The sequence below is a fragment of the Corallococcus sp. CA054B genome (assembly GCF_003611625.1).
GTDB classification, from domain to species: Bacteria; Myxococcota; Myxococcia; order Myxococcales; family Myxococcaceae; genus Corallococcus; species Corallococcus coralloides.
The window spans coordinates 1-57671 of the sequence record NZ_RAVY01000003.1 but is presented as its reverse complement, the minus strand read 5'-3'; the positions used below and the strand labels follow the sequence as shown (position 1 = coordinate 57671).

Sequence of the window (57671 nt, the reverse complement as noted above, 5' to 3'; positions counted from 1 at the left end):
TGGTTTCCGCATCGAGCTGGGTGAAGTGCAGTCGGTGCTGTCCACGCAGCCTGGCGTGCGCGAGTCCGTGGTGGTGGTGCGCGAGGACGTGCCGGGCGACAAGCGCTTGGTGGCATACGTCGCGGGCGCGACGCTGGACGTGGCGGAGCTGCGCAAGGGCCTGAAGGCGCGGCTGCCTGAGTACATGGTGCCGTCGGCGTTCGTGGTGCTGAACGCTCTGCCGCTGAATCCGAACGGGAAGGTGGACCGCAAGGCACTACCGGTGCCGGAGGCCCAGTCTGCGCAGGGACAGTACGTGGCCCCGCGCACGGCGACGGAGGAGCAGGTGGCCTCGCTCTTCGCGCAGCTGCTGCGCGTGGAGCGCGTGGGCGCGGAGGACTCGTTCTTCGAGCTGGGCGGCCACTCGCTGCTGGCGATGCAGCTGGTCTCCCGGCTGCGCGCCGCCTTGGGCGTCGAAGTCCCGCTGCGTTCGCTCTTCGAGCTGAGCACGGTGGCTTCGCTCGCGGCGTTCGTGGACACGGCCGTTTCGGGCCGTGATGCGTCCAGGGCCCCGGCGATCACGCCTCGGCCCCGGAGCGCCACGGAGTCGCTGTCGTTCGCGCAGCAGCGTCTGTGGTTCCTGGACCAGCTGGAGCAGGGCAGCGCCTTCTACAACGTGGCGGGCGGTGTGAAGCTGGAAGGCACGCTGCATGTGGATGCCATGCGGCGGGCCCTGGAAGAGATCGTCCGCCGGCATGGGTCGCTGCGCACGACCTTCCGCGATGAGAACGGTCAGGCGGTGCAGGTCATCCACCCGGCGAAGGCCTTCGAGCTGCCGGTGGTGGACGTCTCCGGGGCACAGGACACGGAGGCGCGGCGGCTGGCGGAGGAAGAAGCCGCGCGCCCGTTCGATCTGGGTACGGGTCCGCTCTTCCGCGCCAGGCTGCTGAAGCTGGGCGAGGCGAAGCACGTGCTGCTGGTGACGATGCACCACATCGTCTCCGACGGCTGGTCCCTGGGCGTGCTCGTGCGTGAGGTCGCCGCGCTCTACGAGGCCCAGGTCCTCAACCAGAAGTCCCCGCTGCCGGAGCTGGCGGTGCAGTACGCGGACTTCGCGCAGTGGCAGCGGGAGTGGCTGCTGGGCGGGGGGCTGGAGAAGCAGGTCGGCTACTGGAAGCAGCAGCTGGCCGGAGCGCCTGCCGTCCTGGAGCTGCCGACGGACTTCGCACGTCCCGCGGTGCAGACGTATCGCGGCGCGACGGTGCCGGTGAAGCTGGGCGCGGACCTGAGCCGCACGCTGAACGCGCTGGCGAAGCAGGAAGGCGTCACGCCGTACCAGCTGCTGCTCGCGGCGTTCCAGGTGCTGCTGGCTCGCTACAGCGGCCAGGACGACATCTCGGTGGGTTCGCCCATCGCGGGCCGGACGCAGGCGGAGACGGAGGGCCTCATCGGCTTCTTCGTCAACACGCTGGTGCTGCGCACGAAGCTTTCGGGCAACCCGAGCTTCCAGCAGGTGCTCCAGCAGGTGCGCGAGACGACGCTGGGCGCGTACGCGCACCAGGACGTGCCGTTCGAGAAGCTGGTGGAAGAACTCCAGCCGCAGCGCAGCCTCAGCCACGCGCCGCTGTTCCAGGTGATGTTCGCGCTGCAGCAGGACGTGCTGCCGCACCTGAAGCTGTCGGGCGTGGAGCTGTCGCCGTACGAAGTGGAAGCGAAGTCGGCGAAGTTCGACCTGACGCTGTCGCTGACGGAGACGGCGGGCGGACTGGAAGGAACGCTGGAGTACAACACCGACCTGTTCACGGCGGCGACGGCGCGGCGGATGACGGAGCACCTGCGGGTGTTGCTGGAGTCCGTGGCGGTGCGGCCCATGGTGAAGGTGTTCGACCTGTCGCTGATGGGAGCGCAGGAGCGTCACCAGGTGCTGGTGGCGTGGAACGACACGCGCGGCGACGTCGCTGGCGACGTGACGTTCCCGGCGCTCTTCGAGGCCCAGGTGCGTCGCGCGCCGGACTCGCAGGCGCTGGTGTTCGAGGACGCCTCGCTGACGTACGCGCAGCTGGACGCGAGGGCGAACCAGCTGGCGCACCACCTGCGCACGCTGGGCGTCGGGCCCGAGGTGCGCGTGGCGCTCTGCGTGGAGCGTTCGCTGGACCTCGCGGTGGCGATGCTCGGCATCCAGAAGGCCGGTGGCGCCTTCGTGCCGTTGGATCCGTCCTACCCGCGTGAGCGCCTGTCCTTCATGCTGGAGGACAGCGGCGCGCCCGTGCTGGTGACGCAGTCGTCGCTGAGCCAGCAGCTGCCCTCCGACGGCATGCGCGTGGTGCGCATGGACCTGGAGGCGGCGCACCTCCGGACGCTGCCGGAGACCGCTCCGGCCTCCAGCGCCAACGCTGACACCCTGGCGTACGTCATCTACACGTCCGGCTCCACGGGCCGCCCCAAGGGCACGCTCCTGCCGCACCGTGGCCTCAACAACACCGCCCGGCAGGCCGCCGCGGCGAAGGGCCTGGGCTCGGGCCGCCGCGCGTTGCAGTACGCGGCGTCCAGCTTCGACGCCAGCGTGTGGGAGGTGTTCAGCACGCTCGTGTCCGGGGCCACGCTGGTGCTCGCGCCTCGCGACCGGCTGCTGCCGGATGAACCGCTGCGCACGCTGCTGAAGTCGCAGCGCATCACCACCGTGACGTTGACGCCGTCGGTGCTCGCGCAGTTGAGCGCGGATGGGCTGGAAGGCCTGTCCACCATCGTCTCCGCCGGTGAGGCGCTGAGCGTGGAGATGGCTCGCAAGTGGGGGCAGGGGAGGACGCTGATCAACGCGTACGGCCCCACCGAGACCACGGTCTGCGCGACCCTCACGCACGGCGGTGTCCGGGCGGAGCGCCTGACCATCGGCAAGCCGCTGGCGAACGTGCAGGTGTACGTGCTGGATGCCCTGCACCACCCGGTGCCCGTGGGTGTCGCGGGCGAGCTGTACGTCGCGGGCGAAGGCCTCGCGCGCGGCTACCAGGGCCGGCCGGACATGACGGCCGAGAAGTTCGTCCCCAATCCGTTCAGCAACGAGCCCGGTGCGCGGCTGTACCGCACCGGCGACCGCGTGCGCTGGCTGGCCGAGGGCGAGATCGAATACCTGGGCCGCATCGACCACCAGGTGAAGGTGCGCGGCTTCCGCATCGAGCTGGGTGAAATCGAGGCCGTGCTGCTGCGCCACGCGGACGTGCGCGAGGCGGCGGTGGTGGTTCGCGAGGACGTGCCGGGCGACAAGCGGCTGGTCGGCTACGTCGTGTCGCAGCCAGGGCGGACGGTGGACGCGGCCTCGCTGCGCAAGCACCTGAAGGACGGCGTGCCGGAGTACATGGTGCCGTCGGCGTTCATGGTGCTGGACGCGCTGCCGATGACGCCCGCCGGCAAGGTGGACCGCAAGGCCCTGCCGGCTCCCACGGGCGCGCTCACGCGTCCCGACGCCTACGTGGCCCCGCGCACGCCGACGGAAACGCGCGTGGCGGCCCTCTTCGCGCGCGTGCTCACCGTGGAGCGCGTGGGCGCGGAGGATTCGTTCTTCGAACTGGGCGGCCACTCGCTGATGGCCACCCAGCTGGTGTCCCGTCTGCGCGGCGAGTTCCAGGTGGAGCTGCCCCTGCGTGCGCTCTTCGAGTCCCCGACGGTGGCCGCCCTGGCCTCCCGCGTGGACGAGGCCACCGGCGCCGAGCGGAAGTTCAAGACGCCGCCGCTCAAGCCCGCGTCGCGCGAGGGCTCGCTGCCGCTGTCCTTCGACCAGGAGCGCCTCTGGCTCTTCGAGCAGCTCACGCCGGGCACGCCCATCTACAACGTGCCCAGCGCGGCCCGCCTGAGCGGCGACCTGGACGTCGACGTGCTCCGCCGCGGCCTGGAGGAGATCGTCCGGCGCCACGAGGCGCTGCGCACCGTCTTCCACCAGGACGCGTCCGGCGCGCCCGTGCAGGTCATCCTGCCGGCGAAGCCGTTCGTGCTGCCCGTGGTGGACCTGTCCTCGCTGCCCGCCGACAAGGCGGAGGCCGAGGCCCGCAGCCACCTGAACGCGGAGGCCGCTCGGCCCTTCGACCTGGTGCAGGGCCCGCTGCTGCGCGCCCAGCTCCTGAAGCTGAGCGCGCGTGAGCACGTGCTGTGCCTCGCCATGCACCACATCGTGGTGGATGGCTGGGCCGTGGGCGTGTTCATGAACGAACTCCAGGCGCTCTACACCGCGTTCTCGCGCGGCGAGCCCTCGCCGCTGCCCGCGCTGCCCGTGCAGTACGCGGACTACACCCTCTGGCACCGCCAGTGGCTGAGCGGTGACGTGCTGGAGCAGCAGATTGCCTGGTGGAAGAAGCAGCTCGCCGGAGCGCCCCGCATCGCGCTGCGCACGGACGCGCCGCGCCCCGCGGGCGACCGCTTCCACGGTGACAGCCGCCGCTTCCACCTGTCTCCGGACCTCACGTCCCGCATCGAGGCGTTGGGGCGAGGGGAGGGCGCCACGCTGTTCATGGTGCTGCTCGCCGCGTTCGACGCGCTCCTGCACCGCCGCACCGGCCAGGACGACATCGTCGTGGGCACGGACATCGCGAACCGCGCCCGCGAGGAGCTGGAGTCGCTGGTCGGCTTCTTCACCAACCAGCTCGTCCTGCGCACGCAGGTGTCTGGCGACCTGACCTTCCGCGCGCTGCTGGACCGCGTGCGCAAGGGGACCCTGGATGCCTACGAGCACCAGGACCTGCCCTTCGGCACGCTGGTGCAGGCGCTCAAGCCGCCGCGCGAGCCGGGTGGTCAGCTCTTCAACGTGAAGTTCGTGCTGGAGAACGCGCCGCTGCCGCCGCTCCAGCTCCCGGGCCTGGAGCTGAGCCTCCTGGACGCGGAGACGAACGGGACCGCGAAGTGGGACCTGCTCGTCGTCGTGTTCCCGTGGCAGGGCGGGCTCACCGTCACGGTGGAGCACAACACGGACGTGCTCGACCGCGCGTCGGTGGAGCGCCTGTTCGCCCACTTCGAGTCGCTGCTGCGCGCCGTCGTGGACGACCCCGAGCACCGCATCGGCACGCTGCCGCTGCTCACGCCGGATGAGCGCAGCACGCTCGCCGCGTGGAACGACCGCCCGCGGACGTACCCGCACGGCCAGCCCGTGTCGCGCGTCTTCGAGGCGCAGGCCGCCCGAGCCCCGGATGCTGTCGCCGTGAGCTTCGAGGGCGAAACGCTCACCGCCGGCCAGCTCAACGCGCGCGCCAACCAGCTCGCGCACCACCTGCGTGCCCTGGGGGTCAGGCCCGGCAAGCGCGTGGGCGTGTCCCTGGAGCGCTCGCTGGAACTCGTCGTGGCGGTGCTGGGCATCGCCAAGGCGGGCGGCGCGTACGTGCCGCTCGACCCCAGCTTCCCCACCGAGCGCCTCTCGATGCTCATCGAGGACGCGAGCCTGTCCGCGCTCGTCAGCGTCTCCGCGATCGCGGACGAGCTGCCCGCGCAGTGGCTCCAGGTGGTCTGCCTGGATGACGACGCGGCCGCGCTCGCGAAGCGTCCGGACACGAACCTCGACACCGCGCCCACAGGCGAGGACGAGCTGTACGTCCTCTACACCTCCGGCTCCACGGGCCGGCCCAAGGGCGTGTCCGTGCCCCACCGCGCCGTCGTCCGCCTGGTGTGCGGTCCGGAGTGGGTGAGCCTGTCGTCGAAGGAGGTCTTCCTCCAGCTGGCGCCGCTCGCGTTCGACGCGTCCACCTTCGAGCTGTGGGGCGCGATGCTCAACGGCGCGAAGCTCGCCGTGTTCCCGCCGCGCGCGCCCACCCTGGACGAGCTGGGCCAGATCATCACCCGCGAGGGCGTGAGCACGCTGTGGCTCACCGCGGGTCTGTTCCACCAGATGGTGGATGGCAACCTGGACGGCCTGCGTCCCGTGCGCCAGCTGCTGGCGGGCGGTGACGTGCTGTCTCCCGCGCACGTGCTGCGCGTGATGGAGCAGCTGCCGGGCTGCCGCGTCATCAACGGCTACGGCCCCACGGAGAACACGACGTTCACCGCGTGCTACCCGGTGGAGGACGCGGGCGCGCTGGGCATCTCCGTGCCCATCGGCCGGCCCATCAACGGCACGCGCGTGCACGTCCTCAACGCGTCCCTGCAGCCCGTGCCCCTGGGCGCCCCCGGCGAGCTGTTCGCGGGCGGCGACGGCCTGGCACACGGCTACCTGAACCAGCCGGAGCTGACGGCGGAGAAGTTCATCCCGGATCCGTTCAGCACCGTGCCGGGCGCGCGCCTGTACCGCACCGGCGACCAGGTCCGCTTCCGCGCGGACGGCTCGCTGGAGTTCCTGGGCCGCATCGACCAGCAGGTGAAGGTGCGCGGCTTCCGCATCGAGCCGGGCGAGATTGAAACGGCGCTGCGTGGACACCCGTCCGTGCTCGACGTCACCGTGGCCGTGCAGGAGGTCGCGGGCGAGAAGGCCCTGGTGGCCTACGTCGTCACGGAAGAGGGCGCGGAGCCGCTGGGCGTGGACACGATGCGTTCGTTCCTCCACGACAAGCTGCCCGCGTACATGGTGCCCACGGCGCTGATGGCGCTGGATGCGCTGCCGCTCACGCCCAACGGCAAGGTGGACCGTCGCGCGCTGCCCGTGCCCGGCAGCGAGCGTCCGCAGATGTCCACCGCGTACGCCGCTCCTCGCACCATGGAGGAGACCGCGCTGTGCGAGGTCTGGGCGGAGGTCCTGGGCGTGGAGCGCGTCGGTATCGACGACAGCTTCTACGACCTGGGTGGTGACTCCATCCGCAGCATCCAGCTCATCGCGAAGCTGCGCGAGCGCGGGCTGGATCTGCCCATGGTGGAGCTGCTGCGTCAGCCCACCATCCGCGCGCTGGGCAACCTGGTACATGCGGCCCCGTCGAAGGCCGCGGCGCAGGCCGTCCCGGGCTCGGAGCCCTTCAGCCTGCTGTCCGACGCGGACCGCGCGCGCCTGCCCGCGGACGTGGAGGATGCGTACCCGGTGGCCGTGCTCCAGGCCGGCATGCTCTTCCAGAGCGAGCTGGACCAGGCGTCCGGCATGTACCACGACGCCACCAGCTACCACCTGGAGATGGCGCTGGATGAGGCGAAGATGCGCCAGCTGCTGGCCGAGCTGGCCCGCCGCCACGCCATCCTGCGCACGTCGTTCGACCTCACCGGTTACGAGCAGCCGTTGCAGTTCGTGCACCGCGAGGCTCAGGTGCCGCTGGAGCTCCACGACGTGCGCCACGTGCCCGCCGCGGAGCAGGACGCGCTCCTGCGCAAGCTCGTGGAAGAGGACCGCTGCCGTCCGTTCGACTGGAGCCGCGCGCCGTTGCTGCGCTTCGCGATCTACCGGCGCACGGAGAAGACGCTCCAGTTCTCGCTCATCTTCCACCACGCCATCCTGGATGGCTGGAGCCTCGCGACGCTGCTGTCGGAGCTGTTCCGCGGCTACGTGAACCTGCTGCGCGGCACGCCGGCCCCGGAGGCGGCGCCGCTGGCCGTCACCTACCGCCAGTTCGTCGCGCTGGAGCACCAGTCGCTCACCTCCGGCGAGGGAGAGCAGTTCTGGAAGTCGCGCCTGTCGGAAGTGGACCGTCCTGCTCCTCGCGCGCCGCTGCCCGCGGGCCAGGAGCCGGTGCTGAGCATGCGGCAGGTGGACGTGCCCGCCGCGCTCCAGGAGGGACTGCAGCGCGTGGCGCAGGCCGCCAACGTGCCGCTGAAGACCGTGCTGCTGGCGGCGCATCTGCGCGTGCGCGCGCTCATGGAGGGACAGCGCTCGGTGGTGACGGGCGTCGTCTCCAACGGCCGTCCGGAGACGGCCGACAGTGAGCGCATGGTGGGCCTGTTCCTCAACAGCATCCCGTTCCCGGTGACGCTGGAGGACGGCACGTGGCTGGACCTGGTGCGCCAGGTCTCGAAGGCGGACGGCGACATCTGGCCGCACCGCCGCTACCCCATGGGCCGGTTGCAGCAGCAGCTGGGGGGCCAGCGGCTGTTCGAGACCATCTTCAACTTCGTCCACTTCCACGTGGCCGGAGGCCTGTCGCAGCTCGAAGGCGTGCGCCTGCTGGAGGAGACGCCGTCCACCGCGTGGATGGAGCTTCCGCTGAGCACGCTGTTCCTCCAGCGCCCGGACACCGGCGCGCTGATGCTCGTGCTGCGCACCAACGGCACGCAGCGCGACGCGGATCAGACGGAGGCGCTGGCGGGCTACTACTTCCGCGCCCTCGAAGCGATGGCCGCCAACCCGCACGCGCGTCACGAGCACGCGCGGCTGCTGCCGGACGCGGAGCGCCAGAAGCTGCTGGTGGAGTGGAACGCCACGGGCGCCCAGCCCGCGGGCGACGCCTGCGTCCACGAGCGCTTCGCCGTCCACGCGGCCCGCACGCCGGACGCGGTGGCGGTGGTCTGCGACGACGGCCAGCTGACCTACGGGGAGCTGAACCGCCGGGCCAACCAGCTGGCGCACTGGCTGCGCGCGCGCGGCGTGGGCCCGGATGCGCGCGTGGGCCTGCTCACCGAGCGCACCCCGGATGCCATCGTCGGCATGATGGGCATCCTCAAGGCCGGCGGCGCGTACGTGCCGCTGGATCCGTCGCATCCGCCGGAGCGCCTGCGCACGGTGCTGGAGGACGCGGCGGCTTCACTCGTGGTCACCCAGGCCTCGCTCGCCGCGCACGTGGCGGACGCCTCCAGGGGACACGTGTGCCTGGACTCCGACGCCGGGCTGCTCTCGCGCGAGCGTGAGGACGACCCGCAGCGCCTGGGCGACGCGAGCTCCCTGGCCTACGTCATCTTCACGTCCGGCTCCACCGGCCGGCCCAAGGGCGTGGCCATCGAGCACCGTCAGCTCAACCACTATGTGGAGGGCGTGACGCTCCGGCTGGAGCTGCCCCCGGCGGCGAGCTTCGCGTCGGTGTCCACGCTGGCCGCGGACCTGGGCCACACCGCCGTCTTCCCGACGCTGAGCGGCGGCGGCACGCTGCACCTCATCTCCCGCGACCGCGCGTCCGATCCGGCCGCGCTGGGTGACTACTTCCAGCGCCACGCGGTGGACTGCTTGAAGATCGTCCCCTCGCACCTGACGGCGCTGTTGTCCTCGCCGTCGCCCGAGCGCGTCCTGCCTCGCAAGCGGCTGGTGCTGGGCGGTGAAGCGTCCGATCCGGCGCTCGTGGCGCGCGTGCATGCGCTCGTGCCCGGGCTCGAAGTCTTCAACCACTACGGCCCCACCGAGACCACGGTCGGCGTGCTGACGTGGAAGGTGGAGCGGGGCACTGCGCTTGCCGCCACGGCCTCCGTGCCGCTGGGCCGGCCGCTGCCCAACGCTCGGATGTACGTGCTGGACGCGGCGCTACAACCCGTCCCCGTGGGCGTGCCCGGCGAGCTGTTCATCGGCGGCGCGGGCGTGGCGCGTGGCTACCTGGGCCAGCCGGGCCTCACGATGGAGCGCTTCCTGGCGGATCCGTTCCACGCGGAGCCGGGCGCGCGCGTGTACCGCACGGGCGACCGCGTCCGCTACCTGCCGGACGGCGCGCTGGAGTTCCTGGGCCGCGTCGACTTCCAGGTGAAGGTGCGCGGCTTCCGCATCGAGCTGCCGGAGATTGAAGCCGCGATGAGCGGCCTGCCCGGCGTCGCGGAAGTCGTCGTGCTGGCGCGCGAGGACGTGCCGGGCGACAAGCGCCTGGTGGCCTACGTCGTCGCGGTGCCCGGCCACACGCTGGAGGCCGGGGCGCTGCGCCAGGGCCTGAAGTCGCGGCTGCCGGACTACATGGTGCCGTCCGCCTTCGTCATGCTGGACGCGCTGCCCCTCACGTCCAACGGCAAGGTGGACCGCCGCGCGCTGCCCGCGCCGGAGAAGGAGTCCGAAGCCAGCCGCGCCCACGTGGCCCCGCGCACTCCCACCGAGGAGCTCATCGCGGGCCTGTGGTCCAAGCTGCTCGGAGTGGAGCGCGTGGGCGTGAAGGACGACTTCTTCGCGCTCGGCGGCCACTCGCTGCTGGCGACGCAGATGATCTCCCGCATCCGGAGCGCGTTCCGCGTGGAGCTGCCCCTGCGCGCGCTCTTCGAGGCGACCACGGTGGAGACGCTCTCCGCCCGCGTGGACGAGGCGGTCCGCCAGGGCTTCGGCCTGGAGGCGCCGGCCATCGTGCCGCTGTCTCGCGAGCACACGCTGCCGCTGTCGTTCGCGCAGCAGCGCCTGTGGTTCCTGGATCAGCTGGAGCCGGACAGCGCGTTCTACAACATCGCCGCGCCGGTGATGCTGGACGGCGCGGTGGAAGTGGCCCCGCTGGAGCAGGCCTTCACGGAGCTGGTGCGCCGTCACGAAGTGCTGCGCACCACCTTCCGCGCGGAGGGCGGCAACCCGGTGCAGGTCGTCCACCCGGCGGCCCCCATGCCGCTGCCGCTCGTGGACCTCACGCACCTGCCGGAGGCCGAGCGCGAGGCGAAGGCACAGCGTCTGGCGGACGAGGACGCGGGCAGGCCGTTCAACCTGGCCACGGGCCCGCTGCTGCGCGCCACGCTGGTGCGCATCTCGGACGTGCGCCACATGCTGCTGCTCACGGTGCACCACATCGTGTCCGACGGCTGGTCGCGCGGCGTGCTCGTGCGCGAAGTCGCCGCGCTCTACGAGGCCTTCCGTCAGGGCAAGCCGTCGCCCCTGCCGGAGCTGCCGGTGCAGTACGCGGACTACTCGGGCTGGCAGCGCGGCTGGCTCCAGGGCGACGTGCTGGAGAAGCAGGTCGGCTACTGGAAGCAGCAGCTGACCGGCGCGCCCTCCGCGCTGGAATTGCCCACGGACTTCCCGCGCCCGGCGGTGCAGACGTACCGCGGTGAGACGCTGCCCTTCACGCTGCCGCGCGAGCTGTCGGATGCCCTGCGCGCCCTGGCGCTGAAGGAAGGCGTCACGCCGTACATGCTGCTGCTCACCGCGTGGCAGGTGCTGCTGGCGCGCCACGCGGGCCAGGACGACGTCACGGTGGGTTCGCCCGTGGCCGGCCGTGGCCGCATGGAGACCGAAGGCCTCATCGGCTTCTTCATCAACACGCTCGTGCTGCGCACGCGGCTGGAAGGGGACCCCTCGTTCCGCCAGGTGCTCGCGCGGGTGCGGGAGTCGGTGCTGGGCGCGCACGCGCACCAGGAAGTGCCCTTCGAGAAGCTGGTGGAGGAGCTGCAGCCGGTGCGCGACACCAGCCGCTCGCCGCTCTTCCAGGTGTGGTTCGTGCTGCACCAGGAGCTGGCGGCGAAGCTGTCCGTGCCGGGCCTCACCCTGAGCGCCTACGAGGCGGAGGCGCGCACCGCGAAGTTCGACCTGGCCCTGTCCATGCTGGACGCGGCGGACGGCTTCGTGGGCCGCCTGGAGTACAACTCCGACCTGTTCGCCCGCGCGACCGCGGAGCGGATGATGGCGCGCCTGCACGTGCTGCTCGCGGGCATCGTCGCGAAGCCCGAGGCGGCCGTGGGCGAGCTGCCCCTGCTGTCCGCCGAGGAGCGGCACCAGGTGCTGGTGGGCTGGAACAGCGTGCGCGCGGAGCTGCCGCGCGAGGCGACCATCCACTCGCTCATCGAAGCGCACGCGGAGGCCACGCCGGACGCGGTGGCCCTCGTTTACGAGGACCAGTCGCTCACGTACGCGGAGCTGGACGTGAAGGCGAACCAGCTGGCGCACCACCTGCGCCGCCGGTACGTCGGACGCGAAGTGCGCGTGGCGCTCTGCCTGGAGCGCTCGCTGGATCTCGTGGTGGGCATGCTCGGCATCCTCAAGGCCGGCGGCGCCTTCATCCCGTTGGATCCGTCGTACCCGGTGGAGCGGCTCGACTACATGCTGTCGGACTCGGGCGCGCCGGTACTGGTGACGCAGGAGTCGCTGATGGACTCGCTGCCCACCGACGGCCGCCTGACCATCCAGCTGGACCTGGACGTGGACGCCATCGAGCGGATGCCGGAAGAGGCGCCGCGCTCGGGCACGTCCGCCCACAACCTGGCCTACGTCATCTACACGTCCGGCTCCACGGGCCGTCCCAAGGGCACGCTGCTCCAGCACGAGGGCCTGGTGAACACGGCCCTGCGCGCCGCCGCGGCGAAGCGGGTGGGGCCGGGCAGCCGCGTGTTGCAGTACGCGGCGTCCAGCTTCGATGCCAGCGTCTGGGAGATCTTCAGCACCCTGGCCGCGGGCGCCACGTTGGTGCTCGCGCCGCGCGACCGGCTGATGCCGGACGAGCCGCTGCGCGCGCTGCTGAAGGCGCAGGGCATCACCACCGCCACGCTGACGCCGTCGGTGCTCGCGCAGCTGAGCACGGAAGGGCTGGAGGGCCTGCGCAGCGTCGTGTCCGCGGGTGAAGCGCTGAGCGTGGAGCTGGCGCGCAAGTGGGGCGCGGGGCGCCTCATGATCAACGCCTACGGCCCCACGGAGGCCACGGTCTGCGCGACGCTGACCGAAGGCGGCGTGAACCCCGAGCGGATCACCATCGGCAAGCCGTGGGCGAACGCGCAGGTGTACGTGCTGGACGCGGCGCAGCGTCCGGTGCCGGTGGGCGTGGCCGGTGAGCTGTACATTGGCGGCGTGGCGCTGGCGCGCGGCTACCAGGGCCGGCCGGACCTGACGGCGGAGAGGTTCGTGCCGCATCCGTTCAGCCAGGAGCCGGGCGCGCGCGTGTACCGCACGGGTGACCGCGTGCGCTGGCTGTCGACGGGCGAGCTGGAGTACCTGGGCCGCATCGACTTCCAGGTGAAGGTGCGTGGCTTCCGCATCGAGCTGGGCGAGGTCGAATCCGTGCTGCTGCACCACACGGACATCCGTGAGGCGGCGGTGGTGGTGCGCGAGGACGTGCCGGGCGACAAGCGCCTGGTGGCCTACGTCGTCGCGCAGGAGGACACCGAGCTGGACGTGGCGGAGCTGCGGCGCCACCTGAAGGGCGAGGTGCCGGAGTACATGGTGCCGTCCGCCTTCGTGGTGCTGGAGGCGCTGCCGATGACGCCCGCGGGCAAGGTGGACCGCAAGGCGCTGCCCGCGCCGTCCGACGCCCGCACGGAGCGCAGCGAGGCGGAGTTCGCCGCGCCGCGCACGCCGACGGAGGAGCTGCTCGCCACGGTCTGGACGGAGGTCCTGGACGTGGAGCGGGTAGGGGTGCGCGACAACTTCTTCGACCTGGGCGGGCACTCGCTGCTGGCCACGCAGGTCGCCTCGCGCATCCGCGAGGCGTTCGGCGTGGAGCTGCCGCTGCGCGCGCTCTTCGAGGCGCCCACCATCGCGGACCTGGCCCAGCGCGTGGATCAGTCCGTGCGTTCGGAGCAGGGACTCCAGGCGCCGCCCATCGTGCCGCTGCCGCGCGAGGGCTCGCTGCCGCTGGGTCTTGCCCAGCAGCGGTTGTGGTTCCTGGACCAGATGGAGCCGGACAGCGCGTTCTACAACATCGTGCTGCCCGTCCGTCTGGAGGGTGAGCTGGACCTGGGCGTGCTGGAGCGGACCTTCACGGAGCTGGTGCGGCGGCACGAATCGCTGCGCACCACCTTCCACGCGGAAGGCGACCAGCCCGTGCAGCGCATCCACGCGCCCGCGCCTGCGTCGCTCAACGTCGTGGACCTGAGCAGCCTGCCGGACGCGGAGCGCGAGGCCGAGGCGAAGCGCCTGGCCGACGCGGAGACCAACCGGGGCTTCAAGCTGGCCACAGGGCCGCTCATGCGCGCCCTCATCCTGCGCATGTCCCAGACGGAGCACGTGCTGCTTCTGTCGCTGCACCACATCATCACGGACGGCTGGTCCATGAGCCTGCTCGTCCGGGAGATCGCCGCCATCTACGCGGCCTTCCGCGAGGACAAGCCGTCGCCCTTGCCGGAGCTGCCGGTGCAGTACGCGGACTACGCGGGCTGGCAGCGCGACTGGCTGCGCAGCGACGTGATGGGCAAGCACGTGGAGTACTGGCGGCAGCAGCTGGCCGGCGCGCCCGCCGCGCTGGAGCTGCCCACGGACTTCCCGCGCCCGGCGGTGATGACGTACTCGGGCGGCGGCGTGGCGGTGAAGGTGCCGCAGACGCTGTCGCAGCGGATCAAGGCGCTGTGCCGCGAGAAGGGCGTGACGCCGTTCATGTTCCTGCTGGCGGCGTGGCAGGTGCTCCTGGCGCGCCACGCGGGCCAGGACGACATCAGCGTGGGCTCGCCGGCCGCGGGCCGCGGGCACTCGTCGACGGAGGGCATCATCGGCTTCTTCGTCAACACGCTGGTGCTGCGCGCGAAGCTGGAGGGCAACCCGTCCTTCCGCGACGTGCTGACCCAGGTGCGTGACACGGTGCTGTCCGCGCACGTCCACCAGGAGGTCCCGTTCGAGAAGCTGGTGGAGGAGCTGCACCCGGTGCGCGACACCAGCCGCTCGCCGCTCTTCCAGGCCATGTTCGTGCTCCAGGCGGAGGAGCTGTCCGGCCAGGTGTCCGTGGCCGGCCTCACGCTCAAGGCGTTCGAGGCCGAAGCGCGCACGGCGAAGTTCGACATGTCCCTGTCGCTGGCGGACGCGGCCGAGGGCTTCCTGGGCCGGCTCGCCTACAACTCCGACCTGTACTCCCGCGTCACCGCCGAGCGGCTGGTGCAGCACTTCGTGATGATGCTGGAAGGCATCGCCGCGGACATGGATCAGCGCGTGATGGCGCTGCCGCTCATGACGGAGGACGAGGCGCGGCAGGAGCTGGTGGTGTGGAACGACACCCGCGTGGACTTCCCGCGCGAGGCGTGCATCCAGTCGTTCATCCAGGCGCATGCCCGCGCCACGCCGGACGCCGTGGCGCTCGTCTACGAGGACACGTCGCTCACGTTCGCGCAGCTGGACGCGAAGGCGAACCAGCTGGCGCACCACCTGCGCACCCTGGGCGTCGCGCCGGAAGTGCGCGTGGCGCTCTGCCTGGACCGGTCGCTGGACCTGGTGGTCGGCATGCTGGGCGTGCTCAAGGCCGGCGGCGCGTTCGTGCCGCTCGACCCGGCGTACCCCATCGACCGGCTCGACTACATGCTGGAGGACAGCGGCGCCACGGTGCTCGTGACGCGCGGCGAGCCCATGCCGGGCCTGCACGCGGAGGAGCGCGTCGGGCTGCACCTGGATGACGTCCGGGACGTCCTCCAGGCCCTGCCCACCACGGCGCCGTCCGTGAACATGACCTCCGCCAACCTGGCGTACGTCATCTACACGTCCGGCTCCACGGGCCGTCCCAAGGGCACGCTGCTCCAGCACCAGGGTCTGGTGAACACGGCGCTCCAGGCGGGCCGCGCGCACCGCTACGCGCCGGGCAGCCGCGTGCTGCAGTACGCGGCGTCCAGCTTCGACGCCAGCGTGTGCGAGGTGTTCGGCACGCTCGTCGCCGGGGCCACGCTGGTGCTCGCGCCGCGCGACCGGCTGCTGCCGGATGAACCGCTGCGCACGCTGCTCCAGCAGCAGCGCATCACGGCCATCACCCTGACGCCGTCGGTGCTCGCGCAGCTGGGCACGGAAGGGCTGGAGGGCCTGCGCACCGTCATCTCCGCCGGTGAAGCGCTGAGCGTGGAGCTGGCGCGCAAGTGGGGCGAAGGGCGCTTGATGATCAACGCCTACGGCCCCACGGAGGCCACGGTCTGCGCGACGCTGACCGAGAACGGCGCGAACCCGGAGCGGCTCACCATCGGCAAGCCGTGGGCGAACGTGCAGGTGTACGTGCTGGATGACGCGCTCCGGCCCCAGCCGGCGGGCGTCCCGGGCGAGCTGTACGTGGCGGGCGCGGGCCTGGCGCGTGGCTACCAGGGCCGGCCGGACCTGACGGCGGAGCGGTTCATCCCGAACCCGTTCAGCCAGGAGCCGGGCGCGCGGCTGTACCGCACCGGCGACCGCGTGCGGTGGACGTCCTCGGCCGAGCTCGAGTACCTGGGCCGCATCGACTCGCAGGTGAAGGTGCGCGGCTTCCGCATCGAGCTGGGCGAGGTCGAGTCCGTGCTGCTGCACCACGCGGAGGTGCGTGAGGCGGCGGTGGTGGTGCGCGAGGACGCGCCGGGCGACAAGCGCCTGGTGGCGTACGTCGTGCCCCAGGCCGCGGGCACGCTGGACGCGGTGGAGCTGCGCCGCCACCTGAAGACGGAGGTGCCGGAGTACATGGTGCCGTCGGCCTTCGTGGTGCTGGAGGCCCTGCCTCTGACGCCCGCGGGCAAGATCGACCGCAAGGCCCTGCCCGCGCCGACGGGCGAGGTGTCGCGCACGCGCACCTTCGTGGCCGCGCGCACGCCGACGGAGGAGCTGCTCGCGGCCCTCTTCGCGCAGCTGTTGAACGTGGAGCGCGTGGGCGTGGAAGACCACTTCTTCGAGATGGGTGGCCACTCGCTCATGGCCACGCGGTTGGCGTCGCGCATCCGCGAGGCCTTCGACGTGGAGCTGCCGCTGCGCACGCTCTTCGAGGCGCCCACGGTGACGGACCTGGCCCGGCGCGTGGACGCGCTGGTGGCGCAGGGCAGGGGCGTGAAGGCGCCGCCGCTCGTGGCCCTGCCGCGCGCGGAGCGGATGCCGCTGTCGTTCGCCCAGCAGCGCCTGTGGTTCCTCAACCAGCTGGAGCCGGACAGCGCCTTCTACAACCTCCCGCTGCCGGTGCGGCTGGAGGGCACGCTGGACGTGTCCGCGCTGGAGCGCGCCTTCACGGAGCTGGTGCGCCGCCACGAATCGCTGCGCACCACGTTCCCCATGCGCGACGGCCAGCCCGCGCAGGTCATCCACCCGGCGGCGACGCTGCCGATCCCGGTGGTGGACCTGTCCGGTCAGCCCGAGGACGTCCGCGAGGCCGAGGCCCAGCGGCAGGCCAACGAAGAGGCGCAGCGTCCGTTCCATCTGGCGAACGGCCCGCTGCTGCGCGTGAAGCTGCTCAAGCTGGAGGCCCAGCGGCACGTGCTGCTCGCGACGATGCACCACATCGTCTCCGACGGCTGGTCCATGGGCGTGCTGGTGCGGGAGATGGCGGCCCTCTACGAGGCCTTCGCCTCCGGCCGCGCGCCGTCCCTGCCGGAGCTGCCGGTGCAGTACGCGGACTACGCGGGCTGGCAGCGGGGCTGGCTGCAGGGTGACGTGCTGGCCCAGCAGATGGCGTACTGGAAGCAGCAGCTGACCGGCGCGCCCGCCGCGCTGGAGCTGCCCACGGACCGACCGCGTCCGGCGGTGCAGACGTACCGGGGCGCCAGCGTGAACCTGCGCGTGGGCAAGCCGGTGACGGACACGCTGAAGGCCCTGGCGCTGAAGGAAGGCGCCACGCCCTTCATGGTCCTGCTGGCCGCGTGGCAGGTGCTGCTCGCGCGCTACTCCGGTCAGGACGACGTGAGCGTGGGCACGCCCATCGCGGGCCGTGGCCGCACGGAGACGGAAGGCCTCATCGGCTTCTTCGTCAACACGCTGGTGCTGCGCACGAAGCTGGAAGGCAACCTGTCCTTCCGCGCGCTGCTGGCCCAGGTGAAGGAGACGACGCTGGGCGCGTACGCGCACCAGGAAGTCCCGTTCGAGAAGCTGGTGGAGGAGCTTGCGCCCACGCGCGACACCAGCCGCACGCCGCTGTTCCAGGTGCTGCTGTCGTTCCAGAACGCGCCGGTGCCGGAGCTGGAGGTCAAGGGCCTCACGCTGCGCGCCGTGCCGCTGGAGCACCGCACCGCGCAGTTCGACCTGAACATGACCCTGTCGGAGGTGGACGGCGAGCTGCGCGGAGCCATGGAGTACAACTCCGACCTGTTCGACGCCGGCACCGCCGAGCGGATGCTGGAGCACCTCCGCGTCCTGCTGGAGGGCGTGGCGTCCCAGCCGGACGTGCCCGTGCAGCGCCTGCCGCTGCTCACCGAGGGCGAGCGGACGCAGCTGCTCACGACGTGGAACGACACGCGGGCCGACTTCCCGCGCGACGCCTGCATCCACCAGCGCTTCGAGGAGCAGGTGGCCCGCACCCCCGACGCCATCGCCGCGACCTTCGAGGGTGAGACGCTCACGTACCGGCAGCTGGACGCGAAGGCGAACCAGTTGGCGCACCACCTGCGCCGGCTGGGCGTGGGGCCCGAGGTGAAGGTCGCCCTGTGCCTGGAGCGCTCGCTGGAGATGGTCATCGCCGTGATGGGCGTGCTCAAGGCCGGCGGCGCGTACGTGCCGCTCGACCCGAAGTACCCGCTGGACCGCCTGTCCTTCATGCTGGAGGACACGCAGGTGCCGGTGGTGCTGACGCAGGACTCGCTGGCGGACGATCTGCCCGTCACCACCCAGCAGTTGATCAGCCTGGATGGCGACTGGAAGCGGAGCATCTCCCGCGAGCGCGAGGACGCGCCCGTGACGGCGGTGACGGCCGGCAACCTGGCGTACGTCATCTACACGTCCGGCTCCACGGGCAAGCCCAAGGGCGTGGCCATCGAACACCGCGGCGTGTCCAACTACCTGACGTGGTGCTTGTCCGCGTATGGGCTGGAGACGGGCGCGGGCGCGCCGGTGCACTCGTCGCTCGCGTTCGACCTGACCGTCACCAGCATGCTGGCGCCGCTGGTCGCGGGCCGGGGCGTGGTGATGGTGTCCGAGACGCGGGGCGTGGAAGGCCTGGCGGACGTGCTGCGTGAAGGCACGGGCTTCAGCCTGGTGAAGCTGACGCCCAGTCACCTGCGGCTGTTGTCCGACCTGCTGGGCGCGGACGCGGCGGCGGGGCGCACGGGCGCCTTCGTCATCGGCGGCGAGGCGCTCTTCTCGGAAGAGCTGGCGTTCTGGCGCAAGCACGCGCCGGCCACGCGGCTCATCAACGAGTACGGCCCCACGGAGACGGTGGTGGGCTGCTCGGTGCACGTCGTGGCCCCGGAGGATTCCGCCTCCGGCGCGGTGCGCATCGGCAAGCCGCTGCCCAACACGCGGATGTACGTGCTGGATGCGCAGCTGCAGCCCGTGCCGGTGGGCGTGCCGGGTGAGCTGTACATCGGCGGCGTGCAGGTGGGCCGCGGCTACCTGGGCCGCCCGGAGCTCACGGCGGAGAAGTTCGTGCCGGATGCGTTCAGCGCCGACGCTGGCGCGCGGCTGTACCGCTCCGGCGACCTGGCCCGTTGGCGCGCAGACGGCACGCTGGAATACATGGGCCGCGTCGACCACCAGGTGAAGGTGCGCGGCTACCGCATCGAGCTGGGGGAGATCGAATCCGCCCTCATGGGCGCCTACGGCGTCCGCGAGTCCGTCGTCGTCGTCCGCGAGGACGTGGCCGGTGACAAGCGGCTGGTGGCCTACGTCGCGGGTGACGTGGAGTCCCTGGATCGCAAGGGCCTGCGCGAGCACCTGGAGCGCACGCTGCCGGAGTACATGGTGCCGTCCGCCTTCGTGGTGATGGAGGCGCTGCCGGTGACCTCCAACGGCAAGGTGGACCGCAAGGCGCTGCCCGTCCCCAGCGACGAGCGCGCGCAGGATGACGCGTTCATCGCGCCGCGCACCCCCACGGAGCAGCTGCTCGCCGGAGCGTGGAGCGAGCTGCTCAACGTGGACCGCGTGGGCTCGACGGACGACTTCTTCGAGCTGGGCGGTCACTCGCTGCTGGCCACGCAGGTGCTGTCGCGCGTCCGGAGCATCTTCCGGATCGACCTGCAGCTGCGGGACGTCTTCAACGCGCCCACGGTGCAGAAGCTGTCCGTCCTCATCGACCAGGCGCTCCAGGCCGGTGCGGGCACCCAGGCGCCCGCCATCGTGCCGCTGCCGCGCGAAGGCCGCCTGCCGCTGTCCTTCGCCCAGCAGCGCCTGTGGTTCCTGCACCAGCTGGACGCGTCCAGCCCGGCCTACAACGTGCCCATGGTCCTTCGCCTGAAGGGCTCGCTGGACGTGATGGCGCTGGAGCGGAGCTTCACGGAGCTGGTGCGCCGGCACGAATCGCTGCGCACGTCGTTCCACCTGGACCACGGCCAGGCCACGCAGGTCATCCACCCGGCGGTGTCGCTGCCGCTCCCGGTGGTGGACCTCTCCGACATCCCGGACCCCGAGCGCCATGACGAGGCCCGCCGGCTCGCGGACGAGGAGGCGGTGCACCCGTTCCAGCTGGCCACCGGTCCGCTGCTGCGCGTGAAGCTGCTCAAGCTGGACGAGGAGGAGCACATCCTCCTGCTCGTCATGCACCACATCGTCTCCGACGGTTGGTCCATGGGCGTGCTGGTGCGCGAGATGGCCGCGTCCTACGAGGCCTTCTCCAACGGCGGCACGCCGTCCCTGCCGGAGCTGCCGGTGCAGTACGCGGACTACGCGGGCTGGCAGCGCGGCTGGCTCCAGGGCGAGGTGCTGGAGAAGCAGCTCGGCTACTGGAAGCAGCAGCTGACCGGCGCGCCCTCCGCGCTGGAGCTGCCCACGGACCGTCCGCGTCCGGCGGTGCAGACCTCGCACGGCTCCAGTGTCCCGGTGAAGATCAGCCGGGAGCTGACGGAGACGCTCAGGGCCCTGGCGCTGAAGGAGGGCACCACGCCCTTCATGGTCCTGCTGGCCGCGTGGCAGACGCTGTTGTCCCGCTACTCCGGACAGGATGACATCAGCGTGGGCACGCCCATCGCGGGCCGCCAGCGCGCGGAGACGGAAGGCCTCATCGGCTTCTTCGTCAACACGCTGGTGCTGCGCACGAAGCTGGACGGCGACCCCACGTTCCGCGAGCTGCTGGGCCGCGTGCGGGAGACGACGCTGGGCGCGTACGCGCACCAGGAAGTCCCGTTCGAGAAGCTGGTGGAGGAGCTGGCGCCCACGCGCGACACCAGCCGCACGCCGCTGTTCCAGGTGTCCATGACGCTGCAGAACGCGCCGGAAGGGTCGTTCAACCTGACCGACCTCGTCCTGGAAGGCGTGGAGGTGGAGCACCGCACCGCGAAGTTCGACCTGTCGCTGGGCCTCACGGAGACGGCGAACGGCATCGAAGGCGGGCTCGAGTTCAACACCGACCTGTTCGACGCGAGCACCGCCGAGCGGCTCGCCCGTCACCTGGGCGTGTTGCTGGCGGGCATCGGGGCCAACCCCGACGCGCGGCTGCACCAGCTGCCGCTGCTCACGGAGGAGGACCGCACGCAGGTGGTGGCGGACTGGAACACGTCCTTCCGCTTCCCGGTGGACGCGTGCCTGCACACGCTGTTCGAGCGTCAGGCGGCGCGCACCCCGGACGCCATCGCGGTCACCTACGCCGAACAGCGCCTCACGTACCGCGAGCTGGACACGCGGGCGAACCAGCTGGCGCACCACCTGCGCACGCTGGGCGTGGGGCCGGAGGTCCTGGTGGGCCTCGCGGTGGAGCGCTCGCTGGAGCTGATGGTGGGCCTGCTGGCCATCCTCAAGGCCGGTGGCGCGTACCTGCCCATGGATCCGGCGTACCCGCGGGAGCGCCTGGAGTTCATGGTGGAGGACGCGCGCGTGCCGGTGGTGCTCACCCAGCAGCACCTGCTGGACGTGGTGCCGTCGGGCGCGGCGAAGCGCCTGTGCCTGGACTCGGATGCCGCCGCTTGGGCCTCCGCGCCTGGCACCACGCCGGACAGCGGCGTGGCGCCGCATCACCTGGCGTACGTCATCTACACGTCCGGCTCCACGGGCCGTCCCAAGGGCGCGCAGATTGAGCACGCGCAGGTGGTGCGCCTCTTCGACGGCACGAAGCACTGGTTCGACTTCGGCGCGAAGGACGTGTGGACGCTGTTCCACTCGTACGCCTTCGACTTCTCCGTCTGGGAGATGTGGGGCGCGCTCCTGTACGGCGGCAAGCTGGTGGTGGTGCCGTACGAAGTCAGCCGCACGCCCGCGGACTTCCACGCGCTGCTCAAGCGCGAGGGCGTCACGGTGCTCAACCAGACGCCGTCCGCGTTCCGTCAGCTCATCCAGCACGAGGAGCGCACGGGCGACCACGAGGGCCTGTCCCTGCGCACGGTCGTGTTCGGCGGCGAGGCGCTGGAGTTCGGCAGCCTGCGCCCGTGGTACGCGCGCCACGCGGACAACGCGCCGGTGCTCGTCAACATGTACGGCATCACCGAGACGACCGTGCACGTGACCTACCGCGCACTCAAGGCGGCGGACGCGGAGGGCGGGCGCGGCAGCGAAGTGGGCGTCGCGATCCCGGACCTCCAGGTGTACGTGCTGGATGCGCACGGACAGCCGGTGCCTCCGGGCGTCACGGGTGAGATGTACGTGGGCGGCGACGGCCTGAGCCGCGGCTACCTGGGCCGGCCGGAGCTGACCGCGCAGCGCTTCATCCCGGATCCGTTCAGCACCGTTCCGGGCGCGCGGCTCTACCGCTCCGGCGACCTGGGGCGGTGGCGTCCCGACGGCACGCTGGAGTACCTGGGCCGTGCGGACTTCCAGGTGAAGGTGCGCGGCTTCCGCATCGAGCTGGGCGAAATCGAGGCGGGCCTGCTCTCGCACCCGAGCGTGCGCGAGGCCGTGGTGCTGGTGCGCGAGGACGTGCCGGGCGACAAGCGCCTGGTGGCGTACCTGGTGGGCGCGCCGGGCCAGAGCGTGGCGGGCGTTCCGGAGCTGCGCGAGCAGCTGCGGCGCACGCTGCCGGAGTACATGGTGCCGTCCGCCTTCATGACGCTGGAGTCGCTGCCGCTCACGTCCAACGGCAAGGTGGACCGCCGCGCGCTGCCCGCTCCGGACACGACGCGCGCGGAAGGCTCCACGCTGGTGGTGGCGCGCACGCCGCTTCAGCTCCAGCTGGTCCGCGTCTGGGAGGAGACGCTGGGGATGTCGCCCATTGGCATCCGCGACGACTTCTTCGACCTGGGCGGCCACTCCATGCTGGCGGTGCAGCTCATGGGCCGCATCCAGCAGCTCACCGGCAAGAACCTGCCCCTGGCGTCGCTGTTCCAGGCGTCGACGGTGGAGCAGCTGGCCGCGCTGCTGGAGGCCGAGTCGCGCGCCTGGTCGCCGCTGGTGGCGCTGAAGCCGGAGGGCACCAGGCCTCCGCTCTTCGCCATCCACCCGGCGGGCGGCGGCGTCCTCTGCTACGTGGACCTGGCGCGCGAGCTGGACGCGGATCAGCCGTGCTACGGCCTGCAGGCCCGGGGCACCGAGGGCGAGGAGCCCCTGGGCACCGTGGCGGAGATGGCCGCGCTGTACCTGTCGGCCGTGCGCGAGGTGCAGCCGCACGGGCCCTACCACCTGGCGGGCTGGTCGCTGGGCGGCATCATCGCCTTCGAGATGGCGCGGCAGCTGCGCGCCGTGGGCGAAGAGGTGGCGCTGCTGGCGAGCATCGACGCGTACACCGTGCAGCACATGGTGCCGGACAAGACGCCGGAGCAGGTCCTGGAGGACATGCTCACCTCCGAGCTCACCATGATGCTGGCGGCCACCACGGGACGCGACCCGCTGGAGCTGCGCGAGCGCATCAGCCAGATGACGCAAGCGGAGCGCGTGAACTACTTCTACGAAGTGGGCAGCCAGGGTGACACGCAGATCGCCGACGTGGGCGTGGAGCGCGTGCGCAACCTGTACCGGGTGTTCGAGTCCACCTCGCGCGCCTTCACGCAGTACGACGCGAAGCCGCTCGACGGGAAGCTCGTGCTGCTGCGCGCCAGCCAGCGTCCGGACACGCGTGAGCACACCGGCTGGGAGGACCTCGTCACTGGCGGCGTGGAGATCGTGGACATGCCGGGCACGCACATGACGATGATGCGCAAGCCGCTGATCACGAACGTGGCGCGGGAGCTCCAGTCCCGCATCGTCACGCACACGACGCCGGTGGACGACCTGAAGAAGAAGATCGGGTAGCGGCGGGGCAGGGGAGCGGGCGTGGCGCGGGCTTCGGGGTTATCCTCGGGGCCCGTGCTCCTGCCCGTCCTCACCGGTGTGTGGTTGTCGCTGTCCGGTGCGCTCGGCACGGAGCTGCGGCGGGACGGCTACAGCTTCCGGCCTCCGGACACGTTCCGGATGGCGCGCTGGGAGCGCTACACCGGCTCCCAGGTGGGCGCGGTGTCGGGGGACGGCGTGCGCACGCGCGGCCTGTCCGCGGCGCTGGCGGATGGGGAGGGCCCGGACGCGGCCACGTTCCTCATCGCCGTGGTGGACGGGGACTTCTCCGCCAGTCCTTCCGAGCGTGATTCCTTCTCCACCGCCGTGGTCCAGCACTTCCAACGCGAGCTGGGCGTGGCGCTGACGCCGGAGCGCGTGGACCGCGTGGGTGGACCGGTGCCCCGGGTGGAGGTGCTGGGGACGCTGCGTGAAGCAGGGCAGGTGCGCACGGTGCTGGTGACGGGGCTGGCCTCCGAAGGCCGCCACGCCGTGGTGACGGTCAGCGCGCCCGCCGCCCGCTGGGACGCCCTGGCCCCCGGAGTGCGCGCCTCGCTGGAGACCTTCCGCATGGAGGCTCCGGTGGCGGGTGTCGTCTCCCGGCGGCTCGCGGGGGCGCTGGCGGGCACCCTGGCCGGGGCCCTGCTGGTGTCGTACGCGGCCTGGCGCCGCCGCCGGCAGGGGGAGGGGCCAGCCACTTCGTAGCGCCGCCTGACAGGAGGGCCAAGGCGTCCCCCGGTGGGGCTCGCGGTGGGATACGGTGCCACCGCCCATGTTCTCCCTTCTCCTTGTCGCCGTGCTCGCGCAGGAGCCCGCGGCTCCTCCGGAGCCTTCGGCGTCCCCAGCCCCGCCGGTGGTCCTCCCGGCGCCGGACGCTGGCGTCGCGGACACGGTGGTGCCGCCCCTGCCGGTGGCCTCGCTGCCCCCGGCCACGCACGAGCTGTTCCGCCGCATCCAGGGCCGCGTCTCGCAGGTGCGCATCATCGAGCGCCGCTCCGGGACGAAGTCCTCCATCGGCTCCGCGTTCTTCGTGAGCGCGAAGGGCCACGCCCTCACGAACTACCACGTCGTCTCCGACCTGGTGCTCCACCCGGAGGACTACACGGCGGAGCTGGACCGCGGCGACGCGACGGTGCCGGTGCGCCTGCTCGCGGTGGACGTGGCGAGCGACCTGGCCGTCATCCAGGTGGACGCGCCCGTCAGCGACTACTTCAAGCTGGAGGAGCACGAACCGCCGCAGGGCACGCGCCTGTTCGCCATGGGCAACCCGCGCGACCTGGGCACCACCATCGTGGAGGGCACCTACAACGGCCTGGTGCGCGACGCCCTCTACGAGCGCGTGCACTTCAGCGGCGCCATCAACCCCGGCATGAGCGGCGGGCCCACGCTCAGCGGCGAAGGCGGCGTCGTGGGCGTCAACGTGGCCACCATGGGCAACCAGGTGGGCTTCCTGGTGCCGGTGTCCCGCGCGCGGGCGCTGCTCGACCGGGCGCTGGAGCAGGGCGCTCCGCCGGAGCCGGCCGCGCTGATGACGTCCGTGAAGGAGCAGCTGCTGGCCAACCAGCAGCGCATCACCGACCGGCTGATGGCCACGGAACTGCCGAAGCAGTCGCTGGGCGGGTACCGCGTCCCCGGCCGCTGGAGCCCCTTCCTCAAGTGCTGGGGCGACACGCCGCATGATCCGGAGACGCCCTACACGGTGACGAGCTACCAGTGCTCCTCCGAGGAGGACATCTTCCTGTCCTCCAGCCACCGCACGGGCGTGGTGGCCTACCTGCACCAGCACGTCGAAAGCCAGAAGCTGGGCGCGATGCGCTTCTCCGCGCTCTACAGCACGCTCTTCTCGCAGGACCCGGACGCGGTGGCCGCCACGCGCGAGGACGTCACCAACTTCCGCTGCAAGTCGGAGTTCGTGGACGTGAACGGCCTCACGGTGCGCGCCGCCATCTGCCTGCGTGCCTACCGCCGCTTCCCGGGCCTCTACGACCTGGTGCTGCGCGCGGCCACGCTGAACGCCTCCACGCACGGCGTGGACACCAGCCTCACGTTGGGCGGCTTCTCCGCGGAGAACGCCCGCAAGCTGGCTCGCCGCTACCTGGAGGGGCTGTCGTGGGTGAAGTGATCTTCCTGGAGGTGCTGGAAGGGGACGCCGTCCAGTCCCGCCACCGGCTGGACACGCTGCCGGTGACGGTGGGGCGCGGCTACACCAACGACATCATCCTGGACGACCCGAAGGTCTCCGCCGAACACCTGCGCCTGGAGCGGCGCGAGGACGGCGCGGTGGTGCTGCATGACGTGGGCAGCGTCAACGGCACCTTCAGCGTGGAGCCGTGGGCGGCGCTGAAGGAGCTGATCATCACGCCGGACGCGCGGGTGTCCGTGGGGGACACGGTGCTGCGCTTCCGGCCCCGCTCCTTCGTGGTGGAGGACACCGTCGTCAACGAAGCGCCTGAAGCGCCCAGCGAGCGCTTGATCGAGCGCCCCCGGGCCTTCGCGCTCGCGCTGCAGGCGCTGGTCGTGACGTCCTTCATCTCCGAGCGGGTGACCCAGTTCCGGAAGACGGACTGGGGCGACCTGCTGATGTCCGCGGTGGTGCCCCTGGGGCTGGCGCTCCTGTGGGCCGGGGGCTGGTCGCTGGCGAGCCGCATCGCGCGCAAGCGCTTCCACTTCCGCGTGCACGCCACCATCGCCGCCCTGGTGCTGCTGGGCTTCGCACTGCTACCGCCCTTGTTCGCGCTCGTGAGCTTCAGCTTCTCGCTGGGCTCGTGGCTGGGCTTCGTGCGCACGCTGGCCGTGCTGGGACTGGTGGGGTGGGGGCTCTACTGGCACCTGCGCTACGTGACGCGCTGGAGCGGCAAGCGGGTGGTGCGCGGGCTCGTCATCGCGTCGGTGGGCGTGCTGGTCCTCACGAACGCGTCGGAGATGCTGGGCAACGAGCCCTTCAGCGAGGAGCTGGAGTTCCCCCGCTCGCTCCTGCCGCCGGTGCTGCGCGTGGCCCCGGCGCACTCCATGGACTCGTTCTTCGAGGACGTGAAGCCGCTGGAGAAGAAGGTGGACGCGCTCGTGAAGGAGCGCTGAGGCGCGTCCACCCCTGGCACCGCTCTACAGGCCGCGCACCGCGTGCGGCTTGTAGGGGGCCTCCAGCGCCTTCACCTCTTCCGGCGTCAGCTTGAGGCTCACGGCCTTCACCGCGTCCTCCAGGTGCTCGGGCTTCGTCGCGCCGATGATGGGCGCGGTGACGACGGGCTTGGACAGGAGCCACGCCAGGGCCACCTGCGCGGGCGGGGCCTTGCGCGCCTCCGCCACCTGCTTCACCGCCTCCACCACGTCCCAGTCCCCGGGCTGGTTGTAGAGGATGGGCGACAGCGTGTCGGAGCCCGCGCGCGTCGTGGCCTCCTTGTCGTCCAGCGACTTGCGCGAACCCGCGAGCAGCCCTCGCGCCAGCGGCGACCAGGGGATGACGCCCACGCCCTCCGCTTCGCAGAGGGGCAGCATCTCCCGCTCCTCCTCGCGGTAGACGAGGTTGTAGTGGTTCTGCATGGACACGAAGCGCGCCCAGCCGTTGCGCTCGGACACGCTGAGCGCGCGCATGAACTGCCACGCGTACGCGGAGCTCGCGCCCAGGTAGCGCACCTTGCCCTGGCGCACGAGCTGATCCAACGCGGACAGCGTCTCCTCGATGGGCGTGTTCGGGTCCATCCGGTGGATTTGATAGAGGTCGATGGTGTCCACGCCCAGCCGCTTGAGGCTCGCCTCGCACGCCTGGGTGATGGCCTTGCGCGACAGGCCGCGCTCGTTCTGGCCGCTGCCCGTGGGGAAGTAGACCTTCGTGGCCAGCACCACCTCGTCCAGCTTCGCGTACTTGCGCAGCGCGCGGCCCGTCACCTCTTCACTGACCCCGTCCGAGTACATGTTCGCGGTGTCGAAGAAGGTGACGCCCAGCTCCACCGCGCGGCGGAAGAAGGGCTGCGCCGCCTCTTCGTCCAGCACCCACGGGCGCCACTTCGGGGTGCCGTAGCTCATGCAGCCCAGGCAGATGCGGGAGACCCGCAGGCCGGTGTGTCCCAGGTTGGCGTACTTCATGGGTCCGCTCCTTCGTGTGTGGTGCCAGAGAGGTTCGCTGCTTGCGTATGCCCAGCATGAGCGAGCGCTTCAACCTCCTGTCGCCGGAAGTGAAGGCCAACCCCTATCCCACCTACGCCCGCATGCGCCGCGAAGCCCCCGTCTGTCAGGTGGAGCCCGGTGGCATGTGGGCCGTGTCGCGCCATGAAGACGTGCTGCGCGTCCTCAAGGACCCCCAGCGCTTCTCCTCGCAGGGCTTCCGCGTGGCCACCAACCCGCCCTGGCTGGGCGGCAATCCCTTCTCCGAGTCCATGCTCACCATGGACCCGCCCCAGCACGGCCGCCTGCGGGTGCTGGTGCAGAAGGCGTTCGGCGCAGCCGCCATGGCCCGGCTGGAGCCCCGCGTGCGCGACCTCTGCCGGCAGGCGGTGGCGGAGCTGCCCCGCGGCGTGCCCGTGGACCTGATGCCCCCGTACGCGCTGCGCATCCCCGCCGCAGTCATAAGCGAGCTGCTGGGCCTGGACCCCGCGCGCGCCACGCGCCTGAAGCAGTGGGCGGACCTCATCACCGGCGGCGTCACCACCGTCCGGCCGGAAGAAGAGGACCGCAAGCAGCGGGCCCGCGACGCGGTGGCGGAGCTGCGCCAGTACTTCGGCGAGGTGCTGGACGCCCGCGCCCGCGCGCCCGGCACGGACCTGGTCAGCGAGCTGCAACAGGCCCGCGTGGACGGCGAGGCCCTGTCCAAGGACGAGCTCATCGCCTTCATGGCGCTCCTCTTGGTGGGCGGCATCGAGACGGAGGTGCACCTCCTGGGCGCGTCGCTCGTCGTGCTGAGGGAGCACCCGGAGATCTGGGCCCAGCTGCGCTCGGACCGCTCGCGCATCCCCGCGTTCATCGACGAGGTGCTGCGCTACGAACCGCCCGCCCAGGCCGCGCCGCGCCTCACCACGGAGGCGGTGGAGCTGGGCGGGGTGAGCCTGCCCAAGGGCGCCCCCGTGCTGGTGCTCCTGGGCTCCGCGGCGCACGACGAGGCGCACTTCCCGGACGGCGACCGCTTCAACCTGTCCCGCCCCAGCCCGCAGAACCTGCCCTTCGGCCACGGCGTCCACTTCTGCCTGGGCGCGCAGCTGGCGCGCATGGAGGGCCGCCTGGCCCTGGAGGCCATGCTGGACGCCTTCCGCCACGTGCAGGCCGGCCCGGAGCCCATGACGTGGCACCGCACGCTGGTGGTGCGCGGGCCCGCCACGCTGCCGCTCGTCCTGCACCCGCACTGATGCGAAGACAGGGCAGGGCAGCCCCGCAAAGACAACGGGCAGGTCCCCGATGAAGGGAACCTGCCCGCGTCACTTCACACCCTGGACCTCGTTACGCCCGGACTTCCGCCGGGGGCGTGTCCGTGGTGGTCGCCGGGATCGCGGCGCCCTCCTTGAACGGAGACGTCTCCAGCGCGGCGCTGAGGACCTCGTCCATCTTCGTGGCGAAGATGAACTCCAGCTCGTTCTTCGCCTGCTCCGGCACGTCGATCAGGTCCTTGCGGCAACGCTCCGGCAGGATGACGCGCTTGATGCCCGCGCGGTGCGCCGCCAGGACCTTCTCCTTGATGCCGCCCACCGGCAGCACCAGGCCACGCAGCGTGGCCTCGCCCGTCATCGCCGTGTCGTGCCGCACCCGGATGCCCGTCAGCAGGCTGGTGAGCGCGGTCAGGATGGTGACGCCGGCCGAAGGACCATCCTTGGGGATGGAGCCCGCGGGGAAGTGCAGGTGGATGTCCGTCTTCTCGAGGAAGTTCGGGTTGATGCCCAGCGCCTCCGCCTTGCTGCGCAGGTAGCTCAGGGCCGCCGTGGCGGACTCCTTCATCACGTCGCCCAGCTGGCCGGTGAGCGTCATGCCGCCCTTGCCCGCCATCTTGGTCGCTTCGATGAAGAGCAGGTCGCCGCCCGCCGCGGTCCACGCGAGGCCCGTCGCCACACCGGGAACCTCCGTGCGCTCCGCGACCTCCGAGTAGAACGTCTCGGGCCCGAGGATCTCCTTCACGCGCTCCGCGCCGATGGTCTGCTTCTCCATCTTGCCACCGGCCACTTCCACCGCCACCGCGCGGCAGATGTCCGCGATGCGGCGCTCCAGGTTACGCACGCCCGCCTCGCGGGTGTACGACGTGGTCAGGATGAGCAGCGCCTCGTCCTGCACCTCGATGTGGTCCCCGTTGAGGCCGTGCTCCTTGAGCTGCTTCGGCACGAGGTGGATGCGGGCGATGGCCTGCTTCTCCTCGAACGTGTAGCCCGTCAGCTCGATGATCTCCATGCGGTCGCGGAGCGGCCCGGGGATGGGATCCAGCTGGTTCGCCGTGGCGACGAACATGACCTTCGACAGGTCGAACGCCACGTCCAGGTAGTGGTCGCTGAACGTGCTGTTCTGCTCCGGGTCCAGCACCTCCAGCAGCGCCGCGCTCGGGTCGCCGCGGAAGTCCGCGCCCAGCTTGTCGATTTCGTCCAGCATCATGACCGGGTTCTTCGTCCCGGCCTTCTTCATGCTCTGGATGAAGCGGCCCGGCAGCGCGCCCACGTACGTGCGGCGGTGGCCACGGATCTCCGCCTCGTCACGCACGCCGCCCAGGGACAGGCGCACGAACTTGCGGCCGGTGGCCTTGGCCACGCTCTGGCCCAGCGACGTCTTGCCGACGCCCGGGGGACCGACGAGGCACAGGATGGGCCCGCGCATGTCGTTCTTCAGCTTGCGGACGGCCAGGTACTCCAGGATGCGCTTCTTCACCTTCTTGATGCCGAAGTGATCCTTGTCCAGCTGCTGGCGCGCGTTCTCGATGTCGAGGTTGTCCTCGGACACCTTCGACCACGGCAGGTCCGCGATCCAGTCCAGGTAGGTGCGCGCGACGGTGTACTCGCTGGAGGCCGCCGGGATCGTCTTCAGGCGGTTGAGCTCCTTCTGGGCGACCTTCTCCACTTCCGGAGGAAGGGCGGCCTTCTTCAGGCGCTCCTGCAGCTCGTCGAGCTCCTCCTCCTCCTCGCCCATCTCACCGAGCTCTTCCTTGATCGCCTTGAGCTGCTGGCGCAGGTAGTACTCGCGCTGGGTCTTCGACATCTCGCCCTTCACGGCGGAGTCGATCTTGTTGGAGAGCTTGAGGATCTCGCGCTTGCGGTTGAGCAGCTCCAGGACGAGCTTCATGCGCGCCTTGAGGTCGACCGTCTCCAGCACGGCCTGCTTCTCCTCGATGGGCACGTCCACGTTGGCGGCGATGAGGTCCGCCAGGTGGCCCGGATGCGTGATGCTCTCCACCAGCTCCGTGGCGGCGGCGGGCAGCTCGGGCATCAGCTCGATGACCTCGCGCGCCAGCTTCTTCAGGTTGATGCCCAGGGCCTCCACTTCGACGTTCTCGCTGGAGGTCTTGTCCTCCACGGCGTCGACGCGGGCCTTGAGGTAGGGCGCTTCCTGGACCAGCTCCATCACGCGGAAGCGCGCGAGGCCCTGGACCACGAGCGAGTAGTTGTCCTCGCCCATCTTCAAGAGCTTCACGATGCGGGCGACGGTGCCCATCGTGTACAGATCGGACGCGCCCGGATCCTCTTCCTCGGCGCGGCGCTGCGTCACGACGCCGATGACCTGGTCGTCACGGACGGCGTCCTTGATCAGCGCAATCGTCTTCTGGCGGCCGACGGCCAGGGGCAGCACACCGCCGGGGAAGAAGACACTGTTGCGCAGCGGCAGGATGGGCAGCACCTGCGGAATGTCTTCCTTGTTGATGAGCCCCGGAGGGGCCATCGCGGTGGGCATGGCGCTGGCCGCGGTGCCCTTCTTCTTCTCGTCAGACATAGGAGTTCGGCCTCTTCCTTGCTTGAACCCGGTCAGCAAGCGGCCGGGCCGGTGAACCATCCGGTTGTTTTCTGCGGCGGATGAACCAACGTAACAACCAAACGGGACATGGCAAACGCGATGTGCGTTATTTCCGTGCCTCGTCTTCTGTACGACTCTCCTCTATGTAACGGCCCAGAAGTCTCGCGTCCGGCGATGGGGTGGGGCATGCTCGCCCCCTCTCACGCCTGATGCGGTGCGCGAGCGCGCGTCCCCGCACTGGAGGACGATGTGAAGCTCCACACCTGCGCCCACCTGATGTCGCTGTCCGCGCTCCTGGCGCTCGGATGCCACTCCCCCGTGGATGACGACGGCTCCACGGTCCCGGATGCCTGCGAGGCGACCCCTCCGATCGTGGCTCCCCAGAAGACGGACATCCTCTTCGTCATCGACAACTCCGGATCCATGAGCGAGGAGCAGCAGGGAATCGCGACGGAGCTGCCCGCCTTCCTGGCCGCGCTGAAGGAGGGCAACGGTGTGTCCCAGGACTTCCGCGTGGGGGTCATCACCACCTCCGTGTACCAGCGCCAGCTCTTCCCGGATGGGGCGGACGTCATCCGCAACTTTCCGGATCAGGAGGGCCGGCTGCAGCCGGTGAGGGACGAGGCGAACCAGCCCACCGCCGAGCGCTTCATCGAGGGTTCGGATCCGCTGCTGCTGCCCAAGTTCCAGCGGTTGGTGGACCAGGGAACCTCAGGCAGCGGTCAGGAGGCGCCCTTCGAGGCGGTGCGGCTGGCGGTCGCCTCGCCCCTGGCCACCCTGCCGCTGGCGGAAGGGGGCAACGGGGGCTTCCTGCGGGACGACTCCCGCCTGCTGGTGGTGGTGGTGTCCGACGAGGAGGACTGCAGCTCCCAGCAGCGGCCGCCCCCGGTGGCGCTGGGCGTGGACCGGGCCGTGGACGCGTGCACGGCGCAGGGGGACAAGCTGACCCCGGTGTCGGAGTACTACCAGGCCTTCCAGAGCCTGCGTGACAGCCAGGGTGCGTCGCGCGAGGTGCTGTGGGCGACCATCGGGCCCGTGGCGGTGACGGACAAGCGCGCGGAGCTGATCGTGGACACGACGGGCGGCACGACCAACGTGCGCAACGTCGACTGCCCGACGTCCTACGGACCCGGCTACCGGCAGAGCGACATGGCGAAGGCGTTCGACGCGACCCGGGCGAACCTGGATTCCATCTGCAAGACGAGCTACCAGCAGACGCTGCTGGACATCGCGGATCTGGCCACGGTGGCGCAGAGCGTGTCCGTGGTGAACCTGCCGGATCCGCGGCTCGCGGTGGTGTACGTCACGCGCGCGGACGGCTCCGTGCAGACGTGCACGGCGTCCAACGGCGACTTCCGCTACGAGCCCCCCAGCGGCGACCGCTCCGCGCGCATCTTCTTCCTGGGCCCGTGCCTGCGGCGCGTGGGCGACACGAAGGTGGAGGTGAAGGTGCTGTGCGCGGGATAGCCCGGAGCTGATCCGCCAGGCCTCACCCGAAGGGCCCCGCGAAGGACGCGGGGCCCTTTTTCGTGGCTCCGCACGTGACCTGTCATGTCCGGTGCCAAAAAAATGATGCGCGCGGATCCGCCCCTTCCCGTCGAGCGGAGCACCCGACTTGACAGGTCCGGTGCACCCGGAATGACGCCTGCTCGGGTGTCAGACGGCCTCGGATACTGGCCTCATGCGCGCGCGGTGCGCGAGGCAAGGAGGCCCCATGGGCGCGGCGATCGAACGGTCGGGGTTGACGGTGGTGGAGGAGCTGCGCGAACGGATCCGCCAGTTGCAGGCGGCGCCCCGTCGCGCGCTGTCGGTGCTGCGCACGGGCGTGGACGCGGTGGACGCGCTGCTGCCTCAAGGGGGTCTGCCGCTGGGGCACTCCGTGGAGCTGTGCGGCGAGGCGGCGTCGGGGCGCACCAGCCTGGCGCTGCGCGCGGTGGCGTCCGCGCACCGGGAGCTGCGCCTGTGCGCGTGGGTGGATGGTCCGAAGGAGCTCTATCCCCCCGCGGCGGCGGCGCTGGGCGTGGACCTGGAGCGGCTGCTCGTCGTGCGGCCCCAGGCCTTCGCGCAGCGGGTGTGGGCCGCCGTGCAGCTGGCGCGCAGCGGTGCCTTCACGGCGGTGGTGGTGGACCTGACGCTCGGCGTGGGCGCCCCGGGGCGTCCGGAGCGGCTGGCCCTGACGGAGGCGCGCAAGCTCGCGGACGCGGCGGCGCGGGGCGGGACGCTGGTGCTGCTCTTGACGTCGCCGGAGGCGCCCGCGGACGGCCTTGCGCGGCTGCGGCTGGAGGCCCGGGGTGTCCAGGGCTGGTCCGTGGAGCTGGAGCGCAGCCGGGGCGGGGGCGTGGGGACGCGCGTCGTGAGCCCCTGGCGGGAGCTCTACCCGGAGGTGGGGCTGGATGCCGGGGCGCGGCTCCTGGACGCGGACGTGGAGACGCCAGAGGACGCGGGGCCGGGCTTCTACCGGGACCCGTCTGATCGCGTGCGCAACGGCATGGGCATCCTGGGCCAGCGCCCCGGCCGGGACGCGCCCATGCCTTCGCTGGGGGGCGCGCTGTCCCCGGACGGCCGCTGATCAGGAAGAGGGTGGGCCATGCGGAGGGGCTACCTGCACGTCACGCGCTTCCCGGTGCAGCGCAAGGTCATTGAGTCGCCCGCGCTCGCGGGCCAGCCGCTGGTGCTGGTGGAGGAGGTGCGCGGCCAGCGCCGGGTGGCCTTCGCCTCCACGCGCGCGCTGAAGGCCGGCGTGCGGCCGGGGATGACGCTGACGGCGGCCACCGCGCTGGAGCCCGAACTGCGGAACTTCCCGTACCGGTTGAAGGACGAGGCCCAGGCGCTGACCGCGCTGGGGGAGTCGCTGCTCGGCCTGTGTCCTGGCTTCCAGCGCGATGCGCCGGACGGGCTGTGGTTCGACGCGAGCGCGGCGCACCTGGTGGGGGGCGAACAGGAGCTGGGCGCGCGCGTGCTGGAGGTCTGTGGCGAGCAGGGCTACCGGGCGCACGTGACGGTGGCGTCGGAGGCGTTCACCTCGCGGGTGCTGGCGCGGCATGGCTCCCGGCGGGTGGAGGTGGTGCCGGAGGGGCAGGGCGCCCGGGCGTTGGCGCCGCTGCCGCTGAGCGCGCTGGAGGACGCGGCGGCGAAGGCCTTCTCCGTCCTGGGCTTGTCCACGTTGGGCGAGGTGGCGGCGCTGCCGGCCGGGGCGGTGACGGCGCGCGGAGGCGCGGCCGCGGCCCGGGCCCATGCGCGGTGCCGGGGCGTGGACGACACGCCCTTCACGCCGGAGCCACTGGAGGAGGCGCTGGAGGACAGGGTGGTGCTGGACGCGCCCTCGGACACCTTCGAGCCCGTGCAGTTCGCGCTCAAGACGCTGCTCGACCGGTTGGGCGCGCGGCTGTCCGGGCGGCAGCGGGCGGCGGTGCGGCTCACCTTCGTGCTGCGCCTGGACCCCACCGGCGAGGCCCAGGTGCCGCTCCTGCTGGCGCGGCCCACGGCGCGCGCGAAGCTGCTGCTGGACCTGGCGCGGCACCGGCTGGGGGAGTTGCGGCTGGAGCGGCCGGTGGCGGAGGTCGCCGTGCGGGTGGACGCGCACGACGAGGACCTGGGCCAGCAGCTGGCGCTGGGGGACGCGCCGGAGGGGGACGCGGCCCTGGAGGGCGTGCTGTCACGGCTGGCGACGACGCTGGGCGAGGGGGCGCTGTTCGCCGCGTCCCTGGAGGCGGTGCACCGGCCGGAGTCCGCGCATGCGCCCCGGGCCTTCCATCCCCCGGAGACGCGGCGCGGCCTGCTGTCCCCGTCGGGCCCGCTGGCTCCGGCGACAGAACCCGCCGCGCCCATCACCGTCTGGCGCGAGGCGGGGGCCGCCCGGGAGCGGCCGTCGCGGCTGCTGGCCCAGCCGGCCCGGCTGGACGCGGAGGTGACGGCGTCCGGGGAGATGCTGGCGGCGCGGCTCGCGGGGCGGCGGCACCGGGTGACGGCGATGGCCGGGCCGGAGCGCCTGGGTGGTGAATGGTGGACGGACACCCCGTACCAGCGGGACTACTACCGCGTGCACTTCGAGGGGCTGGGGCCCGCCTGGGTGTACCGGGACGGGCGGGACGGGGACTTCTACCTGCAGGGGTTGTTCGATTGAGGGGCAGGCGGGTGCGGTCGGGGTGGAGGCTCCGCCGCTTGTGGCCTAGCGTGACGGCATGCGCCCCGCACGACTCCTCCCGCTGCTCCTCGTGTCCCTCGTCCTTCCGGCCTGCGCCGCCCGGCAGGTGCGCCCGGAGGGAGCCATTCGCAAGGTGGTGGTGGTATCGGGCTCGCGCGTGGACGTGCTGCCCACGGGCTCGTTCCGCCAGGACATCATCGGGGAGAGCAACCCGCGCACGGTGCTGGCCCGCCAGGCGGAGTCGGAGCTCCTCTCGCGCGGCTTCGAGGTCGTGGCCACGCGCCAGTCCCAGGCCCCGGTGCCGCTCACGGACGAGGTGGCGTCCTTCATCCAGCAGAACAAGGCCGAGGCCGCGGTGGTGGTCATCCTGGACTGGCTGGACGTGTCCGGCGCGGCGGTGCTGAACCGGGTGGACGTGGTGCTGCGGCTGGGCATGGTGGACCCCAACGGCCAGGTGCTCTGGACGGACACGTTCCGCTCGCAGCCCATCGTGAGCGCCTACCAGTCCGCCACGGACTGGAACTCGTTCCTGCGCCGGGCCGTCATCGACGCGATGCCGGCGGTGCCGTGATGGCCGTCCTTCTTTCGCGCGTGACGAGGGGGGCATGCGGGTCCTGGTGACGGGCGCGGCGGGCTTCATCGGTGCCCACGTCTGCGAGCGGCTGCTCTCCCGGGGTGACACGGTGGTGGGCCTGGACGCGCTGGACGCGGCCCCTGGAGACGTGGCGCTGCGGCGCTCGCGCCTCCAGCGGCTGTCCGGAGCGCGCGGCTTCACCTTCCTCGCAGGAGACATCACCGACGCGGCCCGGCTGGGCGAGGCGTTCGCGGCCGCGCGTCCGGAGGGCGTGGTGCACCTGGCCGCGCGGGTGGGCGTGCGGGCCCCGGACGCGGAGGCTCCGGCGTACGCGGACACCAACGTGACGGGCTTCGTGCGCGTGCTGGAGGCCTGCCGCGAGGCGCGCGTCCGGCACCTCGTCTATGCGTCCTCCAGCTCCGTGTACGGCGCGGCCACGCCCGCTCCGTTCCGCGAGGACGCGCCCGTGGATCAACCGCTCAACCTCTACGGCGCCACCAAGCGCGCCAACGAGCTGATGGCGCACGCGTACAGCCACCTGCACCGGCTGCCCACGAGCGGCCTGCGCTTCTTCACGGTGTACGGGCCATGGGGACGTCCGGACATGGCGCCGCTGCTGTTCCTGCGCGCGCTGGCGAAGGGTGAGCCCCTGCGGCTGCACGGCGACGGGCGCATGCGGCGCGACTTCACCTTCGTGGATGACGTGGCGGAGGCCGTGCTGCGCGTGCTGGACCGGCCGCCGTCGGGGAGCCCGCCGCACCGGCTGCTCAACGTGGGCCATGGCGAGCCGGTGGCGCTGGGGGACTTCGTGGGCCTCCTGGAGCGGCACTGGGGCACGAAGGCCCGCGTGTCTTCCGTGCCCTCGGCGCCCGCGGAGATGGTCTCCACGTGGGCGGACACCTCGCGGCTGGAGGCGGAGACGGGCTTCCGGCCGCGCGTGTCCGTGGACGCGGGCGTGGCCCGGCTGGTGGCGTGGTACCGCGAGTGGAGCGCTGCCTCCCGCTGAAGCCTGCATGAAACGGCGGCGGGCGCCGCCCGGGGCTCATGAAGACCCCGGCCGACGCCCGCGCGTCCTACGTAATGCGGAGTGTGGCTACGGCAGCACCGCGAGGAAGTTCTCGACGAAGGCGTTGTTGTCCTCGCGCAGCTCCGTCGCCGACCGCCACGGGTCCACCAGCGCGCCCAGGTAGAACAGCCCGGAGCTCTGGTTGCCGGGCAGCGTGTACGCGGAGGTGAAGAGCTGGCGCGTCGTGCACTGCCCCGCCTCCAGATCGCCCACCTCCGTCTGGCCCAGGGTCACCTGGGTGGAGGAGGACGGCATCTCGTCCATGAACGCCAGGGTGGGCTGGGTGGAGAGGTAGAGCTGCACCGCGGTGTTCCACGCCGCGGGCTGCGTGCCCTGGTTGCAGACCGTCACGAGGGTGGTGAACATCTCTCCCCCACGCACGGCGAACGGAGCGGTGACTTCCGTGACGACCAGGTCCGGCGCGTACCCCACGCCGATGCGGCCCCGCACGAAGGCGTTGTTGTCCGTGCGCAGCTCGTCGTTGGGGACCCAGGCGCGCATCAGGGCCCCCACGAAGAGGGGCGCTCCCGGCTCCGCGGGGGGCGGATTGGCTTGGAGGAAGCCTTCCCGCGTGATGCACGCGTTCTCGGGCAGGGACGGAATGTCCACCGTTCCCGCCAGGGACACGCCGGAGCCCGGCACAGGGAATTCCGCGGCGAAGCTCAGGTCCGGCGGGGTGGACTCCGTGGAGAGGAAGAACTCCACCATCTGGGGGTAGGAGGGCTGCGTGCCCTGGTTGCAGACGGTGACGGGGGCCTGCACCTGTACATAGGGCTCCAGGTTCGCCGGCCCGCCCATCGCGGTGATGACGAGGTCCGGGCCGCTGCCCACGGCGACGCGCGGTCCGACGAAGGTGTTGTTGTCCTTGCGCACCTCCTGGACGTTCCAGTTCGGGTCCACCATGGCCCCCACGTAGTACGCGCGCGGCTCCGGCCCCGTGCTCCCGTAGAGGTTTCCCAGAACCGGCGTGGTGATGCAGGTGTGCGCTCCCAGATGGGAGGAGAGGAAGACATCTCCCAGGATGTCCCCGGGAGGAGGCGGGGGCCCGTACTGCGCCGGCAGGGACAGCTCGGGATGGGTCAGCAGGTGCAGCGTCACCCTCACCGGCTGGCCGAACGACGTGGCCTGGGGGCCCTGGTTGCAGACGGTGACGGTGGCGGTGAAGGACGCCTGGATGCTGGGGGGCGTCGTCACCGCGGTGATGACCAGGTCCGGCGCGTACCCCACGCCGATGCGCCCTCGCGAGAAGACGTTGTTGTCCTCGCGCAGCTCCGCCCGGTACTGGAACGGATCCACGGCGGCGCTCAGGTACACGGGCTGCTCCGGCGAGGTCCCATAGGGCTGGTCGGTGGACACCATCCCCATGGCGCTCACGCACTGCCCGGCCTGGAGCGGCGCGACGTTCAGGAACCCCGCGACGGTCTGGTTCGGGTTGGGGAACGGCGACGGCTGGCCCGGCCTAGGCAGGGTCCAGGTCTGCTCCGTGGACACGACGAGCGCGACCTCGGTGGAGCTGGAGGGATCGGTTCCCACGTTGCAGACGCGCACGGTGGCGGCGAACGGCTCCCACGGCGCGACGGTGGGGGGGGCCTCCAGCGCGGTGACCACCAGGTCCGGCCCGTTGCCCACGCTCAGGGGACCCGCCACGCGGGTGTTGTTGTCCCAGCGCATCTCCTGCGTCATCGCGCCCGGATTGACGACGGCCCCCAGGTACAGCGGACGGAACGGAATCGCGTTGGGCGGCGAGTCCGCGGGTCCGGAGATCTGCCGCGTGGTGCAGGCGCCCGCGCCCAGCGACGACAGGGGTGCGTCACCCACGAACCTCTGGCTGGCCCCCGTCGGCATGGACGGGAAGGGCAGGGGGTTCGGCGCCGGCAGGGTGTCCTCCGCGCTCACGTAGACCGCCACGTGCGAGGAGCCGTTCAGCGGCGCCGTGCCCACGTTGCAGACCTTCACGGTGCTGGTGAAGGTGCTCCCGGGCTGCACGCTGGCGGGCCCCTGGAGCTCGGTGATGACGAGGTCCGGCCCGTAGCCCAGGCCCATGATGCCCGCGGCGAAGCCGTTGTTGTCCACGCGCGGCTCGACCCCCGACAGGTCCACGACCGCGCTCAGGTTCAGGGGCCGCTCGAACGGCGAGGGCATCGCGTCCACCGGACGCTCGGCGTGGAACGTGGAGCGCTGGGTCGTGCACTGCCCGGGCTCCAGCGTCCCGTAGGGCTGGGCGCGGCCCAGGAAGGCGTAGGCCCGCGTGGGCTCCGCGAACACGGGCGGGGCCGGATACGGCCGCGACACGGGAGGCGTCGTCTCCGTGGAGAGGAACAGCGACACGCCATAGGAGGACGCGGGGGTGTTGCCCTGGTTGCAGACCGTGTAGGTCGCGGTGAAGGGCTGGCCTTCATCGAGGTTCGCGGGGGCCTTCACGTCGGTGACGACGAGGTCCGCTTCCGACCCCGTGCCCACCAGCCCCTGGGTGAACGTGTTGTTGTCCTCGTTCAGCTCCTGGATGCCGTGGAACGCGTCGACGGCCGCGCCCAGGTACAGGGGCTGACCCGGCTGCGCCTCCCAGGGCAGGTTGCGGTGCGCATACACCGTCACCGTCCGGCATTGACCGGCGGAGAGGAAGGACACGTCCGTCATGCCCACCTGGGCCTGATTCGGCGTGGGGAAGGGCCCGGACTGCGGCGAGAGCACCACCGCGTCCTCCGTGGAGAGGTACAGCTCCAGGTAGGCGTAGCCCGTCATGTCGCCCGTGCCCACGTTGCAGACCTGCGCCTCGACGGGGAACGAAGAGTACTCCGGGAGGTTGGCGGGCCCCTTCAGCGACCGGACCACCAGGTCGGGGCCATAGCCCACGCCCACGGTGCCCTTCGTGAAGGTGTTGTTGTCATCCCGCAGCTCCTGGACGAACTGCATCCCGTCCACGCGCGCACCCAGGTACAGCGGCGACCCGGGCTGGTAGGCGAAAGGCAGGGACGTGCCCCCGAACACCGGCAGCGTGATGCACCGTCCGGCATCCAGCCCTGGCGCCTGCGCCTGGCCGACGAAGGCCTCTGTCTGGGAGCCGGGATCCTGCGAGGCGGCCAGCGAGGCCTCCGTGGACAGCAGTACGTCCACGCGCACATCCGAGGCCTGGTCCGTGCCCACGTTGCACACCTTCACGGAGCCAGAGAACTGCTGCCCCGGATCGATGTTGGCGGGCCCCGTCACGTCGGTGACCACCAGGTCGGCCTGGAACCCCAGGGCAATCCGGCCCGCGACGCGCGTGTTGTTGTCCTCGCGCAGCTCGGTGCGCTGCTGCTCCGGGTCGATGATGGCGCCCACGTACAGCGGCTGCTCGGGCTGGGTGGCCGCCGGGGGAACATGGGCGAACGCCTGCGTCCGGACCGTGTGGCATTGGCCCGCCTTCAGCGGCGGCGCGATGACGGAGCCCACCTGCTCCTGGGTATCCGTCGGCGTGCCCGGAGTGGGGAGGCTCAGGGTGTCCAGCGTGGAGATGTAGACCTTCACCTCGGAGGAGGAGGCGGCATCCGTGCCCACGTTGCAGACGCGCACGTCGGCCAGGAAGGGCGCTCCCGGCTGGACGCTCGCGGGCGTGCTCACTTCGGAGACCACGAGGTCCTGCTCGTAGCCCATGCCCATCAGGCCGCGGACGAAGCCGTTGTTCGTCTCATCCAGCTCCTGCACCTGCTGCCAGGTGTCGATGCTGGCGCCCAGGTAGAAGGCGCCGGGAATCGTTCCTTCCATGGGGGGCAGCGCGTAGGCGTTCACGGTGCGCGTGACGCACTGGTGGGGCTCCAGCGGCCCCACGCCCACCTCGCCCACGGTGACCTGCTGGGTCGGGGGTGGACCATTGGGGTCGGGCACCTGCTGGGTGGGGGTCGTGGACAGGTACAGCTGCAGGAGCGTGTCGCCGCTGCCCTGGGGATACGCGGCCGCGGAGCCCTGGTTGCAGACCTTCACGGTGGCGGTGAAGGCAGACCCGTCGCGAACGCTGTCGGGGGCGCGGAGCTCGGTGATGACCAGGTCCGAGCCGTGGTCCAGTGAATGGGTTTGACCGCGGGCGGCCTTCGTTTCGGACGAAGCGCCTTCACTTCCGCAGCCGGTCATGACGAGCGTGCCAGCGACGAGCAGACACGCATGTCTCCATGACGGCGAGAGCCGTTGCATGTGTTCTCCTTGGGGTGTGTGAAATACATGAGGCGCCAGCCGGGCCGGGTCCGACGCCGCGAGGACACTAAATGGATTCCCTGACATACGAAAAGCCAATGCGCTTCAAACCTGGCGTGTCGGAAGCGTGGCCTGGAAAAGGCAGACACCGACCGGGTTCGTGAAGACCCCGGCCAGCGCCTGTGTGTCTCACTTGCCGTGAAGCGGCGGCTACGTCCACCGCGTGGGGCGGCGCGGGCGTCGTGCCCACGTTGCAGACCGTCACCTCGACGGGGAAGTGCGTCCCCGGCGCGACGTTGGCCACCGCCTTCAGCGACCGGACCACCAGGTCCGGGCCGTTGCCGAACCACACCAGCCCCTTCACGAAGGTGTTGTTGTTGTCCACCTGCAGCTCAGGGACAGCGTGACGCACCGTCCGGCGTCGAGCCCCCCTGCATCGAAGTAGGCGGCGGTGAGCGCGGTCGCCGGGTCGGGGGTGTGCCCCGCCGATGGCAGCGTGGACAGGAGCACGTCCGCGCGCACCTCCATGGGGGGAATCGCATGGGCGTTCACGGTGTGCGTGACGCACTGCTGGGGGCACCATCCCCACGTCCAGCTCGGCCACGGTCACCTGCTCAGGCGAGGGTGGCACGCCGGGCGCGGGCGCCTGTTGCGTGGGCGTGGTGGACAGGTACACCTGCAGCAGGTTGGGTCCCTGCTGGGGGGACGCGAACTGCGTGCCCGTGTTGCAGACCTTCGCGGTGACGGTGAAGGACTCTCCCGGGCGGGCGGCGTCGAGCGCGCGCAGTTCGGTGATGATCAGATCCGCCAACGTCGCGAAGCCGATGAAATTCAAACCATCCACGAAGATTCTCGCCGGAAAGACAATCGCCGGCCGGAGGCGTGGGGCCCTCCGGCCGGCGAATTCCATCTCAAGCGATAGGAAATCCCTCTACCGCGCCTGGCCGATGGGCGTGGCCGTCGTCCAGGCAGAGCCTGTCTTCACTCCACCTCCACGCGACCGTTCGCCACGAGCCACCGCGTGCGGGTGCAGGAGCGGGCGAAGGGCGCGTCGTGGGTGACGAGCAGCAGCGCGCCCGGGTAGTCGTGCAGCGCCGCCTCCAGCCGTTCGATGGACGGCAGGTCCAGGTGGTTGGTGGGCTCGTCCAGCACCAGGGCCCAGGCGTGCTGGCCCAGGCCTCGCGCGATGGCCAGCTTGCGCGCCTCGCCGGGCGACGGCTGTTCGGACGCGAGCAGCCGGTGCGGATCCACCCCCAGCGCGGCCACCAGGGACATCACCCTGCCGCGCTCCTCCGGGGGCAGCGCTCGCACCGCGTCGAGCAGGGCGCGCGTCTCCTCCGCGCCCAGATCCTGGGGCAGGTACAGGAGCTTCTCGCGAGGCACGCGCGACTGCTCCAGCAGGGCCTTCAGGAGCGTCGTCTTGCCGGCGCCGTTGGGCCCCTCGATGCGGATGCGCGCCTCGCGGTCCACGTCCAGGCGCGTGGGGCCCAGCACCTCCATGTCGCCGGCCTTCAGGCCCGGAGTGTCGAAGGTGAAGAGCCACGGGTTGGGCGAGCGCACGTAGTCCACGAACACGGAGCGGCCCACCGTCTTGTCCACGGTGAAGGTGCCCACCGCGGCCTCGGCGCGCTCCAATTCGCGGCGCTTCACGGTGACCTGGTGGCCCAGGCGGGACTCGGCCCAGCTCGCCAGCGTGGAGGGCCCCAGGCCGCGCGCGTCGCTGTCGTACTTGTTGCGCATCCGCCGTGACGTGCTGCGCGACAGGGTGGCGCCCTGGTGCTCGCGCCGGGCGTTGTCCAACAGCTGCGCGGCCCGGTCCCGCTCCGCCTTGGACTGCTGGTGGGAGGCGATCTCCGCCTCGCGCTCCGCCTCCCAGTGGCCCTTCGCTGCGGAGTAGGCGCCTGGGTACAGGTGCGCCTCGCCGCCGTGCACGCGCAGCGTGGCCTGGGTGAGCGTCTCCAGCAGCTCGCGGTCATGGGACACGACGACGCCCACGCCCCGGAAGCGGCGCAGCGCGGCCACCAGCCACGCTCTCGCCTCCGCGTCCAGGTGGTTGGTGGGTTCATCCAGCAGCAGCACGTCCGGCTCGCGGGCGAGCGCCGCGCCCACCTGCCAGCGCTTGCGCTCTCCCGGAGACAGCGTGGGCCAGCGCTCCAGCGCGGTGACGTCCAGGCCCAGCTGACCCTGGAGCCTGCGCGCCAGCGCGTCCCAGGCGTCCGCGAAGGCGGTGATGTCGGGCGTGAGCGCCTCCACGCCCTGCGGACACAGACATACGAGCGGCGAGTCCGGCTCGAGCTGGAGCTGCCCGGACGTGGGCTTCAGCTCCCCCGACAACAGGCGCAGCAGGGTGGACTTGCCGGCGCCGTTGGGGCCGACGAGGCCCGTCCAGCCGGAGGCGAGGTGGAACTCCACGTCGGCGAGGACGGGGATGGCATCGGTGAACGAAAAGCAGACGCGGTGCGCGCGCACGGAAGAGGACGAGGGCATGTTGAAGCGACTCCTGAAACCGGAAGCCAGCGCACACGTCCGTCAGGACGCGCGGCGGCGGGGTACAGCTGGGGACCGGGGTTTCAGGCGAACAGCTTCAAGGGTCTGCGAACCTCGTTCAGGGGAAGACCTCTGACATCTCCCCACGTGGACAGCCGACAGCCGACAGCCGGTGCTTCACAGGTGCAGCATGCGGCACGGCCCGGGCGGATGACAAGGCCGGGCGGATGCCGTGACACGGGGCACCGACGGGGAAACGTCGGTGCCCTGACAACGATTCCCGCGCTACTCGTCCGACGGAGGCTGCACCCGGCGCGTGGCGGGGAGGGTGGCGCTCGCGGCGGCGTTGCGGGCCAGGGCCTGGGCGCTCAGCGCGGCGGCCGACGGGGCGCGGGGCGGAAGCTGGGGCTGGGGCGCGGCGGCCGGGGCGTCGTCCTTGGCGAAGACCTCCTTCAGCGTGGCGATGGAGCCCAGCGCGGCGGTGGCCTCGTAGGGGACGAACATCTTGTTGTCGCCCTTGCCCAGCTCCTGGAGCGTCTCCAGGTAGCGCAGCGCGAGCACCTCCGGCGTGGCCCGGCCGGTGTGGATGGCCTCGAAGGTGAGGCGGGTGGCCTCGGCCTTGCCCTCGGCCTCCAGCATCACGGCGCGCTTGTGGCCCTCCGCGCGGGCGATCTCCGCGTCGCGCTCGGCCTCCGCGCGCAGGATGCGGGAGATCTTCTCGCCTTCGGCCTGGAGGATGGCGGCGGCCTTGTCGCCCTCGGCCTTGGTGACCTCCGCGCGGCGCTCACGCTCGGCGGTCATCTGCTTGGCCATGGCGGACTTGATGGCCTGGGGCGGCTCGATTTCGCGCAGCTCCACGCGCGTCACCTTCACGCCCCACTTCTCCGTGGCCTCGTCCAGCACCATGCGCAGCTTGGTGTTGACCGTCTCGCGGCTGGTCAGCGTCTGGTCCAGCGTGAGGCCGCCCATGACGTTGCGCAGGTTCGTCATGGTGAGCTGCTCGATGGCGAGCGCCAGGTTCTCCACCTGGTAGAGCGCCCGGCCGGGATCGACGATCTGGTAGTAGATGACCGAGCCCACCTCCATGTTGACGTTGTCATGGGTGATGACCTGGACGGTCTCGAAGCCCATGACCTGCTCGCGCAGATCCACCAGGGTGTTGCGCGTGAAGCGGTTGCCGGCGCGCATCTCCATGGCGCGCGGGCTGTCCATGAAGGGGATGAGGATGTTGAGGCCGCTGGAGGCCACGCGGTGGAACTTCCCCAGCCGCTCCACGACCATCACCTTGGCCTGGGGAACGATGCGCACACCGGTGACGATCCCGAACACGACGGCGGCGGCCAGGAACAGCAGAACAATCGTCAGTCCCATCCTTCGTTCTCCTTCTTCTTGCGACGCGCCGGTTGTTGCAGCGCGACTTCGTTGGACGCCGACGGGCGTCGCACCCACAACTTGAGACCCTCGATCTGCTCCACGGTGACGCGCTCGCCCTCGGGCAGGGGCCCGGACAGGGAGCGCGCCATCCACAGCTCGCCGTTGATGCGCACGGTGCCGCCCTGTCCGTCCGCCAGCGCCTCCGTCACCACGGCCTCCTGGCCCAGCATCGCCTCCACGCCCGTCTTCAAGTGCACGGCGTTCCGCATGAAAACGTTCTTGAAGATGGTGCGGGACGCGCCGAAGAGGGCGCCGGACACCAGGGTGAAGGCGAAGAGCTGGCTGTTGAGGCCCAGGCCCGCCCCGGCCATCAGGGAGGCCATCAGCGCCCCCACGGCGAGCCAGAGCGTCACGAAGCCGGAGAGCTTGATCTCCAGCGCGCCCAGGACGATGGCGGCGATCAGCCAGAGCTGCCAGGCGGTGGTGTCCATGGGGTCCTTGTTTGGCAGCGGCTTTGGCCCCCTGTCAAACCGGGCAGCCAGGCATCTGGAATCAATCAAAACGGAGGGTGGGTTCCGGGCAAGGACCTAAGGGGGTCCAAGCCGGGGGAAAAGCGGATGCCATACCTGTCCATCCGTGGTGCACGACTGTACTACGAGGACACTGGGGGAAGCGGGGAGCCGGTGCTTTTCAGCCACGGGCTGCTCTGGGACTCCCGCCTGTTCCACCGGCAGGTGGAGGCCCTGAGGGGCCAATACCGGTGCATCGTGTACGACCACCGGGGCCAGGGGCTGAGCGAGCCCCCGCCTGGCGACTCGGTCATCGACCTGCGCACCGTGTACGAGGACGCGGTGGCGGTCATCCAGGCGCTGGGGCTGGCGCCGTGCCACTTCGTGGGCCAGTCCATGGGGGGCTTCGTGGGCCTGAGGCTGGCCGCGAGGCACCCGGAGCTCCTGCGCTCGCTGGCGCTGCTGGACTCGTCCGCCGCGGCGGAGCTGCCACTGACGCTGGCGCGCTACCGGGTGCTGACGACGCTCACGCACTGGCTGGGCCTGAGGCCGGTGGTGGACCGGATCATGTCGCTCTACTTCGGGCGCACGTTCATGCGAGACCCGGAGCGGGCCGCGGAGCGGGCGTTGTTGCGCCGGCAGCTGGTGGCGAACCCGCGCGCGGTGTGGCGCGCGATGCAGGGCGTCATCCACCGCCGCAGCGTGGAGGGAGAGCTGCACCGCATCCAGACGCCGACGTTGGTGCTGGTGGGGGACGAGGACGCGGTGACGGTGCCGGAGGTGGCGGAGCGGCTGCACCAGCGCATCCGGGGCGCGCGGCTCAGGCGGCTGCGCTGCGGCGGGCACATGTGCATCCTGGAGCAGCCCCAGGCGGTCAACGTCGCGCTGGGGGACTTCCTGGAGGATGTGGAGCGCACCTCGCTCCAGGAAGAGGTGCTGGCGGCGGTGAACTAGCCCCGGGCCTCGGGCTCGCGGCAGACGGCCTCCGACGCCTCGTCGGTGTCCGAGGGCTGCACGGAGGCCTGCGGCTCGGACAGGGCGACCGACGGGATGCAGATGCCGTACTCGCCACACGTGATGATGTGGCCAGCATCCAGACAGGCCTCGGTGCACCGCACCCGCTCACAGTAGTCGTTGGTGCAATCCGGCGGCCGGGCGCTGGCGGTCAGCGGCGCGAGGAGGAGGGCGGGAACCAGGAGCAGGGATCGGCGGAGCAGCGTCATGAGGCACCTCGGGGTGGAGTGGCACCACTGCGGCTGAAGGCTGTCGATGAGACGAAGACAGCCCGGCGCATGCTCCCCCGGAACTCAATGACAGAGCAAACCCCGCTCCTGGAGTCGGTGAGGAAATTCATACGAAACCCAATCGCTGTCCTGGTCGCGATGGAGCGCAAAAAACTGCTCAACGTCAGATCTCGCGGAAAGATCCGTGAAGGCTGGATTCGATGACGCGGCGTCCCGTCTGGATGACAGGCCAAACGCAGGGCGGTGGAGGGATGTCTGTCTTCACTCCGCGCATCTGGCACAACCCATGAAGTCGCCCTCTTTCTGAACGCAGATCCAATCTAGCGCCTGAACGCCCGCTCAGTATCTTGATCAGGCGTGAGCTACGCCGAGCTGGTCTGCCGGTCCCACTTCTCCTTCCTGCACGGCGCCTCCCATCCGGAGGAGCTGGTGGCCACCGCGGCCCGGCTGGGGCTGTCCGCGCTGGCGCTGACGGACCGGGACGGGCTCTACGGTGTGGTGAAGGCGCATCTCGCGGCGAAGGAGCACGGCGTGAAGCTGCTCCTGGGCGCGGAGCTGACGCTGGAGGACGGCCCTCCGGTGGTGGTGTACGCGCGGGACGCCACCGGGTACTCGAACCTCTGCCGGCTGGTGTCCCACGGCCGGATGACGCACCCCAAGGGTGAGGCGGGCGTGCCGTGGCGCAAGGTGGCGGAGCACGCGTCGGGGCTGCTCGCGCTGCTCCCGGGTCCCGCGCCGCTGGAGGCGGTGGCCCCGCTGGCGGAGGCGTTTCCCGGCGGCTTCCACGTGGGCCTGAGCCGCTCGCTGTCCGCGGGGGACGCGGCCCGGGAGGCGCGAGCGGAGGCGCTGGCCCGCGCGCTGGGCGTGCCGCTGGTGGTCCACAACGACGTGCACACGCACCACCGCGACCGGCAGGTGCTCCAGGACGTGCTCACGGCCATCCGCCACGGGGTGACGGTGGATCAGGCGGGCACGCGGCTGTTCCCGAACGCGGAGCGGACGCTGAAGTCCCCCGGGGACATGGCGCGGCTGTTCGCGGACCGGCCGGAGGCGCTGGCGCGCACGGTGGAGCTGGCGTCGCGGTGCGAGGCGTCCCTGGACGCGCTGCACTACCGCTTCCCGGAGGAGGACCTGCCGCAAGGCCGCACGGCGGACGAACACCTGCGGGCGCTCACGGAGGTGGGGCTGCGCACGCGCTATCCCGGGGGCGTGCCGCCCGCGGTGACGAAGCAGATCGACCACGAACTGAGGCTCATCGCGGCGCTGGACTTCGCGGGGTACTTCCTGTCGCTGTGGGACATCGTGATGTTCGCGCGGGGGCGGGGCATCCTGTGCCAGGGGCGGGGCAGCGCGGCGAACTCGGCGGTCTGCTACGCGCTGGGCATCACGGCCATTGATCCGGTGCGGATGGGGCTCTTGTTCGAGCGCTTCCTCAGCATGGAGCGCAAGGAGCCGCCGGACATCGACGTGGACTTCGAGCACGAGCGCCGCGAGGAGGTGCTCCAGTACGTCTACGAGAAGCACGGTCGCCGGCACGCGGGAATGGTGTGCGAGGTCATCTGCTACCGGGGGCGGCTCGCGCTGCGCGAAGCGGGCAAGGCGCTGGGGCTGTCGTTGGATCAGGTGGACCGGTTGTCCCGGGTCGCGTCGTCGCACGGCTTCCAGGTGACGCCGGACGTGCTTCAAGAAGCGGGGCTGTCACCGACGGACGGACGGGTGCTGCGGACGCTGTCGGTGGCGAAGGAGTTGGAGGGCGTGCCCCGGCACCTGTCCATCCACGTGGGCGGCTTCGTGATGACGCGCGAGCCGCTGGTGGACCTGGTGCCGGTGGAGAACGCGGCGATGCCGGGCCGCACGGTCATCCAGTGGGAGAAGGACGACATCAACGCGGTGGGCCTCTTGAAGGTGGACCTGCTGGCGCTGGGCATGTTGACGGCGCTGTCGCGCTGCTTCGCCTTGATTCAAAAGCATTACGGCCGCGAGCTGTCCCTGGCCACGGTGCCGCCGGAGGACCCGAAGGTCTACGACATGCTGTGCAACGCGGACACGGTGGGCGTGTTCCAGATTGAGAGCCGCGCGCAGATGAACATGCTGCCGCGGCTCCATCCCCGGGAGTTCTACGACCTGGTGGTGCAGATCGCCCTCATCCGGCCGGGGCCCATCGTGGGCAACATGGTGCACCCGTACCTGCGAAGGCGGCACGGCCAGGAGCCGGTGACGTACCCCAGTGACGAGGTGCGCGGCATCCTCCAGAAGACGCTGGGCGTGCCGCTCTTCCAGGAGCAGGCGATGCGGCTCGCGATGGTGGCGGCGGGCTTCAGCGCGGGAGAGGCGGACGGCCTGCGGCGGGCCTTGAGCCACAAGCAGGCGGAGGCGCGCATCCTCCCGTACCGGGGCCGCTTCGTGGAGGGCTGCGAGGCGAGGGGCTACACGCGAAAGCAGGCGGAGGAGTGGTTCGACCACTTCCGGGGGTTCGCGCACTACGGGTTCCCGGAGAGCCACTCCGCGAGCTTCGCGTTGATTGCCTATGCGTCCAGCTGGCTGAAGTGTCACTACCCGGCGGCCTTCACGGCGGCGCTGCTCAATTCACAGCCCATGGGGTTCTACGCGCCGCACACGCTGGTGGCGGACGTGCAGCGGCACGGCGTGGAGGTGCGGCCGGTGGACGTGCGCCGCTCCAGCTGGGACTGCACGTTGGAGGACGGGGCGGTGCGGCTGGGGTTGAGGATGGTGCGGGGGCTGGGCGAGTCCTCGGGCCGGGCGGTGGAGACCGCGAGGCGGGGGGACTACACGAGCGTGGGCGACCTGGCGCGGCGGGCGCGCATTCCCCGGCATGAACTGACGCGGCTGGCGTTGTCAGGGGCGCTGGCGTCGCTGTGCGGGGCGCGGAGGCAGGCGCTGTGGGAGATCCAGGCGCTGGGGCCGCTGGACTCGGACGACCTGTTCTTCGGCATGCCCATGGATGGTACGGCGGTGCAATTGCCGCCCATGGGAGTCCAGGAGCGGGTGGTGGCGGATTACGACACGGTGGGGCTGTCGCTGGAGAAGCACCCGCTGGAGCTGCTCCGGCCCACGTTGAAGCGGATGGGGGCGGTGACGGCGGAGGGACTGAAGCGGGTGTCGGCGGGGCGGCCGGTGAAGGTGGGCGGGATGATGATCTGCCGGCAGATGCCGCCCACGGCGAAGGGGATCTGCTTCATCTCGCTGGAGGACGAGACGGGGATCGCCAACCTGGTGGTGCCCTCGGAGGTGTATGCGCGCTGCAGGCAGGAGATCCACGGCGCGCTGTTCCTCGTGGGGGAGGGGATGCTGGAGCGCTCGGGGAAGGTGACGAACGTGAAGACGCGCAGCGTGGTGTCCGTGCGGCAGTGACGTCCTCACTCCGCGTCAGGCTGCTCCATGGGCCGGGACACCCGGAGCGTCGTGGTGGCGGGAGGCGTCGGATGCTTCGGATTGAGCGTGACGGTCAGATCGAGGCAGTCAGCCTCCTGAGCGCCTCTGCGGCGGTAATTGAACAGGGGGAAGTCGACATCCGCCTCCAACCAGGTTCCGGGCTCCAGCGTCATGAGCTCTTCTGGAACCCTTCGAGGAGGAACCCCAAATATCTCGATCGACACCGGGGAGGGGGCGTCGCAGTCATGGACCTCGGTCACCTGCAGGACCTGGTTCTCGACAAGCCGTCGGTCCACCGTGATGGCTCCCTCCTCGGCGCCCACCAGGATGCGCCCGGAGAAGGTTGAACCGTCATAGCGAGGAGATTGGAACTTGATGAACGCACGAGGGGCGGAGGCGGTGGGGGATGGCGGCTGTAAAGGGACGGCACGGCACCCGGGCCCCAGAATCAGCAGTGTCGCGAAGACCATCCGACCGGAGTGGAGCATCTGCACGTGAGCTCTCCTTCGTTGCTGGGGACGCCATCCCTGGAGCAAACGGGGTGTCCATGCGGCAGTGAGACGTAGGAACACGGCGCTACATCTGCACGTCTGTTCCCGTGATCCGTGGGTGAGGGGGCGGGAGGACCCACGGGGGCATGGAACAACCCGTATTGCTAGCGATATAGGTTGCTTCTGTCTGGAGTGTAGTAGCGTGGATCAGAACGGGAGGGTACTCAGTGCGCAACAGTCTTCGGTGGTTGGGGTCGCTGCTCGATCGCGTGGGCCTGTCTGAAGTGGTGGAGGAGGCGAGCGATTGGGTGCGGTACTACGCGCAGGGCAAGCCGCCTGTGAGCGAGCCCGCGCCGACCCGCGTCTCCCGTCCGGTGCACTCCGAGGCTCCGCGCGCGTCCGTGCATGAGGTGATTCAGTCCCTGCGCAACGCGATTCCGGAGCGCCAGGTGGACGCGACGGTGGTGGAGGTCCCCTTCGAGGGCCGCATGGAGCTGGCGCCCGCCGCCCGCCGCAAGACGGCGCCCAAGGCGAAGAAGGCCGCGAGCAAGAAGAAGAGCGCGGCGAAGAAGGCCCCCGCCGCGAAGAAGGCGGCGCCCGCGAAGAAGAAGAGCGCGGCGAAGAAGGCCCCCGCCGCGAAGAAGGCGGCCGCGTCCGGATCCGCGAGCGAGGACGCGGTGTCGGTGCTGGAGACCGCGCTGCGCGGCCACGCGCGCCAGAAGGACCTGGTCTCCGCGGGCAAGGAGAAGGACCAGCTCCTGCGCTCGCTGATCCCGCTCTACCTGGCGAAGTCGCTGGACGTGGAGGTGACGTCCGGAACGACGTCGCGCTTCTGGAGCGGGCTGGGCGTCACGTACGCCGCGCCGAACGCGGCCAAGGCGCTGCGCCTGCACGCCGGCTACGCCCAGGACACCAAGAAGGGCAAGGCCATCACCGCCAAGGGCATCCGCTACGTGGAAGACGCCCTCGCGCAGGCCGCGAAGTAGCTCCTGCCGGACCTGATGCCGCGTCTTCGCTGCCCACCCAAGCGCGGCATCCGCCGTGTTTGGGCCTGGGCAGCGATTGCTTTCATGGTGTCTTGCGCTACGAGTGGGCTTCAGCCGGAGACCCAGTCTGGCTCAAGCAAAGCCATTCCCTCTGCAGCCTTTGCGTGGCCGGAGGATGTAGAGCCCATGGCGACGCTGGATGGACCTGCCATCCTGGCGTCCCATGCGGCCCTTCAGGATGTCGTGAGCCGGTTTCCCAAGGCGCGCCGGAATGAATGCATCTTCACGGCGCGAGCCCTGGAGGTCGTCGTCGGCAAGGGGAAGGGCGTCTACATCGTCCGGGTGAACCGGCGTGTCGATCACTGCGAGGGAATCGGACCCGGTGGCAACTTCGAGCTCGACTGGTTCGAGCTCTATGCCGTCTTGCCCGAGGGCCGGATCATCGAGCGATATCAGTACGCGCCTTGAAAAGGACCACGGGCGCTCCCGGGACGAACCCCGGGAGCGCCCGTGTCGTGTGACGTCAGGGCTTCAGTACGCGAAGCACTGCACCCCCGCGTCGTTCGGGAACGCCGGGGAGGGGATGGACGCGGGGTCATCGCAGTAGCCCGCGTGGTAGGCGACGTTGCAGACCGTGCCGCCGTCGGTCTCCGTGCCGCTCCCCGAGAAGGTGTTGGGATACGAGCCCCACACCGGACAGCCATAGTCACTGCAGTACGTGTGGATGCCGTTGTAGCAGGAGCCCAACGTGGACTGATGTCCGGGCGACCCGGAGATGTCGATGGCGTGGTGGAACTTGCGCAGCTGGTTTCCGTAGATCCAGCTGTTGAGGGTGTTGGACGTTACCACGCCAATGTCTCCCCCAGCCGGAGCACCCTGGGAGTCGAAGATGTTGAACCCCACGAAGCCCCAGTTGACCCGGTACAGCGTCATGCCCAGCTCGTTCTTGTAGAAGCGGTTGTCCCGGACGTAGAGGTGGTCGATGAAGCCGCGCAGCGGATCCGTCTGGGCGAAGTAGGACTGCGCCGCGTCGAACATGTGCTGCCTCAGGTCCAGCACGTGCTGGAAGCTCTGGAGCTCCGCGGGGTGGTAGCCCACCAGCCGCTGGAAGGTGCAGTCATCCGCGTGGGCGTACTGGCTGCCGTCCGTCAGGAAGCCCAGCTTGAAGCCCGACACGAAGTTCTCCGTGTAGGTCGTGGACTGCGAATAGGGCAGGTGCCCGTCGGTGCTCATCCCGAAGAAGTTCTCCGCCGCGGTGGGCTTGCGGACCGCGACGTTCTTGAAGACGTCCGTGTGACCGCCCACCACGTTGATCGCCACCTTCACGTCGCAGATGGAGTTGTGGTGGACCTGCGAGCGCGCGTTGGGGTTGCCCAGGAACTCGTACGGATGGACCGCGCAGTAGCTCGGCGTGCCCCACTCCGTCGTCGGCGCCACGCTCACGCAGTAGGCGTCCTCGGGCCGCGGGCTTCCGTCCTCCAGATCGTCATCGTCGCCTGCGTCGCCCCCATCGAACACGTCCGGCGCGGGGCACCCCCCGTCGACTCCCCCGTCGACGAATTCGGGAAGCGGGGTGGTGCCATCGGCGTTGCAGATCTTCGGACGGCAGTACTGCGCATGCTTGCTGAAGAGCATGTTCTTCCTGAAGGCGCCCTCAGGGCATCCCCCATCCGTCTGTGTCGGGCCCAGGGTGAGCTTCACTCCAGGCACCGTCTGACATTGAGGATCCTCCTTGATGTAGACAGTGTTGAAGCCAAACGAGATGGCTCCGCCCACATGGGCGATCTTCAAGTGGTGCAGATTGATGGGGGCCCCCGTCGTGTTGTTCGACTGCTGGACACGCACCCCCACGGTCACCAACCGGTGGCCGCTGAGGAAGTCCGCGGGCAGTGTCGCCGCCGTGGGCTCGTGTCCATCCAGGTCGAGGATGGAGTTGAGGGTGTGGCCCCGGGACGGGCAGTCCTGGGCCCGGCTGTACCCGACCCGCGTCGTGCCCGACAGGGTGAGGTACGAAACGCTGACGTTCGCCAGCTGTTGGGCCGCGGGAAGGGTGGGGTCGTCATCCACCAGGACCAGGGCCTCGAGCGTCACGGCGCTCGGGACGTTGATGACGGTGGGGGCCGTGTCGTACTGCTGCGAGCCCTCCAGGTGGATGCCACTGGGGACATGGAGGCCCACGCCGTAGTTAAGGGAGCCATTGATGGGATAGTTCGGGGCCGGGATCTTGGTCTGATCCGTGATGGTGATGACGCCCGGATCGAGCACGACCTTCGGGTAGCCATTCTGCTTCGCCCAGTCGATGGCCTTCTGATACCAGATGCTTCGGGGCCCCGTCGTGGAGACCACCGTGTTGTCATTGGCGCAGAGGATGCTCGAGTCACCCCGGCAGGTCAGTCCCATCTGGCCGGGAGCGCAGAACGAATTCTGGTACCACCCATTGGTGTCGTAGACGCGGGCGCACATCACGCCGGGCAGGGTGTTCGGGTCGATGGACACGCCGGCATCGAAGATCCCCCCATCGCCACCAGGGTAGCCCGGCAGATTGGAAATCTCCGGCTCCTCCATGGCGACCACGACGCGGCTGTCAGTGCCGCCATCGGACACGGAGTCGGGTTGAGGCAGGCACCCGGACGCTAGAATCAAGGGGAGGGTGAAAGACAGCGCCTTCCCCATGGACTGGCGGAAGGCAACGAGAGAAGCAGGCAAGGCCATTGGCATTGCCGGCCTCATATTCCGAATACCTGTCAAAAACCAGACGTCAGCCCGCCAGCTCCGAGCGCGAACCCGGAATGGCAGGGTTGTCCGTCCGCCGGTACGTGGCCACCACGGAGTACTTCGTCTCCGCCGTATGGTTCCGGCTCGCCGCGTGGAACAGCCGCGCGTGGAAGAGCAGCACGTCCCCGGGGGACAGCCTCACGTACGTCGCGCCTTCGATGAGCGCCGCGTTCTCCGGCAGGTCCGGCCGCAGGAACAGCTTCGCGTCGTGGCGCTCCGGCGCGAACTGCATCCGGTGCGTGCCGGGCAGCACCTTCAAACCGCCGTTCTCCGGCGTCTCCGTGCCCAATGCCAACCACGTGGAGATGAGCTCCGGCCGCGTGAAGGCCCAATACCTCACGTCCTGGTGCCACCCCGTGTCCGAAGAGAAGCGCGGCTGCTTCGTCATCACGCAGTTGTGGTGCGCCCGCGCCTGCACCACCGGCCCGTCCAGCAGCTGCCCCAGCGCCTCCCGCATCCGCGCGTCGTCGAACCACGCCGCGAACAGGGGCGAGCGTCCATGTGCCTTCAGCAACCGCCGCACCGTCCGGCCGCCCTCGGCGTCGATGCTCGCCGGCGAACCCGGATAGGCCACGTGGGCCTCGTACTCCACCGGCCCGTCTCCGGATGCCAACTGCTCCAGGATGACGGCCCGCATCCGCTCACACGTCCCACCGTCCACGAAGGACGGCAGGACGAGATACCCATCGGTGGCGAAGCGCTGGCACTGCTCGGGGCTCAGGACGGACATGGCGCCCGCTTCTTAACGAGGGCGCCCGCCGCATGCACCTGTCGCGATGCTCAGCCCAGGAGCCGCGAATCATCCAGGTCGATTTCATCCTGGATGAGGTCCACGCCGTTCTGCCGGAACCGCCGCGCCGCCGCCCGGCTGCGCGGGCCGTGCCCGTGCTCCAGGCACCACTGCGCGTGCTCGCTGAGCAGCGCCAGCTCCAGCGTGCGCCCCAGCGTCAGGGAGAAGCGCCGCGCCCCGGCCTCCATCGTGGTGGGGTTCGCCATCGCGCCGGACACCCAGGCCCGCGCGTGCTCCAGCGCGTCGTGCGCCGTCTTCACGCACGGCCGCAGGCCCGCGTCCGTCACCTTCGACAGCCGGCCCTCCACCTCGTGGAAGAACGCCTCCAGCGTGCCTTCCTTCGCCAGCGCGCGCAGCGAGTCCAGCGACAGCACGTTCGTCGTGCCCTCCCAGATGGACAGCACCTGCGCGTCCGCCTGGATGCGCGGCAGGCCCGTGTCCTCCACGTAGCCCGCGCCACCGAAGGACTCCGTCACCTCCGACGTGATGTGCACCACCTGCCGGCCCGTGGTCAGCTTCGCCAGCGGCGTCACCAGCCGCTGCAACAGCAGCTCCTGCTCCGTCGCCGTGCGCGTCTCCAGCTTGCCCAGCAGCTCCACCCCGCGGAACGCCAGCAGGAAGCCCGCCTGGAACTCCGCCTCCAGCCCCGCCAGCGTGTCCATGTGCAGCGGCTTCTCCGACAGCGGCGCGCCGAACTGCACCCGGCGCTTCGCGTAGTCGTGCGCCAGCGCCATCGCGCGGCGCATGCTCCACGTGGCGCCCATCGCGTTCCACGTGCGCGTCACGTTCAGCATCATCGCCATGTTGCGGATGCCGTCCGTCAGCCCCGCCACCGGCACCGCCAGCGTCCCGTCCAGCGTCAGCTCCGCCGTGGGCACCTTGCGCGTCCCCAGCTTGTCCTTCAGCCGGTTGATCTGGATGCCATTGAGCCGGCCCTGCGCGTCGCGCGTCTCCACGAAGAAGAGCGCCAGCCCCTTGCCGCCGGGGCCGTTGCCCGTGGGCCGCGCCAGCGTCAGCGCCATCTGCGCCGTCGTCGCGGACGTGAACCACTTCGTGCCGTACAGGCGCCAGCCCTCGGGAGACTGCCGCGCCTCCGTCAGCGTCAGCCCCACGTCCGAGCCACCCGTGCGCTCCGTCATCCACTGGCCCGACGTCCAGAACGTCGCCGGATCCCGCGACGTCAGGTGGGGCAGGGCGTGGTCGATGAGGGCCTGGTTGCCCAGCGACAGGAGCGAGCGCGCCGCGCCATCCGTCATCGCCAGCGGGCACGAGTAGACGTCCAGCGACGGCTGCACCAGGTAGTTCAACGCGAACTGGTGCACGCGGCTGAGCGCGCCGTTCTTCTGCTCGTAGGCCACCGCGACCAGGCCCTTCTTCGCGGTCAGCGCCTCAGCTTCCTTCCACAGCGGTGACACCTCGATGTGGTCGATGCGCTGGCCCCACGGGCTCCACTGCGTGAGCACGGGCTCGTTCAGCCGGTCGCGCTGCTGGAACTCGTAGAAGTACTTGCCTCCCAGCTCCCCCAGCTCTCGGAAGTCATCCTGGAGCGAGCGGAACATTTCCTCCGGAAGGGTGCGGGCGAGATAGCTCTGGAAGAACGTGTCGTCGTCGTACTGGTTGCCTAGACCGGGGGGCGCCTGGAAGAAGCTCATGGCCCGAAGTTAACACCGCTGACACGACGGTGGGGTACAGTGACCTCCCCCTCCCGCCGGAGCAGTGATGACCGACTTCTTCCGCAGGCCCCCACCTGGCCCAGGTCCGTCTTCCCCCGACGCGGAGCAGGACGACAATCGCAGCATCACCCCGCTGGAGACGCCCGCCGCGCCAGCGAACCCTGTCCTGTCCGCGCCGCCCCGTCCTCGCACGCCCCCCACCGCTGGCATGCCCCTGGGCGGAGAGCAGCGGACGGAGCCCACCCGCTCCAGGGCGGCGCAGCCCGCGCCGCTGCCGTCCGTCATCTTCGACCCGATGCCCCGCCCCCGCGTGCCGCCCGCGGGCGTGGCCCCGCAGGGAGCGCCGCCGCCCTTCACCGAGGAGATGCTCGACGTGCAGACCGAGCGGCGCACCGCGCCCCCCGGCC

Annotated in this window: 26 protein-coding genes and 1 pseudogene (1 of these 27 running past the window's edge); 15 read left to right on the top strand and 12 right to left on the bottom strand. The window is 70.7% G+C overall.

The features are described 5' to 3' along the window. The 4 genes from D7V80_RS01165 to D7V80_RS01150 all read left to right on the top strand — a co-directional run. Positions 1-23665, top strand: partial view of a non-ribosomal peptide synthetase gene (locus D7V80_RS01165; protein ID WP_158616529.1) — the 3' portion only. It extends 7835 nt beyond the left edge of the window; 23665 of the gene's 31500 nt are visible here — the last part of the coding sequence; its start codon lies off the left edge, out of view; its stop codon occupies positions 23663-23665. Positions 23666-23719: 54 nt separating this feature from the next. Next, positions 23720-24388, top strand: a complete 669-nt coding sequence (locus tag D7V80_RS01160) for a hypothetical protein (protein ID WP_120586416.1) — start codon at positions 23720-23722, stop codon at positions 24386-24388. Positions 24389-24455: 67 nt separating this feature from the next. Then, positions 24456-25805 carry a serine protease gene (locus D7V80_RS01155; RefSeq protein WP_120586415.1) on the top strand — a complete coding sequence of 450 codons (1350 nt, stop codon included), beginning with the start codon at positions 24456-24458 and terminating at the stop codon, positions 25803-25805. Continuing rightward, positions 25793-26761 carry an FHA domain-containing protein gene (locus D7V80_RS01150; RefSeq protein WP_120586414.1) on the top strand — a complete coding sequence of 323 codons (969 nt, stop codon included), beginning with the start codon at positions 25793-25795 and terminating at the stop codon, positions 26759-26761. Before D7V80_RS01155 ends, D7V80_RS01150 begins: the two co-directional genes overlap by 13 nt. A 24-nt stretch (positions 26762-26785) precedes the next feature. On the opposite strand, the gene D7V80_RS01145 is transcribed toward D7V80_RS01150, so the two are convergent. Further along, positions 26786-27766: an aldo/keto reductase gene (locus D7V80_RS01145; protein ID WP_120586413.1), complete on the bottom strand. Its 981-nt coding sequence runs from the start codon at positions 27764-27766 to the stop codon at positions 26786-26788. Between the two features lie 56 nt (positions 27767-27822). Here D7V80_RS01145 and D7V80_RS01140 point away from each other — a divergent pair, with 56 nt between their 5' ends. Beyond that, positions 27823-29019 carry a cytochrome P450 gene (locus D7V80_RS01140; protein WP_120586467.1) on the top strand — a complete coding sequence of 399 codons (1197 nt, stop codon included), beginning with the start codon at positions 27823-27825 and terminating at the stop codon, positions 29017-29019. A gap of 91 nt (positions 29020-29110) precedes the next feature. Here the strand turns inward: D7V80_RS01140 and lon are convergent, their stop codons facing one another. After that, positions 29111-31570, bottom strand: coding sequence for an endopeptidase La (gene lon / locus D7V80_RS01135; RefSeq protein ID WP_120586412.1), 2460 nt, complete (start codon positions 31568-31570; stop codon positions 29111-29113). Positions 31571-31840: 270 nt separating this feature from the next. Between lon and D7V80_RS01130 the strand changes: the two genes are divergently transcribed. The 5 genes from D7V80_RS01130 to D7V80_RS01110 all read left to right on the top strand — a co-directional run bounded on the left by D7V80_RS01130 (position 31841) and on the right by D7V80_RS01110 (position 37315). Continuing rightward, positions 31841-33058, top strand: a complete 1218-nt coding sequence (locus tag D7V80_RS01130) for a vWA domain-containing protein (RefSeq protein WP_120586411.1) — start codon at positions 31841-31843, stop codon at positions 33056-33058. Positions 33059-33305: 247 nt separating this feature from the next. Continuing rightward, a complete protein-coding gene (locus D7V80_RS01125) occupies positions 33306-34160 on the top strand; it encodes an ImuA family protein (protein WP_120586410.1) in 855 nt (284 codons plus the stop codon). Between the two features lie 18 nt (positions 34161-34178). Beyond that, complete coding sequence (locus D7V80_RS01120) at positions 34179-35714, top strand: DNA polymerase Y family protein (protein ID WP_120586409.1); 1536 nt, start codon at positions 34179-34181, stop codon at positions 35712-35714. 58 nt (positions 35715-35772) lie between these two features. Continuing rightward, a complete protein-coding gene (locus tag D7V80_RS01115) occupies positions 35773-36306 on the top strand; it encodes a hypothetical protein (protein ID WP_120586408.1) in 534 nt (177 codons plus the stop codon). 34 nt (positions 36307-36340) lie between these two features. Beyond that, the gene (locus D7V80_RS01110) at positions 36341-37315 is read left to right on the top strand and encodes an NAD-dependent epimerase/dehydratase family protein (protein WP_120586407.1); all 975 of its coding nucleotides are present in this window, start codon (positions 36341-36343) and stop codon (positions 37313-37315) included. Between the two features lie 87 nt (positions 37316-37402). On the opposite strand, the gene D7V80_RS01105 is transcribed toward D7V80_RS01110, so the two are convergent. From D7V80_RS01105 to D7V80_RS01085, 5 genes are all read right to left on the bottom strand, one after another. Then, entirely contained in the window at positions 37403-41542 is a 4140-nt protein-coding gene (locus tag D7V80_RS01105) for a CARDB domain-containing protein (RefSeq protein WP_158616528.1), read from the bottom strand. Positions 41543-41609: 67 nt separating this feature from the next. Further along, on the bottom strand, positions 41610-42452 hold the full coding sequence (locus tag D7V80_RS41290; protein WP_147446955.1) for a hypothetical protein: 843 nt from the start codon (positions 42450-42452) through the stop codon (positions 41610-41612). Positions 42453-42523: 71 nt separating this feature from the next. Beyond that, positions 42524-44029 (bottom strand): ATP-binding cassette domain-containing protein, encoded by a 1506-nt coding sequence (locus tag D7V80_RS01095; RefSeq protein WP_120586404.1) that lies wholly within the window; start codon positions 44027-44029, stop codon positions 42524-42526. Between the two features lie 285 nt (positions 44030-44314). Further along, positions 44315-45400, bottom strand: coding sequence for an SPFH domain-containing protein (locus tag D7V80_RS01090; RefSeq protein ID WP_120586403.1), 1086 nt, complete (start codon positions 45398-45400; stop codon positions 44315-44317). Then, entirely contained in the window at positions 45391-45894 is a 504-nt protein-coding gene (locus D7V80_RS01085; RefSeq protein ID WP_120586402.1) for an NfeD family protein, read from the bottom strand. The genes D7V80_RS01090 and D7V80_RS01085 overlap by 10 nt, the downstream gene beginning before the upstream one ends. Before the next feature lie 126 nt (positions 45895-46020). Here D7V80_RS01085 and D7V80_RS01080 point away from each other — a divergent pair, with 126 nt between their 5' ends. Then, positions 46021-46866, top strand: coding sequence for an alpha/beta fold hydrolase (locus D7V80_RS01080; protein WP_120586401.1), 846 nt, complete (start codon positions 46021-46023; stop codon positions 46864-46866). Here D7V80_RS01080 and D7V80_RS01075 read toward each other — a convergent pair. Then, positions 46863-47135 (bottom strand): hypothetical protein, encoded by a 273-nt coding sequence (locus D7V80_RS01075; RefSeq protein ID WP_120586400.1) that lies wholly within the window; start codon positions 47133-47135, stop codon positions 46863-46865. The two genes, D7V80_RS01080 and D7V80_RS01075, sit on opposite strands and share 4 nt — an antisense overlap. A 378-nt stretch (positions 47136-47513) precedes the next feature. Between D7V80_RS01075 and D7V80_RS01070 the strand changes: the two genes are divergently transcribed. Then, complete coding sequence (locus D7V80_RS01070; protein ID WP_120586399.1) at positions 47514-50528, top strand: error-prone DNA polymerase; 3015 nt, start codon at positions 47514-47516, stop codon at positions 50526-50528. Positions 50529-50533: 5 nt separating this feature from the next. Here the strand turns inward: D7V80_RS01070 and D7V80_RS01065 are convergent, their stop codons facing one another. Then, positions 50534-51043, bottom strand: a complete 510-nt coding sequence (locus D7V80_RS01065) for a hypothetical protein (protein WP_120586398.1) — start codon at positions 51041-51043, stop codon at positions 50534-50536. A 224-nt stretch (positions 51044-51267) separates the two neighbouring features. On the opposite strand from D7V80_RS01065, the gene D7V80_RS01060 reads away from it, so the two are divergent. Both D7V80_RS01060 and D7V80_RS01055 read left to right on the top strand, forming a co-directional pair. After that, entirely contained in the window at positions 51268-52026 is a 759-nt protein-coding gene (locus tag D7V80_RS01060; RefSeq protein WP_233585059.1) for a hypothetical protein, read from the top strand. A 186-nt stretch (positions 52027-52212) separates the two neighbouring features. Beyond that, positions 52213-52494, top strand: a complete 282-nt coding sequence (locus tag D7V80_RS01055; protein WP_120586397.1) for a hypothetical protein — start codon at positions 52213-52215, stop codon at positions 52492-52494. A gap of 63 nt (positions 52495-52557) precedes the next feature. Here the strand turns inward: D7V80_RS01055 and D7V80_RS01050 are convergent, their stop codons facing one another. From D7V80_RS01050 to D7V80_RS01040, 3 genes are all read right to left on the bottom strand, one after another. Further along, positions 52558-54630: a hypothetical protein gene (locus D7V80_RS01050; RefSeq protein ID WP_120586396.1), complete on the bottom strand. Its 2073-nt coding sequence runs from the start codon at positions 54628-54630 to the stop codon at positions 52558-52560. Positions 54631-54784: 154 nt separating this feature from the next. Next, positions 54785-55531: a phytanoyl-CoA dioxygenase family protein gene (locus D7V80_RS01045; RefSeq protein ID WP_120586395.1), complete on the bottom strand. Its 747-nt coding sequence runs from the start codon at positions 55529-55531 to the stop codon at positions 54785-54787. Positions 55532-55581: 50 nt separating this feature from the next. After that, the gene (locus D7V80_RS01040; RefSeq protein WP_120586394.1) at positions 55582-57243 is read right to left on the bottom strand and encodes an acyl-CoA dehydrogenase family protein; all 1662 of its coding nucleotides are present in this window, start codon (positions 57241-57243) and stop codon (positions 55582-55584) included. A 67-nt stretch (positions 57244-57310) separates the two neighbouring features. On the opposite strand from D7V80_RS01040, the pseudogene D7V80_RS01035 reads away from it, so the two are divergent. Beyond that, positions 57311-57671, top strand: a pseudogene (locus D7V80_RS01035) (ATPase); the annotation flags it as partial.

Coding starts and splice junctions, on each gene's coding strand:
- D7V80_RS01155 (WP_120586415.1), top strand. CDS start 24,456: ATGTTCTCCCTTCTCCTTGTCGCCGTGCTCGCGCAGGAGCCCGCGGCT.
- D7V80_RS01145 (WP_120586413.1), bottom strand. CDS start 27,766: ATGAAGTACGCCAACCTGGGACACACCGGCCTGCGGGTCTCCCGCATC.
- D7V80_RS01140 (WP_120586467.1), top strand. CDS start 27,823: ATGAGCGAGCGCTTCAACCTCCTGTCGCCGGAAGTGAAGGCCAACCCC.
- lon (WP_120586412.1), bottom strand. CDS start 31,570: ATGTCTGACGAGAAGAAGAAGGGCACCGCGGCCAGCGCCATGCCCACC.
- D7V80_RS01125 (WP_120586410.1), top strand. CDS start 33,306: ATGGGCGCGGCGATCGAACGGTCGGGGTTGACGGTGGTGGAGGAGCTG.
- D7V80_RS01120 (WP_120586409.1), top strand. CDS start 34,179: ATGCGGAGGGGCTACCTGCACGTCACGCGCTTCCCGGTGCAGCGCAAG.
- D7V80_RS01115 (WP_120586408.1), top strand. CDS start 35,773: ATGCGCCCCGCACGACTCCTCCCGCTGCTCCTCGTGTCCCTCGTCCTT.
- D7V80_RS01110 (WP_120586407.1), top strand. CDS start 36,341: ATGCGGGTCCTGGTGACGGGCGCGGCGGGCTTCATCGGTGCCCACGTC.
- D7V80_RS01105 (WP_158616528.1), bottom strand. CDS start 41,542: ATGCAACGGCTCTCGCCGTCATGGAGACATGCGTGTCTGCTCGTCGCT.
- D7V80_RS41290 (WP_147446955.1), bottom strand. CDS start 42,452: ATGGAATTCGCCGGCCGGAGGGCCCCACGCCTCCGGCCGGCGATTGTC.
- D7V80_RS01095 (WP_120586404.1), bottom strand. CDS start 44,029: ATGCCCTCGTCCTCTTCCGTGCGCGCGCACCGCGTCTGCTTTTCGTTC.
- D7V80_RS01090 (WP_120586403.1), bottom strand. CDS start 45,400: ATGGGACTGACGATTGTTCTGCTGTTCCTGGCCGCCGCCGTCGTGTTC.
- D7V80_RS01085 (WP_120586402.1), bottom strand. CDS start 45,894: ATGGACACCACCGCCTGGCAGCTCTGGCTGATCGCCGCCATCGTCCTG.
- D7V80_RS01080 (WP_120586401.1), top strand. CDS start 46,021: ATGCCATACCTGTCCATCCGTGGTGCACGACTGTACTACGAGGACACT.
- D7V80_RS01075 (WP_120586400.1), bottom strand. CDS start 47,135: ATGACGCTGCTCCGCCGATCCCTGCTCCTGGTTCCCGCCCTCCTCCTC.
- D7V80_RS01055 (WP_120586397.1), top strand. CDS start 52,213: ATGGCGACGCTGGATGGACCTGCCATCCTGGCGTCCCATGCGGCCCTT.
- D7V80_RS01045 (WP_120586395.1), bottom strand. CDS start 55,531: ATGTCCGTCCTGAGCCCCGAGCAGTGCCAGCGCTTCGCCACCGATGGG.
- D7V80_RS01040 (WP_120586394.1), bottom strand. CDS start 57,243: ATGAGCTTCTTCCAGGCGCCCCCCGGTCTAGGCAACCAGTACGACGAC.